Source organism: Cryptosporangium japonicum, assembly GCF_039524755.1.
Classification (GTDB): domain Bacteria; phylum Actinomycetota; class Actinomycetes; order Mycobacteriales; family Cryptosporangiaceae; genus Cryptosporangium; species Cryptosporangium japonicum.
Window position 1 is genome coordinate 273,359 of sequence record NZ_BAAAGX010000007.1, and the last position, 57,671, is coordinate 331,029.

A 57,671-nucleotide genomic window follows, 5' to 3' on the forward strand; every position below is an offset into this window, starting at 1 on the left:
TCGAGCGCCGCACCCCACTCCACCGGGACCTAGCCGACCGGCCCTACCGGCGTGGCACCGACCGTGCCACGCCGGTAGGGCACCCCTCAGACCGCGCTCGCCTCCAGGAGCAGAGACACCCGCGCCAGCCGGGCGGGCAGGCGGTAGCGCTGGAGCACCCCCGGCCCGCACGCCGCCGTCCCCACCCCCGACTGCGCCAGATCCAACGACACGTACGTCCGCCCGTCCGCCACTAGTTCGTGGTGGTGCAACGTCGACGCGATCAACGCTCGACTCCAGGGTGAGACCGTCACCGCGATCTCGTCCTCCCCGACCACCGTCACCCGCAACTGCCCCGCCGACGTCGTCACCACCGCGGAACGCACACCCCGCCGGGCGCCGCTCTCCTGCGGGCGCACGTACGGCGTGGACAACTCCGCCGCCTCGGCGTGCCACGAGCCGTAGCGCACTCCCGCGGCGAGGTCCGGGTACGCGGGCCCGGGACCGAGCCCGGACCAGTCCAACCCGGCCGGCGCCCCCGGTACCACCAGATCGAGGCCCAGGCGCGCCCACTCGACCGGCCACGGTCCCCGCGGGGTCACGACCACGTCGAGCAGCAGCGCGTCCGGCGACACCTGGTGCCAGCGGAACTCCGAGTCGACCGCGAAATCGCGCCCGGGTGGCGCCGAGCGGTGCACGGTCCGGAGCGCCCCGTCGACCTCGTCGGCCGACACCAGGCGGGTGCGGAGCCGGTCGATGCCGGCCTCGGTCCAGCGTTCGGCGTACGGCGGGAGGTCGGGCTCGTCCCAGCCGGGGTAGCGGTCGTTGTCGGTGGGGGCGCGCCAGAGGCTCACCATCGGCCCGTCGAGGGCGAGGCCGCCCAGCGTGCGCAGGCGCATCGACGCCGGGTCGAAGGCCGCGCGGTCGGGGAGGGTCGTGGGCGCCGGACGGGCGGTGGGCGCGAAGCGCGTCAGTTGCCCGCTTCCGAGCACGTGCTCGTCGTCGGCGACGGCTTCCACCGTCACCAGCGGGCCGGAAGCCCGCGGCGGGAGCGGGACCTCGACGGTCCGGCCGGGGGCGGCCGGGGGCACGTCGAGGACGCCGTCGGCGGACTCGGTGCGCCAGCGGAACGTGACGTGGCCGAGGTCGCGGTGGTCGTAGCGGTTGCGGATCCGGATCGTGGACCCGGTGACCTCGATGCGCACCGGCGCGTACCAGTGCGCGAGCGCGGTGAGGCCGGGGCGCACCTCGCGGTCGGCGCTGACCAGGCCGTCGGTGACGAAGTTGCCGTCGTGGACGTCCTCGCCGAAGTCGCCGCCGTAGCGGATCTCCCGCCGGCCGTCGGTGGTGACGGCCAGGCCGTGCTCGACCCACTCCCAGATGAAACCGCCGGCGAGGCGGGGGTAGCGGTCGAACAGGTCCTGGTACTCCTCGAGGCCGCCGGGGCCGTTGCCCATCGCGTGCGCGTACTCGCACTGGATGAACGGCAGCGCGCGGCGGTGGAGCTCGGCCGGGGTGGCGTCGAACGGCGGCGGGGTGAGCACCTCCTCGCCGATCTGCTTCACCTCCTCGTGCGAGGCGTACATGCGCGAGTACAGGTCGACGTAGGTGCTGGCCCAGTCGTGCTCGTAGTGGATGAGGCGCGACGGGTCGAAGGCGCGGGTCCAGGCGGCCATCGCCTCGAGGTTCGTGCCGGTGCCCGACTCGTTGCCGAGCGACCAGATGACGACGCTGGCGTGGTTCTTGTCGCGGTGCACCGTGCGCTGCATGCGGTCGAGGTACGCGCCCTGCCAGGCCGGGTCGTCGCTCGGGTTGCCGCGCCAGCCGACCTCGACGAACCCGTGGGTCTCCAGGTCGCACTCGAGGATCACGTAGAAGCCGAGCTCGTCGGTGAGGTCGAGGAACCCGGGGGCCGGCGGGTAGTGCGAGGTGCGTACCGCGTTGACGTGGTGACGCTTCATCAGTTCCAGCTCGGCGCGGGCGTCCGCGAGGGAGACGACGCGGCCGCGCTCGGGGTGGTGTTCGTGGCGGTTGACGCCGCGAAACTGGATCGGGTTGCCGTTGAGCGTCAGGACCGAGTCCCGGACCTCGACACGCCGGAAGCCGAGCCGGAGGCTGATCTCCTCGACGTCGGTGGAGACGGTCGCCGCGTACAGGCGGGGCGTCTCCGCGGACCAGGGGTCGACGGTGCCGACGGGCACGACCGAGTCGTGGACGTCCCGGTCGACGCCGAGTTCCGGGATCCGCAGGCGCGCCGGCGCCGACGTCCGGATCGTGACCGTGCCGGTGCGCGCCCCGGGGTCGAAGTCGGCGACCGCGAACACGTCGCGGAGTCCGCCGGCCGGGGTCGCGACGAGGTCGACGTCACGGAAGATGCCCGGCAGCCACCACATGTCCTGGTCTTCGAGGTAGCTGGCGTCGGAGAACTGGGCGACGCGGACCTCGAGGACGTTGCCGGTCGCGCGGAGGTCGGCCGCGAACTCGTGGGTGAGGCGGCTGCCGCGGGTGGTGCCGAGCAGCTGCCCGTTGAGCCGGATCTCGGCGGCGGACTCGATGCCGTCGAACCGCAGGACGGCACCGTCGAGGAAGGCGTCGGCGGCGTCGAAGGTGAGGCGGTAGTCGCCGATCGGGTTCTCGTCCGGCGGGTGCGGCGGGTCGATCGCGAACGGGTAGCGGACGTTCGTGTAGGCGGGCTTGCCGTGGCCCTCCAGCACCCAGTGCGAGGGAACCGGGATCGTCGTCCACTCGCCCTGGTCGAGGCGGAACTCCCAGGTTCCGTTCAAGCTCTGGCGCGGCGCTGAGGAGTTCAGGCGGGCGCGGGGAGGCGTGGACCCCTCACCGGGGCCTGTGCGGGCGAGTTCCATGGGCCAAGGTTCACATACCGCCTTCGCCGGACGAGGTGCGGAGCCACCCGGTGAGCAGCGCGGCCACCGTCGCGGGCTGCTCCAGGTGCAGGAAGTGACCCGCGCCGGGGATCAGGACCGCGCGCGACGGCGGCGTGAACCGGGGTGCGGCCACGTCGAAGTAGCGCCGGTCCAGTGCGCCGTCGTTCGCGCCGTGGAGGTAGAGCAGCGGGGTCCGCGGTGCGGCGAACGCGGGGCGCAGGTCGCGGGAGCGGTAGTAGTCGATCACGGCCGTGGCGTGGGCCCGGTCGGGGACGGCCCGTTTCAGGTGCTCGAGGTCGTCGGTGGCGTCGTAGCCCGGGGACCAGTCCCGCCAGAGGCGGCGGACCAGCCGCTCGAAGTGACGCTCGGACCGGCCCGGAAGCTGGTGGTAGGCGATGTACCAGGACTTCCGCGGCTGGCGGAGCGTCGCGCCGAGCCACGGTCGCCAGGTGGCCCTTCCGGGGTTGAGGTAGGCCAGCGGCGGGACGGCCAGCGCGGCCAGCCGCGGATAGGGGTTCGCGGGGTCGCCGGCCAGCGTGGTCGCCACGATCGCACCCCAGTCGTGGCCGATCAGCGCGGTGGCGCCGAGCCGGTCGTGGAGGGCGATCGCGTCGGCGGCCAGCGCGCGGACGGAGTAGTCCCCGGGCGTGCCGGACGGCGCGTAGCCCCGGAGGAACGGCGCGGCCACCCGGTAGCCCTCCGCGGCCAGGAGCGGCGCGACGGTGCGCCACGTCCAGGCCGTGTCGGGGAAGCCGTGCAGGGCGATCAGCGGTTCGCCGTCCTCCGGTCCCCACTCGAGGACACCGACGGAGTGGGTGGGCAGTTCGACGGTGTACTCCCGCGCCATGGGCGCGCAGATTACCCGGTTCGCGGGTAGATCGTCACGCCTTGCACCACGCGGTTCACCTCACCGGACGGGAACGGGTTGTCCGGCGTGTGCCCCAGCGCGAGCGAGAACCGCAGCGCGAGCTGCTGCGCCACCACCACGAACGGCAACGAGAGGACGACGTCCGGCGCGCCGGCCAGCCCGTCGACGTACCAGACCCCGGCCGAGCCGAGGCGCTCGCTGGGACGCCCGGCCACGATCCGCACGTGCTCCTCGCCGAGTGCCGCACGCAGTTCGAGCGCGATGTCCTCGTCGTAGCGGCGGGTGTACGGGTCGTCGGACACGTACACCACGGCGAGCGTCTTCTCGTCGAGCACGGACTTGGGGCCGTGCCGGAAGCCCAGCGCGCTGTCGGCGTAGGCGACGACGTCGCCCGCGGTCAGCTCCAGCACCTTGAGCGCCGACTCGCGCGCGAGGCTCTGCAGCGGCCCGCTGCCCAAGTAGACGATCCGCCGGTACCCGCGGGTGGCGAGCTCGCGGGTGTCGGCGTCGCGGTCCTTGAGCATCTGCTCGGCCGCGTCGGCCAGCGCGTCGACGTCGGCGCCGCCGCCGAGCGCGGACCAGGCGGCCAGCACCATGCAGGTGTAGCTGGACGTCATCGCGAAGCTGCGGTCGTTCGACGCGGCCGGCATCAGCAGGACGTGCGAGCGCTCGCGCACCCCGTGCTCGCGGGCCAGCCGCCCGTCCGCGTTGCAGGTGATGATCAGGTGGTGGACGGTGCTCAGGCACTGATCGGCCAGCGCGGTGGCCGCGGCGCTCTCCGGGCTGTCCCCGGAGCGGGCGAACGACACCAGCAGCGTCGGCGAGTCCTCGGCGAAGTGGTCGGCGGGATTCGAGACGATGTCCGTGGTGGCCACCGCGTCGACCCGGCGGCGGAGGTGGCGTCCCAGCGCCGAGGCGAGCAGGCCGCCGGCGAACGCCGAGGTGCCGGCGCCGGTCAGGACGATGCGCAGGCCCGGGTTCTCGAGCAGCGGCCGCAGGAACCCGTCCGCCGAGTCGGTGACGACCTCACGCCAGAGCGACGGCTGCTGCCAGATCTCCCTGGTGGTCGCGTCGGCGCCGCTCATGCCGCGAACCCGTCGAGCAGCGGGGCGTGGGCGACGACGGCGTCGTCCAGGATCGCGGTGGCGGTCGCCGGACCACCCACCAGCGGATCGAGGGCCAGCGCCTGGAGCGCGAGCGTCCGGTCGCCGGCCAGCGCGGCCGACACCGTGAGCTCCTGCTGCTCGGCTCTCGCGGTGAGCACCGCCGCGATCGCGGGCGGGAGCGCCCCGACGACCACCCCGTTCACCCCGGCCGCGCTCACCACGGCCGGTACCTCGACGACAGCACTCGACGGCACGTTCGGAATCTTCCCTTCGTTCGGCAGGTTCACGGCGAGCTCGACGCTCTCCCGCCCGGTAATGATCGATGCCAGGATCGCCACGAGCCGCTCCGCCTCCTGGTCACGGGTGGGATCGAGTGGCGCACGTCCCTCGGCCTGGTCGTGCAGCCGCTCCCAGAGCGACGTCTTCTCGCCGATGTAGCGGAGGGTCTCGTCCCGCCCCGGCGGGGTGTCGTTCCCGCGCAGGTACCACGGGAAGAACTCGGCGACGTGCCGGTCCCCGGTCGCCCGGTGGATGCCGCGCACGTTGGCCGTCAACGGATTGCTGTAGTTGACGATCAGCGCGCCCGGTGCGAGGTCGGCCACGTCCGCGGCGATGTCCACCAGGGCCGGTACGTGGCGCAGCGCGCGGAGCACTCCCCCGGGCCCGACCGAGTCGCCGACGGTCTGGGTGACCCCGTGTTTCTCCGGCACCACCAGGTCGGCGTTCCATCCCTCGGCGCCGCCGACCGCGATCGTGGTGGCCACGAACCGGGCCCCGGGCAACGCGGCCCGCCGGTCGGTGTGGGCCTCGAACCGCAGGTCCGCGCCGGCCGCCGACGCGATCCGCGTCCCGAGGCGGGCCATCGTCGCGGCGGCGTCGGCGTCCAGGTCGACCAGGTGCACGGTCCACCCGGCGAACGCGGGGTTCGACGCCAGGTCGGTCAGCAGGCCGGGGGTGAACACGGTGCTGCCCGCACCGATCAGGACGATGCTCACTTCGTGCTGCCGGCCAGCAGGCCGTTGACGATGTACCGGTTGAACACCAGCGCCACCACCGTGGGCACCGCGATCGCGATCATGCCGGCCGCGCTGAGCAGCGTGGTCGGGACGACGTGCCGGCCCTGCAGCGACGCGATGACGACGGTCAGCGGCTGGGTGGACGTGTCGGTGGTCAGCACCAGCGGGAACAGGAACTGCGCCCAGGCGAAGAGGAACGTGATCAGCGCGGTCGAGATGATGCCGGGCCGCGCGAGCGGCAGTACCAGGTGCCAGAACACCTGCAGCCGGTTCGCGCCGTCGATCAGGCCCGCTTCCTCGATCGAGGACGGCAGACCGGAGAAGTAGTTGTGCAGCACCCAGGTGGCCAGCGGCAGGAAGCCCGACACGTAGACGAGCACGACGCCGGTGTAGGTGTTCACCAGGTACGCCTCGGACATGATCCGGTACAGGGGGATCAGCGTGGTGTACGCGGGGAACGCCATCGTCAGCAGCACGCCGTAGAACAGGATCGTGTGCCCGCGGAACGTCATCCGGGCGAACGCGTAGGCGGCCAGCGCCGCCAGCACGACCGTGACGATCGTCGCCGCGCCGCACTCGATGATGATGTTGAGCAGCGACGACCGGATGCCGCTCGCGGTGTCGCTGTCGCCCGAGAGCAGCGACGTGTAGTTGTCCAGCGTCGGGCGCAGCGGGAGGTACTGCCCGTCACGCGCGTCGCCCTCGGTCTGGATGCTGGTCTTGAACGCCCAGTAGATCGGCAGCACCGACCACACGACGACCAGGAAGATCCCGATCCGCCTCATCACAGCTCGACCCTCCGGTACACCGCGCGCACCACGCCCAGCGAGATCACCAGCGTGGTGATCGTGATCAGCAGCGAGAGCGCGTATCCCTGGCCGAAGTCCAGGTTCTGGAAACTGACGTAGTAGGTCTGCATGGTCACCGACGCGCCGGTCGTCGCCGCTCCGTTGAGCACGAACGGCTGGTCGAACACGTTGAGCGTGGCGATGACGGCCTGCACCATCGACACCGCGATTCCCGGCCGGGCCATCGGCAGCGTCAGGTGCCAGAACGACCGCCACGTCGACGCGCCGTCGATGACCGCGGCCTCGTAGAGCTCGTCCGGGATCAGCTGGAGCGACGCGAGGATCAGCAGCGCCGAGAGCGGTGTGATCTGCCAGACCTGCACGAGCTCGATCAGCACGATCGTCAGCAGCTTGTTCTGCCCCAGCAGCACCGCGCCCTCGTCCGCGCCGAACGTACGCATCACGCTGGCGATCAGCCCGGAGTTGGGGTCGAAGATGCCGGTCCACAGGATGCCCTCGACGACCCCCGGCAGCGCCCACGGCAGGATCAGCACCGCGATCACGACGCTGCGGCCCCGGAACGGGCGCTGCAGCAGCACCGCCATCCCGATGCCGAGCAGCGTGGAGAGCGTCACGCCGATGACGACGTAGAGCCCGGTGTTGCCGATGCTGCCGACGATCGCGTCGTTGGAGAACATCCGCCGGAAGTTGCCGAGCCCGTCGAAGCGGGTCGGCGGGTCGAGCGCGTCGACCCGGAAGAACGCCTGGATGATCGTGAACGCGGCCGGCACCAGCGCGAGCGCGATGATGAACACCGTGACCGGCGTGACCAGCACGTAGGGCAGGACGTCGAACCGGCGTTTCGGTCGGGGACGGCCCCCGGGGGCGGCTTTCGCCGCCTCCGGGGCTTTCGTCATCGTCATCAGGAACCGTTGGAGAGGTCGTCGGCGGTGTCGCTCATCGCCTTGATCGCCTGCTCCACGGTCTCCGAGCCGGCGGCCGCGGCGTGCAGGTGCGTGTAGACGGCGTTGGAGAACTTCGAGTACCAGGCCGGGGCGCCCTCGGGGAACACCGGCTTGGACGTCTTGAGCAGCGCGGCCAGCTCGGTGCCGCCGATCAGCTTGCCGTCGCTGGCGAGCTTCTCCACCGCCGAGAGGTGCGAGGGCAGCGCGTAGGACGCCCACGCCTTCTCCGGGCCGTTCAGGCCGGCGAACTCCGCCTGCCGGTCGGACTGGGTGAACCAGTCGATGAACTTGGCCGCGGCCTTCGGGTACTTGGCCGTTTTCATGATGCCGACGCCGTCGGGGTTGGACAGGTTCGCGGCCGGTCCGGTCACGCCGGGCGTCGGGAGGTAGGCGACCTTGTTCACGACCGACGAGGAGTCCGGCACGTTGTAGAGCGTGCCGACCAGGCCCGAGTAGTCGGAGAAGATGCTGGCCACGGTGCCGCGGGCCATCAGCGTCTGCTCACCCTGGCTGTCGGTGACGTTGATGTTGCCCGGCGGGACCAGGCCGCTCTTGAGCGCGTCGACCATCCACTGCGCGGCCTTGTACCCCGGGGACCCCGGGTCGGAGAACTGCGGCTTGCCCTTGCCGTCGAGGATCGTGCCGCCGAACGCGTTGGTGGTCTCGTACCAGTAGGTGGAGAGGCCCTCGGCCGCCGCGAACGGGATGTTCAGCGGGTACTTCACGGTGCCGGACGACTTGATCTTCTTCAGCGCCGCGGTGTACTCGTCCATCGTCTTCGGCGCGGGGTCGGCGCCGGCTTTCGTGAACAGCTCGGTGTTCACCGTCGTCACCATGAACGACGCGTCGTAGGGCACGCCGACGACCTTGCCGTCGTAGGTGAACGACGCCAGCTGCGGCACGTCGGCCTTCATCGAGGCGATGTCGACGTAGTCGTCCATCGGGTAGTACCAGCCGAGCTTGCCCAGCTCGCCGACCCGCGACCAGTCGACGTTCGTCGCGTCGGCGAAGTAGGTCTTGGCCGTGGCCGCGGCGGAGATCTTGGTCTGCAGGCTGTCCCAGTCGATGTTCACCCAGTTGACCGTGATGCCGGTCTCCTGCTTGAACTGGTCGAGAGCAGCCTTCGGCGGCGGGTCGGCGGCCAGCGCGACCGTGATCGTGACGTCGGTGTCCTTGTCCGACGGGGCGTTGGCGCCGCCGCCGCAGGCCGCCGTCGCCAGGACCGTCAGGCTCAGCACGGCGGCCAGCGTCGGCGCCCGCCACCGACCGGCGCGACGGGTGAACGACCTACGCATGATGCCTCCGGGGGTTTCTTGTTCGGATGCGCAATCTGACCTGCGCGAACCTGCGCGATGGAGCCAGAACGTACGCCCGGATGCAGCTTCGGGTCAACGATCACGCGCGTCCGCACAGAAGTGCGCAACTTTGGTTGCACGAATGCGCAGAGCCGGTCATTCGTTTTACAGTGTCGACGTGCGGAAGACACCCCGGCTCAACGCGATCCTGGAACGGGTCAACGACACCCGCAGCGTCGACGTGAGCGATCTCGCGGGCACGCTGGGGGTGTCCGAGGCGACGATCCGACGCGACCTGCAGTCCCTCAGCCGCAGCGGGCTGCTCGTGCGCACCCACGGCGGCGCCGTCGCCAACGACCTCGACGGGGAACTCCCGACCCAGATCAAAGCCGTGCGACGCCACACCGAGAAGGGCCGGATCGGGCTGGCCGCGGCGGCGAGCATCCCCGACGGGGCCGTGATCGGGATGACCGGCGGCACGACGATGCTCGAACTCGCCCGCGCGCTCGCCGACCGGCGCAACATCGCGATCGTCACGAACGCGGTGAACATCGGCGCCGAGCTGATCGGGCGCCCCGGGGTGCACCTGGTGGTGATCGGCGGCGTCGCCCGCCCGTCGGCGGAACTGGTCGGCCCGGCCGCCGAGGCGATGCTCGCGAACTACCACCTGGACATGGCGTTCATCGGCGTCGACGGGCTCACCGCCGAACACGGGTGCACCACGTACGACGAGATGGAGGCCCAGACCGACCGGGCGTTCCTGCAGCGGGCGTCACGGGCGGTGGTGCTGGCCGACCACTCCAAGCTCGGCGTGGTGCGGTTCGCGCAGATCACGCCGCTGGCCAGCATCGACCAGGTGGTCACCGACCGCGACGCCGACTCCGCGCAGCTCGCGTCCCTCCGCGCGGCCGGCGTGGACGTCGTCACCGTCTAGGACCCGCTCGACGGTCCGAACCGCCGCTCCACCCGTTGACCAAACGGAAACGTTTCCCCTACTGTCAGGAAACGATTCCGCGATGGGATGTGATCATGACCGACGACGGCACACTCCGGATCGCCTGCCTGCAGATGAGACCCGACATCGGGCACCCCGGGAACAACCTCCGGCGAACCCTCGAGCTGTGCACCACGGCCGCGGACGCGGGAGCGAACCTCCTCGTGCTGCCCGAACTCTGCGTCTCCGGCTACGCCTTCGCCACCGTCGCGGAGGCCCGGAACGCCGCCGAAGCCGTCCCGGACGGGCCCTCCACCACCGCCTGGAGCGCGTTCTGCCGGGACAACGACACGTACCTGGTCGCCGGGATCGCCGAACGGGTCGGGGACACCCTCTACAACTCCAGCGTCGTCATCGGACCCGGCGGTCACCTCGGCACGTTCCGCAAGGTGCACCTGTGGAACCGCGAGAACCTCTTCTTCACCCCGGGTGACCTCGGCTTCCCGGTCTTCGACACCCCGTTCGGCCGGATCGCCACGTTCGTCTGTTACGACGGCTGGTTCCCCGAGTCGTACCGCTCCTGCGCGCTCCAGGGCGCGGACCTGATCTGCGTCCCCACGAACTGGGTGCCGATCCCGGGCCAGGCCGACGGGTCACCGGCGATGGCCACCGTCCTCGCCCAGGCCAACGCCCACAGCAACTCGGTGTACGTCGCCGCGGCCGACCGGGTCGGCGTCGAGCGGGGACAGCCGTTCATCGGGCAGAGCGTCATCGTCAGCTACACCGGCTGGCCGCTGGCCGGCCCGGCGTCCGCGGAGGACGAGCAGATCCTCTACGCGGACCTCGACCTGAACGCCGCGCGTGCGGCGCGGGCCTGGAACGACTTCAACGACCCGATCCGGGATCGGCGCCCGGAGGCCTACCGCTCCGACGTCTGACCCCACCTGCTGTACGCCGCGGATCCCCCGCCGCGGCGCTCCGAGCCGTGCCCAGGAGGCATCCCCGTGTCCACCGGTTTCTCCCGTCGTGCCCTGCTGAAAGCGGGCCTGGCCGGGGCGAGCGCCCTCGCCGCCCCCTCCCTGCTCACCGCCTGCGCTCCGAAGTCGACGTCGACCGGCAGCAGTTCCGGGCCGATCAAGGTCGGCGTCCTGTCCCCGCTCTCCGGGGCCTGGACCGTCTACGGCAAGGCCCACTCGGCCGGTTTCCGGCTCGCGGTCGACGAGATCAACGCCGCCGGCGGCACGCTCGGGCGCCGGTGGGAGGTGGTGCTCGCCGACACCAAGACCGAGCCCCAGGTCGTCACCGAGCAGGCCAACCGCCTGGTGCGCGAGGAACGCGTCGACTTCCTGGCCGGAACGTTCTCCAGCGCCGAGCGCAACGCCGCCGGGCCGGTGGCCACGAACGCCGACAAGCTGCTGCTCTACCCGACGTTCTACGAGGGCCAGAGCCAGCAGTACCACCCCGGCGTCTGCAACCCCAACGTCTTCATGTTCGGGCCGGAACCCACCGAACAGGTCTGGCCGCACCTGGAGTACGTCGTGAAGAAGCACGGCGGGAAGTTCTTCCTGATCGGCTCGGACTACGTCTGGCCGCGCGAGACCAACCGGCTCACCAAGCAGAAGCTCACCGAACTGGGCGGCTCGGTCGTCGGCGAGGTCTACGTCCCGTTCAACACCCCGCAGTACGGCGCGGTCATCGACCAGATCCGCCGCGCGCGAGCCCAGGTCGTCTTCCTCTCGCTCACCGGCTCCGACACCGTGAACTTCCGGCGCCAGCTGGCCGCCTCCGGCGCGAAGAAGGACCTCGTGGTCTGGACCGTCGACGACGAGGAGGCCGCGACGACCGGCGTCGGGCCGGACGCCACCGCCGGGGACTACGTGAGCTTCGACTACTTCTGGTCGATCGACACCCCCAACAACCGGAAGTTCCGCGCCGCGGTGACGAAGAAGTACCCCGACGTCATCATGAGCACGGTCGGCGTCGCGATGTACAACGCGGCGCACCTGGCCGCGCTGGCGATCGAGAAGGCCGGGTCGGTCGGCACCGACGAGGTCCGCCGCGCGCTCGAGGGCCTGACGTTCGACGGCGCCCCGCAGGGCCCGGTGACGATGCGCGCGCTGGACCACCAGGCCGTCCTGCCGTCCTATCTGGCGCAGGTGCGGCCGGGCTGGACCGGGCCGGACGACATGTTCACGGTCGTGCACCAGGTCGCGAAGGTCGAGCCCGCGACCGCGCAGTGCGAGACGCTCCCGCTGGCGAAGAGCTGACGTGGACCGCCTGCTCGCCACCGGCATCGACCTGACGACCTCGACGCTGGTTCTCGCACTCGTCTCGCTCGGCCTGGCCGTCGTGTTCGGCCTGGTCCGGGTGATCAACATGGGCCACGGCGCGATGCTCGCGCTCGGCGCCTACCTGGCTTGGAGCCTGACCGGCGCCGGATGGCCGTTCCCGCTCGCCGTCGCCGGAGCCGCGGTCGGCGTCGCCGCGGTCGGGTTCGTCTTCGAGTACCTGGTGATCCGGCACTTCTACGGGCGGCTGTTCGACACGCTGCTGATCAGCTGGGGCTTCTACCTCGTCGTCACCGAGCTGATCAAGGTGGTGTGGGGCTCGACGCTCAAGAGCGTGCCGAACCCGCTGCCGGGCAGCATCGCGATCGGCGGTGCCGGTATCGGCCGGTACGAGGCCGTGGTGTGCGTGATCTCGGTGCTGCTGCTGACCGCCGCCGGTGCCGTGCTGTACCGGACCGACGTGGGACTGCGGGTGCGCGCGATGATCGGCAACCGGGAGATGGCGCAGATGCTGGGCGTCGACGCGCCGCGCCTCTACCGCGGTGTGTTCGTCGCGGGTTCCGCGCTGGCGGGGCTGGCCGGCGCGCTGATCGCGCCGCTGTTCAGCATCGAGCCCGACCTGGGGACGCTGTGGCTGGTCCGGGCGTTCTTCGTCGTGACGGTCGGCGGGCTGGGCGCGATCGTCGGCGGCACCGTCGTCGGCTCGGCCCTGATCGCCGGCGGCACCGTGGTGTTCTCGGTGTTCTCGCCGCAGGTGTTCGCGCAGACCGTCGTGTTCGCGCTCGCGGTGATCGCGTTGCGGGCCCGGCCCACCGGCCTGATCGGACGCACGGCGGTGCGCGCGTGAGGCGCCCGGGCCCGGAGACGCTGCTGGCCGTGCCGGTCTTCGTCGCGCTCTTCTACGTTCCGTACCTGATCAGCGGCTACACCGTGTTCATCCTGGCGCAGTACATGCTGTACGGCGTCCTCGCGCTGACGCTCTGCCTGCTCTGGGGCCTCGGCGGGATGGTGAGCTTCGGGCAGGGCGCGTTCTTCGCGCTCGGCGCCTACGCGCTCGGCATCACCGTGCGGGAGCTGGACTCGCCGTGGCTGGGGCTGCTGCTGGCCGTCGTGCTCGGCGCCGGGGTGGCCGGGGCGGTCGGCTGGTTCCTGTTCAGCGCGAACGTCCGCGACTCGTACTTCGTCCTGGTGACGCTCGCGCTCTCCACGATCGTGTACGTGGTCGCGAACGCGCAGTCCGGGCTCACCGGCGGGTTCAACGGCATGTTCGTGCCCCGGGTGAGCTTCGGGCCGCTCTCGCTCTCCGGTGACCTGTCGATGTACTACCTGGCCTTCGCGGTCACGCTGGCCAGCTACGTCGGGGCCCGGCTGGTGCAGGCGTCCGCGTTCGGCCGGGTGCTGGTGAGCATCCGCGAGAACGAGGACCGGACGCAGGCGCTCGGGTACCCCACCGCGCTCTACAAGACGGCCGCGTTCGCGTTGTCCGGCGCGGTGGCGGCGGTGGCCGGCGCGCTCTACGCCACCGACGCCGGCTTCGTGTCGCCGAGCCTCGGCGGTGTGCTGTTCTCCACCACCGTCGTCGTCTGGGTGGCGGTCGGCGGGCGGAACTCGTTCCTCGCCGCGCTGGTGGGCGCGATCGGGATCTCCGCGCTGAGCAACGCGCTCAACTCGGTCGTCCCGGAGTACTGGCAGCTGCTGCTGGGCGTGTTGTTCGTGCTGGTCATCGTGTTCTTCCGGCGCGGTGTCGTCGGTTCGCTGCTGATGGTGGGTGAGCGTCGTCATGCTCGTCGTTGACCAGGTGTCGAAGTCGTTCGGCGGGGTCCGCGCGGCCACCGACGTCTCGCTGACGCTGCCCGGCGGCGCGGTGCGCTGCGTCGTCGGGCCGAACGGGGCCGGCAAGTCGACGTTCCTGTCGATGCTCTCCGGCCACACCCGCCCGGACTCCGGCACGATCCGCTTCCACGACCGCGACATCACCGGCTGGCCGGTGCACCGGGTCGCGCGCGCCGGGATCGTGCGCAAGTTCCAGCGGCCCTCGTTCTACCCGGAGCTGAGCGTCGCGGAGAACCTGCTGGTGCCGGTGCTGGCCACCGGCGCCCGACGTCGCCGGGCCCGCGCCGCGGTCGAGGAGGTCGCCGGGCAGGTCGGCCTCACCGACGCGCTCGGCGCACCGGCCGCGCACCTGCCCCACGGCCGGACGCAGTGGCTGGAGATCGGCATGCTGGTGGCCCGCCGGGCCGAGGTGCTGCTGCTCGACGAACCGACCGCGGGCATGACGGCCGACGAGACGTCCGGCACGTCGGCGCTGATCGCGCGCCTGGTGGCCGACCACGGCGTGGCCGCGATCGTGATCGAGCACGACATGGCGTTCGTCCGGTCGCTGGACTGCCCGGTCACCGTGCTGCACCTGGGGCGGGTGATCGCCGAGGGTCCGATGTCGGCGGTGGAGGCCGACGAGCAGGTCCGCGCCGTCTACCTGGGAGAGGAGCACAGCTGATGCTGGAGGTCACCGACGTCGTCGCGGGCTACGGGCGCGGCGTCGTGCTGCAGGGGGTGTCGCTGAGCGTCGCCGACGGCGAGATCCTCGGGGTGCTGGGCCGCAACGGCATGGGCAAGAGCACGCTGATCCGGGTGCTGGCCGGGCTGCTCCGGCCCCGCGGCGGCCGGCTGCGGGTGGCCGGCGTCGACCTCACCAAGGCGCCGGCGCACGTCCGCAGCCGGCACGGCATCGCGGTCGTGCCCCAGGGCCGGGGCGTGTTCGGCGACCTGAGCGTCACCGAGAACCTCCGGCTCGGGCGGCTCGCGGCCGGTACGCGGGTCACCGAGGACCGTCACCGGCAGGTGTTGGAGTACTTCCCGCGGCTGGCCGAACGTCCGCGGCAGCGCGCGGGCACGATGAGCGGCGGCGAGCAGCAGATGCTCGCGATCGCGCGCGCGCTGATGGCCGAGCCGCGGATCCTGCTGCTGGACGAGCCGTCCGACGGGATCATGCCGGTGCTGGTCCGCCAGATCGCCGACCACCTGCGTGCGATCAACCGCGCCGAAGGGCTGACGACGGTCGTCGTCGAGCAGAACGTGCCGATGGTGGCCCGGATGGCGAGCCGCTGCCTGATCCTGGAGGGCGGCACGATCGTGGCCGGTGGCACGCCCGACGAACTCGCCGCGTCCGGGGAGATCGAACGGCACCTCGGTGTGTAGCGCGCGGGTCGCCGTCCTCTCCACCGGCGGGACGATCGCGTCGGTGCGGTCGGCCGGGGTGGCCGGGGTCCGCGCGTCCGTCCCGGTCGCCCGGCTCCTCGGCGCGCTCGGTCCGCTGCCCGGCGTCGAGATCGGGCCGGTCGAGGAGCTGAGCCGGGTCAACAGCTGGAACGTCGACCTGGACCTGATGGAACGGGTCGCGGCCGCGGTGCGCCGGCTCGCCGCGGACCCGGGCGTCGACGGGATCGTCGTGACGCACGGCACCGACACCCTGGAGGAGACCGCGTTCTACGTCGACGTGACGACGGACGCGGCCGCCCCGGTCGTGTTCACGGCCGCGATGCGCAGCGCCGACGACCCCGACGCCGACGGACCGGGCAACCTCGCCGCGGCACTCCGGGCGGCCGCCGCGCCGGAGCTGCGCGGGCTGGGCGCGCTGGTCTGCCTGCGGGGCGAGGTGCACGCCGCCCGCGCGGTCCGCAAGTGGCACACCGCGCGCCCGGACGCGTTCGGAGGACCGGCGGGCCCGCTGGCCACGATCGCGGCCGACGGGACCGTCCGGCGCACCGACGACCGGCCGCTCCCCCGCTGGTCGGACCGCCCGGCCCGCGCCGAACCCGACACCGTCCCGATCGTGCAGGCCTACACCGGCATGTCACCGGCGGTCGTGCGTGCCGTGGCCGCCGCGACCGGTGCCCGCGGTCTGGTCGTCGAGGGCTTCGGGCTGGGGCACGTGCCGGCCGCGGCCGCGGGGGCGATCCGGGACCTGGTCGCGGACGGCGTCGTCGTGGTCGTCGCGACCCGGGTTCCCTCCGGCGGCACCCGGGTCGTCTACGGCGGACCGGGCGGCGGCACCGATCTGGCGTCGATCGGCGTCCTCGAGGCCGGTGACCTGTCCGCCGCCCAGGCGAGGCTGTTGCTCCATAATTGTCTGGCCGGCCGAGACGCCGCCGCCGCCACCCGGGCCTTCCGTGCGGCGGTGAAGGCTCTCGGACGAGACCCGAGCCAGCACGGGGAGTGACATTCTGTGGGGACCGACACCGGTCGGGAACGACCGGCCACGCTCGAGGACATCGCGCGCGAGGCGGGCGTGGCCCTCTCGACCGCGTCGCGGGTGCTCGAACGGGCCCGCACCGGCGGCCGGGTCGACACCCCGAAAGCGATCCGGGTGCTGGAGGTCGCGGCCGACCTGGAGTACGAACCCAACCTGTTCGCGGCCAGCCTGCGCACCAACCGCACCTACACCCTCGGGGTGCTCGTCCCGCGCCTGACCGACATCGTGCTGAGCACGATCTACGAGGGCATCGACGCCGGCGCGGCCGACGCCGGGTACCAGTCGGTCGTCGCGAACACGATGGACGATCCGCGGCAGCAGCGCCTGCGGGCCGAGAAGCTCCTCCAGCGCGGCGTCGACGCGCTGTTGTTCGGCGACGCCCAGCTCGACGACCCGTTCCTCGACGAACTGGCCGCGCGCGGCGTGCCGTTCGCGCTGTTCAGCCGGCGCCATCCGCGTTACCCCTCGGCCACCTGCGACGACTACGAGGGTGGCCGGCTGGCCGGCAACCACCTCGCCGACCTCGGCCACCGGGACGTCGCCGTGCTGGCCGGCCGGCCGTACGCCTCCACCGGGGTCGACCGCACCGCGGGATGCCTGGACGCGCTGCGCGAGCGGGGCATCACGGTGGCCGCGCACCGGATCGTCCACTCCGGCTTCGACCCCGAGGCCGGCTACGTCGCGGCCCGCGCGATGTTCGCCGCCGGCGACGGGCCCACCGCGGTGTTCGTGGTCAACGACATGGCCGCGATCGGTGCGATGGGCGCGCTGCGCGACCTGGGCGTCGCGGTCGGCCGCGAGGTGGCGGTGGTCGGCTTCAACGACATCTCGATCGCCGCCGACGTGTCACCCGCGCTGACCAGCATCGTCAGCCCGCTCGACACGATGGGCCGCGAGGCCGTGCGGCTGGTGCTCGACCGCGTCAAGGCCCCCGGGAGCCCCGCGGCCCGGGTGCTGCTCCCGCCCCGGCTGGTGGTGCGGGAGTCGTCCGACCCGTCGGCGGGAACCCGCCGCCACCCGGAGCGCTAGCGAACCGCCAGCAGCACCTTGCCGGTGGCGCGGCGCTCGTCGAGTTCAAGCAGGGCCCGGCCCGCCTCCTCCAGCGGGAACGAGCGGCCGAGCACCGGCTCGAGCTTGCCCGCCGCCAGCAGCGGCGCCAGGTCGGCCCACTGCTCCTGCAGGTACTCCGGCTGCGGCACCCAGAACGCGCCCCAGCCGACGCCGACCACACTGATGTTGTTGAGCAGCAGGCGGTTGACCTTGACCTGCGGGATCTCCCCGCCGGTGAAGCCGATGACCAGCAGCCGGCCCTCGCGCGCGAGGCTGCGCAGCGAGTCGGTGAAGCGGTCGCCGCCGACCGGGTCCACCACGAGGTCGACGCCGTGGCCACCGGTGAGCTCCTTGGCCGCGTCCTTGAACCCGTCGGCGAGGATCACCTCGTCGGCACCGGCCGCACGGGCCGTGTCGATCTTGTCCTTGGTCGAGACGACCGCGATCACCCGCGCGCCGAGGGCCGACGCCAGCTGCACCGCCGCCGTGCCGACCCCACCGGCGGCGCCGTGCACCAGCACGGTCTCGCCCGCGCGCAGCTGCCCGCGCCGCACCAGTCCGAAGTGCACCGTGAGGTAGTTCATCGGCAGCGCCGCGCCGGCCTCGAACGACACCGCGTCGGGCAGCGGGAACACCTGCGCCGGGCGCGCGGTGACCACCTCGGCGAAGCCCCCCAGGGCGGGGAACGCGGCGACGCGCTGCCCGGGCGCGAACCCGGGGCCGGAGCGGACGACGCCGGCGACCTCCGAGCCGGGCACGAACGGCAACGGCGGCTTCAGCTGGTACTCGCCGCGGCTCTGCAGCACCTCGGGGAACGTGACGCCGGCGACGTGCACGTCGATGACGACGTCCTCGGGCCCGGCGGCCGGCTCGTCGACCGTTACCACCTCGAGTGCGGCCGGACCGTTGAGGCTGGTGATCTGCACTGCGCGCACGCGGGCTCCTCGGGGCGACGACGGTTACCGCCCAGTAGATCAGACGGCGCCGCTCCCGGACCAGCACCACGAGCAGACCGGCGGCGACCACGGTGAGTCGTCGGTCACCTACGAACGGACGGTCTCGACCGGCACCGTGCCGCCCTCTGTCATAGTTGCCGGGGCCGTCGTCACCGGGCGGCCGGTACCTCACCGGATCGGAGCTCACGGATGTCCCAGACCCACTCGCCGCAGGGCCTCGTGCCCGTCCTCGCGGGCGACCCGGAGGGCATTGTCGACGAGTGGACCGCGATCGTCGCCGACAGCCTCCGCGGCCGCGTCAGCCGCGCCGAGGTGCGCTCCGAGCTGGCCGATCTCTACCGGGCCCTGCGGGCCGGTCTGGACGACGCCGTCGACACCGCGTCGTTCGGCGAGTTACGCGCGCTGCTGAGCGAACTGTCGCGCGCCCGCGCGATCCAGGGTTTCTCCCCGCGCGAGACCGCGGTGAGCGTGTTCGCGCTCAAGCAGGTCGTCAGCCGCCGGATCGGGGACGACCTGCCGCTGAGCGGGTTCCTCGAGTTCTCGGAGCTGATCGACGACCTCGGCCTCCAGACGTTCGAGGCGTACTCGCAGGCGCGCGAGCAGATCATCGCCGAGCAGGCCGAGCAGCTCCTGGAGCTCTCGACGCCGGTGGTCCGGCTCTGGGACGGCATCATCGCGGTGCCGCTGGTCGGCACGCTCGACTCCGCGCGGGCGCAGACCGTGATGGAGCAGTTACTCGAGGCGCTCACCACCTACGACGCCGACTACGCGATCATCGACATCACCGGCGTGCCCGCGGTCGACACCCAGGTCGCCCAGCACCTGCTCAAGACCGTGATGGCGGCCCGCCTGATGGGCGCCGAGGCGATCATCTCCGGCATCCGGCCGCAGATCGCGCAGACCATCGTGGCGCTCGGCATCGAGTTCGGGGACATCGCGACCAAGGCCAGCCTGGCCGACGCGCTGTCGCTGGCCCTGCGCCGCCAGGACGCCGCCCGCGCCGCGAGCGGTGCGTGACGTGGACGCCATCCCGATCCTGAAGCTCGACGACGTCCTGCTGCTCTCGATCCAGGTCGACCTGTCCGACCAGACCGCGATCGCGATGCAGGACGCGCTGGCCGAGCGCATCACCGCGACCGGGGCGCGCGGTGTCGTCATCGACATCACCGCGCTGGAGATCGTCGACTCGTTCATCGGCCGGATCCTCGCCACGACCGCGTCGGTGTCCCGGCTGCTCGACGCCGACACCGTCGTGGTGGGCATGCGCCCCGCGGTGGCGATCACGCTCGTCGAGCTGGGCCTGTCGCTGGGCGAGGTGCGTACCGCGCTGAACCTGGAGAAGGGTCTGGCGCTACTGCGCCGGGCCTGGGCGGCCGGCGCCGAGGACTCCCGGTCGATCGCGCCGACGCTGCACGCACCCGAGAGCCGGTGAGACCGGCCGTGACCCTTCCGGCCGCCGGGCAGCCGCAGCGGCAACCGATCGCGTCCGACGAGGACGTGGTGCGGGTACGGCAGCTGGTCCGGTCGGTGGCGGTGGCGGTCAAGCTGTCGCTGATCGACCAGACCAAGCTCGTCACCGCGGCCAGCGAGCTGGCCCGCAACACCCTGCTCTACGGCGGGGGCGGGACCGCCGAGGTCACCGCGGTGCAGAACGGCGCCCGGCGCGGGGTGCGGGTCGTGTTCGCCGACGAGGGGCCCGGCATCGCCGACCTCGACCTGGCGATGACCGACGGCTGGACCTCCGGCGGAGGGATGGGCCTCGGGCTGTCGGGTTCGCGGCGTCTCGTCGACGAGTTCGACCTCGACACCGAGGTCGGCCGGGGTACCCGGATCACGGTGGCCAAGTGGAGCCGCTGATCGGCGCCGAGGTGCTGTGGATCCCGATCGACGACACCAGCGCGGTCGGGGCGGCCCGGCGGATGGCCACCGGGCTGGCGGACCGGGCCGGTTTCGACGAGGCGCGCTCGGGCGAGCTGGCGATCGCGGTCACCGAACTGGCCGGCAACCTGCACCGGCACGCCCACGACGGCGCGATGGCGTTACGGCTCACCCGCCCGTACTCCTCGGCCGACGGCACCGCCGAGCCGGCCGTCGAGGTGATCGCGCTGGACCACGGCCCGGGCATGGCGGACTTCGAGGCGCACCTGCGCGACGGGTACTCCACCGGCGGCACGCTCGGGGTGGGGCTCGGCGCGGTCACCCGGCTGGCGTCGACGTTCGACGCCTGGTCGCAGCCGGAACGCGGAACCGTGGTCGCCGCGCGGTTCGCGGCCCCGCGCCGCCCGATCACCCGGATCGGCGCACCGGCGGCGCCCGGCCGGGACCGCGCGGCCGGGCTCACGCGGCCGATGGCCGGGGAGACCGCGTGCGGGGACGCCTACGCGGTCCGGCGCACCGCGGACGGCGTGGTGGCCGTGCTCTGCGACGGCCTCGGGCACGGCCCGCTGGCCGCCCGCGCGGCCCAGCGCGCCGTCGAGGTGTTCACCGAGACCGCCGACGAGGACGTGACCGCGCTGGTCACCCGCCTGCACCGGGAGCTGAGACCGACCCGGGGCGCCGCGGTGGGCGTCGTGCGCCTCGACCAGACCCGCGGCCTGGTGCAGTTCGCCGGGCTGGGCAACGTCGCCGGCGCGGTGCTGCGGTCGGGCGAGCGCAGCCGCCACGTCACGTCGATGCCGGGCATCGCCGGGCACCAGGCCCGCACGATCCGGTCGTTCGACTACCCGGTCGAGGGCAACGCGCTGATCGTGCTGCACACCGACGGGCTGAGCACCCGCTGGTCGTTCGACGGGCAGTGGGGGCTCGCGGGCCACGACCCGCTGGTGATCGCGGCCGCGCTCCTGCGCGACGCCGGTACCCGCCGCGACGACGCCGGCGTCCTCGTCCTGACGAGCCGGCCGTGACCGACGACGTCGTGCTGCGCGTGCACCTGCGCGGCGAAGCGGACGTCTTCGCGCTCCGTCACAGCGGCCGGGCGGTCGCGGCGGCGGTGGGCCTGGACTCGTCCGACCAGACCCGGGTGGCGACGGCGCTGAGCGAGGTCGGGCGGGTGCTGCTGGCCGAGCCCACCGCGGTGACCGCGCTGTTCCGGGCGTCGGTGCGCGCGCTACGCGTCGAGTTGTCCGGCGTCACCGACCGCGCGCTGGCCGGTGCGCGCGAGCGGCCGGGTCCGGACGGGCTGGCCGGCGCGGCCCGGCTGGTGGACGACCTGCGGGTCGAGCAGGACGCGGCGAACGTGACGATCACGCTGGTCAAGACCGTGCGGACACCGATCGATACGGCCCGGGTCCGGACCGAGCTGGCCGCGTTGCGCCCCACCACCCCGGCCGACGAGCTGTGGCGGCAGAACCAGGAGCTGCTCGCCGCCCTGGACGAGGCCGAGCGCAACCGGGACGCGCAGATCCGCATGAACGAGGAGCTGGAGGAGACCAACCGGGGTGTGCTGGCCCTCTACAACGAGCTGACCGAGGAGCTGGAGCACACCAACCAGGGTGTGGTGGCGCTCTACGCCGAGCTCGAGGACCGCTCCCAGCGGCTGCGCGAGGCCAACGACGCCAAGACCCGCTTCCTCCGGCACGTCAACCACGAGCTGCGCGCGCCGGTGAACTCGATCCTCGGGCTGGTGCGGGTGATGACCACGGTGGCCGACCCGCCGTTCTCGGCCGAGCAGGAACACCAGATCGAGCTCGTCGGCCGGTCCGCGGCCGATCTGCTGCGGATGGTCAACGACCTGCTCGACCTGGCCAAAGCCGAAGCCACCCGGATCCAGCCGACCTGGGAGGCGGTGGACCTGCGTGTGCTGCTCGGGCAGCTCCGTGCCGCGCTGGCGCCGGCGAACGCGCGCGCGGAGGTCACGCTCGTGGTGGCCGACCCCGACCCGCCGCCGGCCCTGCAGAGCGACGGCCTGCTGCTGACCCACGTGCTGCGTAACCTGATGACGAACGCGCTGAAGTACACGGTGCGCGGTGAGGTGCGCCTCGACGTGCGTGCCGCGGCCGGGACGATCACGTTCGTCGTCACCGACACCGGCATCGGCATCGCGGCCGACCAGCAGGAGCGCATCTTCGAGGAGTTCTACCAGGTGCCGGGCGCGCTGCAGGCCCAGGTGGGCGGCACCGGGCTCGGGCTGGCGCTGGTCCGCCGGCTGGTGGCCGCCCTCGGCGGCGAGCTCGACCTGCGCAGCGTGCCGGACGAGGGCACGACGGTGACCGTGGTGCTCCCCCGCGCGCCGCAGCGACCGGCCGGTGAGGCCGGACAGCCACGGTCCGGGCCGACCCGGATCGTCGTCGTCGACGACGACCCCACGTTCCGGCGGGTGCTGCGGTCGACGCTCGAGGAACTGGACGGCGACGACCGCGAGATCGCCGAGGTGGCCGACGCCCGCGAAGCGCTGCCGGTGATCCGGCGGGTGCGCCCGCACGTCGTCTTCCTCGACCTGCGGATGCCCGGGGTGAGCGGCGAGGAGATCCTGGCCGCACTGCGGGCCGAGGAGGCGCTGGCCGCGACCCCGGTGGTGGTCGTCACCTCGGAGACCAGCTGGACCCCCACCGACGACCCGCTCGTCACCGTGCTGTCGAAGACCGCACTCGACGTGGCCGCGGTGGCTGACGCGGTGCGCCGCTCGTGACCGTCCCGGAACGCGCCGCCACCGTGCTCGTCGTCGACGACGCCGCGGCCAACCGGTACGTCCTCGGCACCTGGCTGCGGCGCGCCGGGCACCGGGTCGTGGAGGCCGCGACCGGCACGGAGGCGCTCGCCCGGGTGGACGACACCGACGTCGAGCTGGTCTTCCTCGACGTCAACCTGCCGGACCTGGACGGTTTCACCGTCTGCGACCGGATCAAGAACAACCCGGCGGCGGCCGGTGTGCCGGTCGTGTTCGTCTCGGCCACGTCGGTCGACGTCACCGACCGCACCCGGGGCCTCTCCGAGGGCGCCGACGCCTACCTGACCGAGCCGATCGACCCGGACGAGCTGGTCGCCACCGCGCACGCGATGCTGCGGTACTCGCGGGCCCGGCAGCGGGCCGAGCGGCTGGCCCGCCGGTTGGCGCTGCTGGCCTCCGCGACGCTGACGATCAACGCCGCGCGGTCGGTGGAGGACGTGCTGGCCGCGGCGGCGAGCGGTGCGTCCGCGGTGTTCGACGCGCCCGCGGTGGCCAGCGCGGTCGACCACGCCGGTGACGGCATCACGGTGGCGGCGTCCGGAGGCCGCTCCCGGGCGTACCGTCACCCGGCGGCCGGCGGGCTGATCGAGGACGGCGTGCAGGTCGTGACCGACCCTCCGCCGCACTGGCTGCAGGCGCTCGAGCCGACCGGCCCCGGCACCCCGTGGCTGGCCTCGGTGGTACCGGCCCGGCCGCGGCGGGCACCGACCGCGGTGGCGCTGCTCCGGCCGGGCACCGCGCACGAGGACGAGGACCGGGACCTGCTCAGCCAGCTCGGGCAGGCCACCGCGCTGGCCGTCGACGCGTTGCGCTCCTACGCCGAGGAGCGCGACGTGGCGCTGACGATCCAGCGCAGCCTGCTCCCCCGCGATCTGCCCGCGGTGCGTGGCGCCCAGGTGGCGTTCCGGTACGTGCCGGCGATCGCGACCGCCGAGATCGGCGGTGACTTCTACGAGATCGCCGACGTCGACGGCCGCCTGCTGGTCGCGATCGGCGACGTCGTCGGCCACTCGCTGCGCGCGGCCACCGTGATGGCCGAGCTGCGCCACGCGCTGCGTGCGTACGCGGTCGACGGGCACGGCCCGGCCGAGATCCTGTCCCGCCTGGACGCGATGCTGCGCCGCTACCACCCGGGGACGCTGGCCACCGTGCTGCTGCTCACCGTCGACCCCGCCACCGGCACCGTGGTCGCCGCCAGCGGGGGCCACCTGCCGCCGCTGCTGTCCACGACCGCGGGCGCGGAGTACGTCGGCGTGCGGGGCACGATCCTCGGGGTCGGGCCGTTCCGGCGCCCGGAGGTGACGTTCACGATCCCCGACGGCGGCAGCCTGGTGCTGGTCACCGACGGCCTGGTGGAGATGCGCGGCACGGCCATCGACGAGGGCATGGAGCAGCTGCGGACGCTGTCCATGCCCGTCGACGACGACCTCGAGCGCTACTGCGACCGGGTGCTGCGTGTCCTGGCCGAGAGCCGCGGCGAGGACGACATCGCACTGCTGGTGCTCCGCCGCACGTCAGCGCAGCAGTGAGCGGGCCGCCACCAGGCGCTGGATCTGGTTGGTGCCCTCGTAGATCTGGGTGATCTTCGCGTCGCGCATCATCCGCTCCACCGGGAAGTCCTGCGTGTACCCGGCGCCGCCGAGCAGCTGCACCGCGTCGGTGGTGATCCTCATGGCGGTGTCGGAGGCCTGGCACTTCGCGGCCGCGCCGAAGAACGGCAGGTCGTCGTCGCCGCGCTCGGACTTGGCCGCGGCCACGTACACCAGCTGCCGGGCGGCTTCCAGGCTGATCGCCATGTCGGCGAGCATGAACTGGATGGCCTGGAAGTCGGCCACCCGCTTACCGAACTGCTTGCGCTCCCGGACGTAGGCGGTGGCCACGTCGAGCGCGCCCTGGGCGATGCCGACGGCCTGCGCGCCGATCGTGACCCGGGTGTGGTCGAGCGTGCGCAGCGCGATCTTGAGGCCGTCGCCCACGTCGCCGACCCGCCGGTCGTCGGGGATCCGGACGTTGTCGAGCAGCACCTCGCGGGTCGGGGACCCCTTGATGCCGAGCTTGCGCTCGGGCGCGCCGAACGTCACCCCGGCGTCGCTCTTCTCGACGACGAACGCGGTGGCGTTGGCCCCGCGCCGGCCGTCCGGGTCGGTGATCGCGAGCACGGTGTAGTACTCCGAGACCCCGGCGTTGGTGATCCAGGCCTTGGCTCCGTTGAGCACCCACTCGTCGCCGTCGCGGCGGGCGCGGGTACGCATCGAGGCGGTGTCGCTGCCGGCCTCGCGCTCGCTGAGCGCGTAGGAGAACCCGGCCTCGCCGCGGGCCAGCGGCGGCAGGTAGCGCTGCTTGACCTCCTCGGACGCCGCCAGCAGCAGCGGCATGCTCCCGAGCTTGTTCACCGCCGGGATCAGCGACGAGGACGCGCAGCCGCGCGCGACCTCCTCGATGATCAGGCAGACCGCGAGCGCGTCCGCGCCGACGCCGCCGTACTCCTCGGGCACGTGCGCGGCGTGGAAGTCACCCGCCACCAGCGCGGCCTGGGCCTCGTGCGGGTACGACGCGGTCGCGTCGACCTCGGCGGCGTGCGGCGTGATCTTGTCGGCGACCAGGTCGCGCACGGCCGCGCGGAGGTCGTCGTGGTCGTCGGACAGCCGGAACAGGTCGAACGTCATTTCGTGTCCTTGTATGCGTAGAAACCCCGGCCGGTCTTGCGGCCGAGGAGCCCGGCGTCGACCATGCGCGACAGCAGCGGCGGCGGGGCGTAGAGCGGTTCCTTGAACTCGGCGTAGAGCGACTCGGCGACGGCGTGCACGGTGTCGAGCCCGATCAGGTCGCACAGCGCGAGCGGGCCCATCGGGTGGGCGGCGCCGCGCACCATGCCCTGGTCGATGTCGTCCGCGGTGGCGAACCCGGACTCCATCATCCGCACCGCGGAGAGCGTGTACGGGATGAGCAGCGCGTTGACGATGAACCCGGCCCGGTCCTGCGCGACGATCACGTGTTTGCCCAGCACACCGGCGATGAAGTCGCGGGCGGTGTCGGCGACGTCCGGGTCGGTCAGCAGGCTCGGCACCAGCTCCACCAGGTTGAGCACCGGCACCGGGTTGAAGAAGTGGATGCCGACCACGTGCTCGGGGCGGGACGTGGCCACGCCCAGCCGCATGATCGGGATCGACGAGGTGTTCGACGCCAGGATCGCGTCGGGGAACTCGACGATCTTGTCGAGCTGTTCGAAGATCGCGACCTTGGCCGCCTCGTCCTCGGCGACCGCCTCGATGACGATCTCGCGGTCGGCGAGGTCGGTCAGCTCGGTGGTGAACCGGATGCGCCCCAGCACGGTCGCGGCGTCGTCGACCTTGCGCCGCGCCGCCGAGCGCTGCAGCGAGGTGGCCAGGCGCTGCCGTCCGCGCTCCAGGGCGTCGGCGGTGGTCTCGACGACGACCACGTCCAGGTCGGCCAGCGCGCAGACCTCGGCGATGCCGGACCCCATCAGCCCGCAGCCCACGATTCCGACTCTCATGCGACCTCCTGGTACTGGGTTCCGCTCTATGGTACTCAGTACCAGGGAGGTGGACGAATGGTCAACGAGTCCGCGCGGGAACGGCTGACCGCCGCGGCGTTCGCCCTGTTCGAGGAGCAGGGGTACGAGCAGACGACGGTCGAGGACATCGCCGCCCGGGCCGGTGTCGGCCGGACGACGTTCTTCCGGGCCTTCGGCGCGAAGGACGACGTGATCTTCCCCCACCACGAGTCACTTCTCGTCGCCGTGCGTGACCGGTTCCACGCGGCCGCACCCGACGCCGGGGTGCCCGCGATCGTCGAAGGCGCCCGTCTGGTACTTACCCACTACCTCGACGAGGGCGACCTGGCCCGGGCGCGGTACCGGCTGACCCGCACGGTGCCGGCGCTGCGCCAGCGCGAGATCAGCGGCCTGCAGCAGTACCAGCGGCTGTTCCGCGAGTTCGCGGTGGACCGCGGCATCGGCGGCGACCCGCTGCACGCCGAACTGCTGGCCAACGCCGTGGTCACCGCCCACAACTACGTGTTGCGCCGCTGGCTGCGCGGCGTCGGCGCGGACCCGCTCGACGAGTTCGACCGGGCGATGGCCGACGTCCTGCGGCTGTTCGGCGGCTCGGGCGGCCCGGGCGGCCCGGGCGGCCCGGTGGACGAGCACGCCGCCGTCGTCGTGTTCCGCACCACCCGCGATCTGGACGCGGTGCTGCCGGGCCTGCGCCTGGCGCTGGCGGACGCGACGCCGGAGACGCTCAGCTGAGCGCGAGCCGGTAGGCGCTCTCGGCGCGGTCGAAGTCGACGATCAGGCCGCCCGCGGCGAGCGGGCCGGCCAGGGCCTCGCGCACCGACCGGCGCCAGTTCCCGGCCGCCACCGGGTCGCGCCGGCGCAGGTCCTCGATGTCCGGCGGCACCGGGACGCGGGGTCCGTCCACCGGGGTCGCGACCCCGTCGTCGCAGGCCCGGCGGGTGCGCTCGTCGTCGAGGTGCCAGCGGACCAGCAGCCGGTCGGACGGGTCGTCGCCGTTCAGGCCGTCGACCAGCCGCCCGTAGTGGTCGACGAGATAGGTGTCCGCGACGCCGCCGAGCTTGCGCAGGTTGAAGTGCGCGTTGCGGCTGATCAGCGGGTCGAACGTCCAGGTCACCTCGGTGACCGCGTGGTCCATGGCGTAGGCGCGCTGGTCGAGTTTCAGCGCCAGCCCGACGTCGCCGCCGCGGGCGCCCGCCCGGACCCCGGCGATGTGGCTGTGCAGGCGCGCGCTTCCCGGCGGGCCCCAGACCGCGACGCAGGCGCCGAGCATCAACCCGGCCCGGAACGCCCCCACGACGTAGCTACCGGCGTCGATCAGCGCGCGGACGACGTCGGCCGGCACCGGTACCTGGCTCGCGCCGGTCTGCCAGACGTCCCGGAACAGCTGCTCGCAGCCGACCGCGTCCGCCAACGACTCCAGCGGCCGGACCCGGACGCCGGCGCGCCGGGCCGCCCGCCGCGCGGCGGCGCGGGCCGCCTCACACGGCGGTTCGGGCATCGTGGGCCTTCCGGTGCGCGAACACGTCGTCCATGTGCTCCTCCGCCCAGCTCTTCACGCCGCGCACGGTGGCGAGCAGCGACCAGCCGAGGTCGGTCAGCTCGTAGGTGACCGAGATCGGCACGGTGGGCTCGACGGTACGGCTGACCAGGCCGTCGCGCTCCAGGGTGCGCACGGTCTGGGTGAGCATCTTCTGGCTGACGCCGTCGAGCCGGCGGGCGAGCTCGGAGTAGCGCAGCGGGCCGTCGCTCAGGGCGCAGAGCGTCAACGTGCTCCACTTGTCGGAGATGCGGTCGAGCAGCTGCCGGCTCGGACACTGGGCCAAGAAGGCGTCATACGGAGCGTTACGCACTTTGAGGTGCCTACTTCCCGCTAGAGAGTTACCTGTTCATAGTAGGTCCCATGACAGAACTTCCTGGCGGGACATGGATGTTGGGCGACCTGAGCGTCACCCGGTTCGGGTACGGCGCGATGCAGCTGGCCGGGCCCTGGGTCCTGGGCCCGCCCGCCGACCACGCCGGCGCGCTCGCGGTGCTGCGGACGGCGGTCGAGCTCGGCGTCACCCACATCGACACCTCCGACGCCTACGGGCCGTCGGTCACCAACGAGCTGATCCGCGAGGCACTCCACCCCTACCCGGCGTCGCTGCACGTCGTGACCAAGGTCGGCGCCCGCCGCGACGCCCAGGGCGGCTGGCCCACCGCGCGTGACCCCGAGAGCCTGCGCCGTCAGGTCCGCGAGAACCTCGACCACCTCGGCCTGGACGTCCTCGACGTGGTCAACCTCCGGCTGGGCGACGCCGAGGGGCCGGTGGCCGAGCCGGTCGCGGCCGCGTTCGAGACGCTCGCCGAGCTGCGCGGGCAGGGGCTGATCCGGCACCTCGGGGTGAGCAACGCGACCCCGGAGCAGGTCGCCGAGGCGCGGGCGATCGCGCCGATCGTCTGCGTGCAGAACATGTACAACCTCGCGCACCGCCACGACGACGACCTGATCGACGCGCTCGCCGCCGACGGCATCGCCTACGTGCCGTTCTTCCCCCTCGGCGGCTTCAGCCCGCTGCAGTCCGAGGCGCTCTCGGCGGTGGCGGCCCGGCTGGGGTCGACGCCGATGTCGGTGGCGCTGGCCTGGCTGCTGCAGCGGTCACCGAACGTGCTGCTGATCCCGGGCACGTCGTCGGTGGCCCACCTGCGCGAGAACGCCGCCGGGGCCGGGCTCGTCCTGTCGGCGGACGACGTCGCCGAGCTGGACAAGATCGGCCGATAGAAAAGCGGGCCCGGCCGATGGCCGGGCCCGCTCTGCGGTGTTGCTCAGGCCAGGTCGTACCGGTCGAGCTCCGACACCTTCACCCACGCGGCGACGAAGTCCTTGACGAACTTGTCGCGCGCGTCCTCGCTCGCGTACACCTCGGCGAGGGCACGCAGCTGCGAGTTCGAGCCGAAGATCAGGTCGACCGCGGTGGCGGTCCACTTCAGCTCACCGGTGGTGACGTCGGTGATGTCGTAGACGTTCTCGTCGGTCGCCGACGCCTTCCACTTCGTCCCCGGCGACAGCAGGTTGACGAAGAAGTCGTTGGTGAGAACGCCCGGCTGGTCGGTGAAGACGCCGTGCTTCGCGCCACCGACGTTGTTGCCCAGCGCACGCAGGCCACCGACCAGGACGGTCATCTCCGGCGCGGTCAGGTTCAGCAGGTACGCGCGGTCGACGAGCAGCGTCTCGGGCTGGAGCTTCTCGCCGGAGCGCAGGTAGTTGCGGAACCCGTCGGCCCGCGGCTCGAGCACCGCGAACGACTCGACGTCGGTCTGCTCCTGGGTGGCGTCGGTGCGGCCGGGCCGGAACGGCACGGTCACGTCGACGCCCGCGTCCTTCGCGGCCTTCTCGATCGCGGCGTTGCCGGCCAGGACGATCAGGTCGGCGACCGAGATCTGCGCGCCACCGGCGGCGTTGAACTCACGGGCGATGCTCTCGAGCTTCTCGATCACCGGGCCGGTGCCCTGGTTGACGGCCCAGCTGCGCTGCGGCTCGAGGCGGAGGCGAGCACCGTTGGCGCCACCCCGCTTGTCGGTCGAGCGGAAGCTCGCGGCCGACGCCCACGCCGTCCGCACCAGCTCGGAGACGCTCAGGCCGGACTCGAGCACCGTGGCCTTGAGCGCGGCCACGTCGGCGTCCCCGACGAGCTGGCCCTCGACGGCGGGCACCGGGTCCTGCCAGAGCTGCGGCTCGGCCACCCACGGGCCGAGGAAGCGGCTGACCGGGCCCATGTCGCGGTGCAGCAGCTTGTACCAGGCCTTGGCGAACGCCAGCGCGAACTCGTCCGGGTTCTCCAGGAACCGGCGCGAGATCTTGTCGTACTCCGGGTCCATGCGCAGCGACAGGTCGGTCGTGAGCATCGTCGGGCGGTACTTCTTGGTGGCGTCGAACGGGTCCGGGATGATCTCGTCGGACGTCTTCGCCACGTACTGCTTGGCGCCGCCGGGGCTCGTGGTGAGCTCCCACTCGTAGCCGTACAGGATCTCGAAGAAGCGGTTGCTCCACTGGGTGGGCTTGTCGGTCCAGGTGACCTCGAGGCCGGACGTGATCGTGTCCTTGCCCTTGCCGCTCTCGTAGGTGCTCAGCCAGCCCAGGCCCTGGGCCTCGATCGGCGCACCCTCGGGCTCGGCGCCCACGTGGTCGTCGGCGATGCCGGCGCCGTGGGTCTTGCCGAACGTGTGGCCACCGGCGATGAGGGCGACGGTCTCCTCGTCGTTCATCGCCATCCGGCCGAACGTCTCGCGGATGAAGTGCGCCGCGGCGATCGGGTCGGCGCTGCCGCGCGGGCCCTCGGGGTTGACGTAGATCAGGCCCATCTCGGTGGCGCCGACGTCCTCGGCCATCTCCGAGTCGGAGACGTAGCGCTCGTCACCCAGCCAGGCGTCCTCGGGGCCCCAGAAGATCTCTTCCGGCTCCCAGGTGTCGGCGCGGCCGAAGCCGAAGCCGAACGTCTTGAAGCCCATCGACTCCAGCGCGACGTTGCCCGCCAGGACCAGCAGGTCGGCCCAGGAGATCTTCTGGCCGTACTTCTGCTTCACCGGCCAGAGCAGGCGGCGGGCCTTGTCCAGGTTGGCGTTGTCCGGCCAGCTGTTCAGCGGCGCGAACCGCTGGCCGCCGTCGCCGGCGCCACCGCGGCCGTCGCCGATGCGGTAGGTGCCCGCGGCGTGCCAGCTCAGGCGGATCATCAGGCCGCCGTAGTGGCCGAAGTCGGCCGGCCACCAGTCCTGCGAGGTGGTGAGGACCTCGGTGATGTCGCGCTTGAGCGCCTCGACGTCGAGTTTCTTGAACTCCTCGGCGTAGTCGAAGTCCTCGCCCAGCGGGTTGACCTTCGACGAGTGGGCGTGCAGCACGGTCAGGTCGAGGCTGTTGGGCCACCAGTCCCGGTTGGTGTGCGGGCGGCCGCCGGTCTTCGGCTTCGGCGAGTCGATCGCCGGGTTCTCGCTCTCGCTGCCGTGCGAGGTGACCGAGTCGTGCGCGACCGGGCAGCCCGACGCCGCTTTCTGGTCTACACCTTGCGCGCTGGAGGGAGCGTTGTCTGGGGAGCTCATCTGCGTCCTTCCGAACTGCGTTGTTTCACTGGGCATTACGACTAGCCGAACATTCGGGGCATATGCCCCAAAAGACGACCTCCGCCTCATCCACCACAAAACCATGGTCGTCCGAGGCAGTGAGACAGGGGGCATGGCCGACGGCACAGTCGACGTCGGCGATCGCGCCGCAGGAGCGGCACACGACGTGGTGGTGGTTGTCCCCCACCCGGGACTCGTACCGGGCGGTGGCACCGGCCGGCTCGATCCGCCGCACCAGCCGGGCGGCGGTCAGCGCGTGCAGCACGTCGTACACCGCCTGGCGGGACACCGTCGGCAGTTCCTCCCGGACCAGCGCGAACACGGTGTCGGTGTCCACGTGCGGGTGGCCGTGCAGCGCGGCCAGCACCGCGAGACGCGGGCGGGTCACGCGCAGCTCGGCCGTCCGCAGCTGCGCTACGAAGTCGGGCGTCACGGAACCGAACCCTAGTGCACTTTTCTGGACCAGATCAAGTTCTGCTCTGGACTAGTTCAACTCTTGAGCGCGGCCTCGGCGGCGGTGAGCAGCCGCTGCAGCTCGAGACCGCGGTGGACGTCGGGCGACGGGCTCTTCCCGCTGGCGACCGCCTCGGCGAACGTCGACGCGATGCGCCGCTGCACGGTCGCCGGGTCCTCCGCGCCCGGGTCGGCGAGGTCGATGCGCCCGCCGTCGGTGATCGCCTCGCACCTCATCGGTCCGTGCGCGCCGGGCGTGGCGATCGAGAGCACCGCGGAGCTGACCGCACCGCCGGCGTGCTCGAACGTCACCGCGGTGACCGCGCCCGCCCGCCGGGCGTGCACCACGGTGGCCGGGCCCGCGGCCGACTCGAGCAGGTCGAACACGTGCGGACCGACGTCCGGCAGCGCGGCCTCCGGGCGGCGCCAGGGCGTGGCGAAGAACGAGCCGGGCATCGCGCCGCTGCCGACGAACTCCGCGCGCAGGACCCGCGGACCGGCCGTCCGCACCCGCTCCACGAACTCCGGCACGGCCGCCGACCAGCGGTTGGTGAGCATCAGCTGGGTGACGACGCCCGCCGCGTCGGCCGCGGCCGCGACCCGCTCGGCGGCCTCGAGGCCGAACGCGACCGGCTTCTCCAGCAACAGGTGCTTGCCGGCCGCGGCCGCGCGCGGCGCGAGCTCGGCCTGCACGTCCGGCGGGACCGCGAACGCCACCGCGTCGCAGGTGCCGAGGAGCGCGTCGAAACTGTCGGCCACCGGCACGCCCAGCGCACGCGCGGCCTCGGGGCGACGCGCCCACACCGCGGCCAGGCTGGTGCCCGGCCCGGCCGCGAGCATCGGCCCGGTGAAACTCGTCGCCCAGGGACCCGCTCCGACCAGCCCGACACGCACCGTCATCCCTCGATCCTACGGGCGGCGAAATAGCCTCGTGCGGGTGGAGAGACGCTGGCTGTTCGCCGATCAGTTGGGGCCGCACTTCCTCGACGCGCCGGACCAGCCGGTGCTGCTCGTCGAGTCGAAGGCGGTGTTCCGGCGGCGGGTGTTCCACCGGCAGAAGGCCCATCTGGTGCTGTCCGCGCTGCGGCACCGGGAGGCCGCGGGCGACGACGTGCGTCTCGTCCGGTCCGAGACGTACGCGGAGGCGCTCACCGAGCCGGTCAGCGTGTGTCACCCGACCTCGCGGGCCGCCCGCGCGTTCGTCCAGCGCCTGGACACGGTGGAGATGCGGCCACCGCGCGGGTTCGTCACCGCGCCGGGAGACTTCGTGGCCTGGGCGGACGGGAGGAAGCACCTGCGCCTCGAGGACTTCTACCGCTTCGCCAGGCGTCAGCACGACGTGCTGATGGACGGGGACGAACCGGCCGGCGGGCACTGGAACTACGACGCCGAGAACCGGGAGCCGCCGCCCCGGGGCGCGCGCACGCTCGACGTCCCACCGCCCCCGCCGATCCGCGAGGACGCCATCGACGACGAGGTGCGCGCCGACCTCGACCGATGGCAGCACGACGAGGGCATCGAGTTCGTCGGCAACGACGGGCCGCGCCTGTTCCCGGCGACCAGGACCGAGGCGCTGGCCCGCCTGCGTCACTTCGTCGAGCACCGGCTCCCGGCGTTCGGGCCGCACGAGGACGCGATGCTCGCGAACGATCCACTGATGGCCCACAGCCTGCTCAGCGCGGCGATCAACCTGGGGCTGCTGGATCCGCGCGAGGTCGTCGACCGGGCCGAGCAGGCCTACCGGTCCGGCGCGGCGCCGCTGGCCGGCGTGGAGGGCTTCACCCGGCAGATCCTCGGCTGGCGTGACTTCGTCTGGCATCTGTACTGGTACTTCGAGCCCCGGTACCGCACCGCCAACGCGCTGGACGCCCGCCGCGCCCTCCCGGCCTGGTTCGCCTCGCTGGACGCCGACGCGGTCGAGGCGCGCTGCCTGTCCGACGTGCTCGCCGGGGTGCGCGACCGCGGCTGGGTGCACCACATCCCCCGGCTGATGGTGCTGGGCAACTACGCGATGCAGCGCGGCTGGCGGCCCGGCGCGGTCGCCGACTGGTTCCACCGGTGTTTCGTCGACGGCTACGAGTGGGTGATGACCGCGAACGTCATCGGCATGAGCCAGTTCGCCGACGGCGGCCGGATGAGCACCAAGCCCTACGCGGCCGGCGGCGCCTACATCAACCGGATGAGCGACTACTGCGGCGGCTGCCGCTACGACCCGAAACACCGCACCGGCGACGACGCCTGCCCCTACACCGCCGGGTACTGGAGCTTCCTGGCGCGCCACGAGGACACGCTCGAGGGCAACCACCGCATGCGCCGGCCGCTGCGCGGCCTGCGCCGGCTCGACGACCTGGACGCCCTGGTCGAGCAGGAGGAGGCCCGCGGCTCGCGCGCGCCGTGACTCAGCTCAGGACCGTGGCGTCGAGGGTCTCGCGCAGCCAGCGTTCGTAGTCCTCGCCGGTCCAGCCCCGTTCGTCGAGCAGGAGCCACACCGCCGGTGAGTTGAGCGTCCAGACGGTGTCGATCGCCCGGTCGCGGCCGAGGCCCGGACGCAGCCAGCCGTGCTCGTCCCAGGCGGTGACCGCCATCCGGGTGCCGATCAGGCGCTCCCCGTCGATCGTGCGCACGAACGCGTCGAGCTCCGGGTCGCTCCCCCGGGCCGGCACGACGACCCGCAGCACCGCACCGGCCCGCTCCATCAGCCACCGGGCCAGCGCGGCGTAGGCGCGGGTGGTCTCCCGGGGCGTGACCGCGCGGTGCACGGCGAGCGACTGCGGCCGCCCGGCGATCGGCACCGGCTCGTCGTCGCCGGCCATCGCGACGTCGTAGACGTCCTTGAGCAGCCCGGCCTTGCCGCCGAACCGCTTGTAGACGGTCTCCTGGGAGACGCCGGCGGCGCCGGCCACCGCCCGGATCGTCGTGCCGGCGTAGCCGTTGGCCAGGAACGACTCGCGGGCGGCGGCGAGGACGGCGGCGCGGGTCGCGCGCGCGGCCGCGGCACGCGTGCGGTTGTCGTAGGGCATGGATCTCCGGAATACCGTTTGCCACAGGGTTCGATACAGCCTACTGTCCTCAATTGTGTACAGCATCATGTATCGAATTTGGAGGGCAGCATGCACGACATCGCGGAACGAGCGATCCACCTGGTGATGGCGGGGACGGTGGCGGACCTGCGCGCGGTCGTCCACCCCGACGCGACCAACCGCGAGGCGGTGGACGAACCGCCGGCGTGCCGGGGCACCGGGCCGGAGGCCTTCTGGGCCACCGCGCTCTGGCTGCGCTCGGCGTTCAGCGAGCTGGCGTTCGCGGTCGACGAGAGCGTCGTCGAGGGCGACCTGGCGGTCACCTACGGGCGGATGTCCGGGCGCCAGACCGGGGACTTCGTGGTGTGGAACGCCGACGGCCGGGTGGAGCGGGCGTTCGCGCCGACCGGGCGGCGGTTCGAGGTGCGCCACGCCCACTTCCAGCGCGTGCGGAACGGGCTGGTGGTCGAGCACTGGGCCGTGCGCGACGACCAGTCGATGGCGTTGCAGCTGGGGTGGATCCCGCCGTCACCGCTCTACCTCGCCCGCTGCGCCCGGGCGACCCGCCGCGCCCGCCGGGCGGCCGCAGCCGCCACCGCCGCCTGACCACGGCCGCCTGACCACGGCCCCGGCGCGCGGACGGCCGGCCGGCGGGAGGCCGTGCGGCCCGGGCGGACCGTCCGGGTCAGGCGCTGGGGAGGCTGATGCGCAACCGGGTGCCGGCGCCGGGCTCGCTCTCGACGAGCGTGCGCCCGTGCAGCGCCCGGATGCGCCGGTCGATACCGGCCAGCCCGCCCCCGGGGATCACCCGCGCCCCACCCGGCCCGTCGTCGGCCACCACCCCGTGCAACCAGCCGTCGGCCTCGGTCACCTCGATCCGCACCCGGGCACCGGGGGCGTACTTGGCCACGTTCGTCAGGCCCTCGCAGAGCGCGAAGTACGCCGTCGCCTCCACCGCCGGCGGCTTGCGCCCGGCCCGCACCGCCACCCGCACCGCCAACCCCAACCGGGCCGCGACCTCGTCCAGCGCCGCCCCCAGCCCGTCGGTACGCAGCACCGACGGGTGCAGGCCGCGCGCCAGCGCCTCCAGGTCGGCGATCGTGCCCACCACCTCGGCCCGGCACGACACCGCCACCGACCGGGCCGGCTCCGGCAGCCCGGTCAGCCCTTCCAGCCGGGACGCCAGCGACACCAGCTGCCGCTGCGCCCCCTCGCGCAGGTCCTGCTCCAGGCGGCGCCGCTCCGCGGTCTCCCGCTCCTCCACCCGCGCCTGGGCCGCCAGCACCTGTTCCAGCTGCGCGGTCGCCACCGCCTGCAGCTGCGCGGTGAGCAACGCCTGCGAACCGGCACGCAGCACCGCGTCGACCATGGGTCCGCGCTCACGCAGGCCCTCGGCCAGCTCCACCAGCGCGAGCGGCTGCCGCTCGTCGATGCGTGCCTCGGCCAGCCACCGGCCCCCGGACGCACGCGGGCGGAGCACCAGCTGTCCACGCCGGTCGACGTAGCTGCGCTCGGACGGCACCCAGAACAGCAGGCTCAGCGCGGGGTCGCGCAGCGCGGTGGCCAGCGCGTCGCGCACCGAGGCCACCGACGACGTCGCCGAGGTCATCCGCACGACCCGGTGCGGCGCGTCCACCTCGCGCCAGCGTTCACGCAGCGCGCCGGAGAGCACGGCCAGCGGAACCGCCATCGCCAGGAGGTTCACCACGACGTAGAACGACAGCAGCGCGTCGAGTTCGGTCCAGGCGTCCGAGCCCGTCGTCAGCACCGCCGCGCCCACGCCGAAGAACCCGGTGGCCAGCAGCAGCGGGAGCCGCGCCGAGCGTTCCAGCTCGGGCAGGCGCCGGGCCTGGCGGAAGAGCACGACGAGGTACCAGACGACCAGCAGCAGCTGCAGGACGATCACGATCTCGACGGTCAGGTCGAAGATCCGGCGGTCGGACGCGAAGTTCGGCCACACCACGTCGGGGCGCAGGCCGTTCCACTCCGGACGCGACACGAGTCCGACCACGATCTGGCCGCCGATCAGCACCACGGCCGCGGACACCACCCAGGCCCGCTCGAACCGGCCGGCCAGCCGCCCGCCGGGATAGAGCAGCACGGCCGCACCCGACAGTACGTAGGCCGTGCCCTGCGCGAGGAACGAGATCAGCGGCCAGATCCCGCTGTTCCAGGTGACCACCCAGGCCAGGGCCACGCAGAACGCGCCGGTCACGAGGAGGAGACCGGACCGGCGGCGGCCGTCGGCGCTCCCGGCGAACAGCCCGCCGGCCGCGGCGAACCCGGCGCAGCCCAGGCAGGTCATCAGCGCGGCCGGCACGTGCTCGCGCCAGTAGGGCAGGCCGCAGACGACGGCGAGCAGCCCGGCGGCCGGCCCGACCAGCAGTGGGGCCGCACGCGACTTCACTGCGCCTCCCTGGAGGTCGGTTTCTCGGGGCATCGTACGGAGTCCCGGTGGCCGCCACGCGCCCTGTTCGCCGCACGCGCGTCGGGCATTCGTGGTAATCATCACCTCTGACGTCTGCCGTCCGGTTCCTCGGCGTGGTCGCGAGGGCGCTGCGCGTCGGTCCGTCATCTCACTGCTACGGAATGCTGCGGACATAGCGCACTGCCGTCCAGCAGGCGAGATGTCGCGAGTGTGACCTGTCCCGCACCCGAGTTGCGACTCACGGCTGTAACGATGGGTGGACACAGGACTCTCCGGCGAAACCCGTCCGGAACATGAGTCCGCGGCCGCGCACCCCTGCACGTCGACGATCCGGGAGGAAGAGCATGACCGATGAGCGCAAGGACGACTTCGTACTGCAGTACGGGGACGAAAGCCTGCCGCTGCCGGTGCGCGAAGCCTCTGAGGGCTCCGACGGCCTCGACATCGCCCCGCTGCTGAAGAACACCGGCAAGGTCACCCTCGACACCGGGTTCGTGAACACGGCGTCGTGCACGTCGGCGATCACGTACATCGACGGCGACGCCGGAATTCTGCGTTACCGCGGCTACCCGATCGAACAGCTGGCCGAGAAATCCTCGTTCCTCGAGGTCGCGCACCTGCTGATCCACGGTGAGCTGCCGACCGAGGCCGAGCTGACCTCGTTCACCGAGGACGTCAAGGAGCACACGCTCATCCGCGAGGAGATGCGTCGCTTCTTCGACGGGTTCCCGCGTGACGCGCACCCGATGGCCGTGCTGTCGTCGGGCGTCAGCGCGCTCTCGACGTTCTACCAGGACAGCCTGGACCCGTTCGACTCCGACCAGGTCGAGATCTCCACCGTGCGGCTGCTCGCGAAGCTGCCGACGATCGCGGCGCACTCGTACAAGAATTCGATCGGCCACCCCACGCTCTACCCGGACAACTCGCTCTCCTACGTGGAGAACTTCCTCCGGATGACGTTCGGGCTGCCGACCACGCCGTACGAGCCGAACCCGCTGCACGCCCGGGTGCTCGACATGCTGCTGGTGCTGCACGCCGACCACGAGCAGAACTGCTCCACGTCGACGGTGCGGCTGGTCGGTTCGAGCCAGGCGAACATGTTCGCCTCGGTGTCGGCCGGGGTGAACGCGCTCTTCGGGCCGCTGCACGGCGGCGCGAACGAGGCCGTGCTGAGCATGCTCAGCCGCATCAACGCCGACGGCGGTGACGTCGGGGCGTTCGTCAGCGCGGTGAAGGACCGCACCGCGGGCACCCGCCTGATGGGCTTCGGCCACCGCGTCTACCGCAACTACGACCCGCGGGCGACGATCGTCAAGAAGGCCGCGCGCGAGGTCATCGACGCGATGCCGAACCCGGACCCGATGCTCGACATCGCGCTGCAGCTCGAGGAGATCGCGCTCTCGGACGACTACTTCGTCGAGCGCAAGCTGTACCCGAACGTCGACTTCTACACCGGCCTGATCTACAAGGCGATGGGCTTCCCGACGCGGATGTTCACCGTGTTGTTCGCGCTCGGCCGGCTGCCGGGCTGGATCGCGCAGTGGCGCGAGATGATCAACGACCCGGCGACGAAGATCGGCCGTCCGCGGCAGGTCTACACCGGCGCGACCGAGCGCGACTACCTTTCGCTCTCGCAGCGCTGATCCACCGGGACCGGTGGGGCGGCTCCCGCCCCACCGGTCGGCCGGTCACCGGGTGAAGAAGTTGACCAGGTTGCCGTCGGGGTCGCGCAGCAGCAGCGACCGGTTGCCCCACGGCATCGTGGTGGGCGGCATGGCCACGTCGACGTCGACGAGCGTCGCGTGCAGCGCGTCGACGTCGTCGACCAGGAACTCGACGATGACCGACCGGTTGGTCGCCGGGGTCGCCAGCGGGACGGTGCGCTCGGCGCCGATGGCCAGCGTCGCCACCCCGGTGGTGATCGTGGCGAATTCCGGCGTGGCCCAGGACGCGGCCAGCCCGGTGGTCTTCTCGTAGAAGCCGACGAGGCGGGCGACGTCGGCGGTGATGATGCGGATCGACACGAAGTTCATACCCGCACGCTAGGAGCAATACCGGACAGGATCCGCCCGGTATCGTCGGCGTCGTGGCCCGGCCGACCGCTCGTGTGCTCTCGCTGCTCGAACTCCTCCAGTCCGGTGGGCTGCGTACCGTCGCGGAACTGGCCGACCGGCTCGACGTCGACGAGCGCACCGTCCGGCGGTACGTCCAGCACCTGGTCGACCTCGACGTGCCGGTCGAGTCGGTCCGCGGCCGCTACGGCGGGTACCGCCTGGCCCGCGGGCACCGGCTGCCGCCGCTGATGTTCAGCGAGGACGAGGCGCTCGCGGTGCTGCTGGGGCTGGCGACGGCACGCACGGCCGGCACCGCGCAGGAGACCGCGCGGGCCAAGCTGCGCCGGGTGCTCCCGGCCCCGCTGGCGCGGCGGCTGGACGCGGTGCTGGAGTCGGTGTCGTGGACGGCGCCGGTGGCCGCGCCGGCACCGGACAGCGAGGTGCTGCTCCCGCTGGCCGCCGCCGTCCGCGACCACCAGCCGGTCCGGCTCGACTACACCGCCGCCGACGGCCGGCGCGGCGACCGCACGTTCCACCCGCACGCGCTGGTCGTCCACAACGACCACTGGTACGTCACCGGCACCGACGCCGGGCAGGACCGGACGCTGCGCCTGGACCGGATCGGGAGCGTGCGCACGCTGCCCGGCACGTTCGAGCCCCCGGAGCCGCACGACCCGGCCGAGCGCCTGCTCCACCGGCTCGCGACCGTTCCCTACCGCCACCACGTCCGGCTGCGGGTCCGGGCCACCGCGGCGCGGGTCCGCGGCCGGCTCCCGGCCGGCCTCGCGATCGTCGAGGACCACGGCGACCACCTCGACGTCGAGCTGCGCGTCGAGAGCCTGGACTGGTTGCCCGCCGTCCTGGCGTCGCTCGACGCGCCGTTCACGATCGAGCAGCCGGCCGAACTGCGGGACCGGGTGGCCGCCTTCGCCGACCGCCTGCGCGAGTACGCGCGCTAGGGCCTGCTTCGCAGGTGCGGGCCGCCGTGGGCGGCCGGCCCGCGAAACGGGCCCTAGGTGAGGGCGTCGCCCGGTCGGACCAGGCCGCTCTGGTAGGCCACCACGACGAGCTGGGCGCGGTCGCGGGCGCCGAGCTTGGTCATCGCGCGGTTCACGTGGGTCTTCGCGGTCAGCGGTGACACCGTGAGGCGCGCGGCGATCTCCTCGTTGGACAGTCCGTGGGCCACCAGCACCAGGACTTCGCGCTCGCGGTCGGTGAGGTGACGCAGGCCGGGGTACTCGGTCGTCACCTCGGGGCGGCGCTGGGCGATGAAGCGCGCGACCAGGCCCCGGGTGGCGCGCGGGGAGAGCAGCGCCTCGCCGTCCGCGACCACCCGGATCGCCGCGACCAGGTCGTCCGGGTCGACGTTCTTCCCGAGGAACCCGCTGGCCCCGGCCTCCAGCGCGAGCACCACGTTGTCGTCCTCCTCGAACGTGGTGAGCACCAGCACCCGGACACCGGCCAGCCGGTCGTCCGCGCCGATGCGCCGGGTCGCCTCGATGCCGTCCATCGTGGGCATGCGCAGGTCCATCAGGACGACGTCGGCCATCGCGGAGTAGGCGAGGTCGACCGCGGCCCGGCCGTCGGCCGCCTCACCGACGACCTCGAGGCCGGGTTCGGCGTCGAGGATCATCCGGAACCCGGCCCGGATCAGCGCCTGGTCGTCGACCAGGAGCACCCGGATCACGCGGTCACCTCGGCGCGCAGCGGGAGCACCGCGCGCACCCGGAAGGATCCGTCCGGGGTGGGCCCGGTCTCGAGCGTGCCGGCGGCGGCGGTGGCCCGCTCGCGCATGCCGAGCAGGCCGAAGCCCGACCCCGTGGCGGCGGCCGGGCGGACCCGGTTGGTCACCGTGACCCGGACTTCGTCGGCGTCGAAGTCCACCGCCAGCGACGCCGAGCCGTCGCCGTAGCGGCGGGCGTTGGTGAGGGCCTCCTGCACGATCCGGAACGCGGTGATGTCGGTCATCGCCGGCAGCGCACGGTGTTCCCCGTGTGCGGTGTAGGACACCGCGAACCCCATCGCCCGCAGGTCGTCGAGCAGCACCGGCAACCGGTCCATCCCGGGCGTCGGCTCGGTGCTCGTCACCTCGTTCGGGTCACGCAGCACCCCGACCACCGACTGGATCTCGGTGAGCACGGTGTCGGCCGCCGACCGGATGTGCGTCAGCACCGGCCAGACCTGTTCCGGATCGGAGCGGAGCACGCGCGTCGCGGCGCCGGCCTGCACGGAGATCACCGCGATGTGGTGCGCGACCACGTCGTGCAGTTCGCGGGCGATCCGCAGCCGTTCGTCGATCACCCGCCGGCGCGCCTCCTCCTCGCGGGTGAGCTCGGCCTGCCGGGCGCGCTCGGTGACCTCGGCGATGTACGCGCGCCGCGACCGGACCGAGTCCCCGATCGCCGCGCCCCCGACGATCCACACCGGCACCGCGAACGAGTTCACGCCCCACCAGGTGTCGAAGTGCAGGATCAGGCCGGGGACGCACACCGCCGCCGACACCAGGGCCGCGTACCCCCACGGCCGCCGTCCGTCGAGCTCGAGCGCGACCGTGTACATCAGCACGCCCAGGCCGAGCGCGAGGCCCGGGAACAGGAACCCGGCGATCACCCCGCCGGACACCACGAGCGTGACGACCGTGAGCGCGGCCACCGGATAGCGGCGGCGCAGCAGGAGCGCACCGACGCCGATCACCGCGAGCGGTGCCCGCCAGGGCGGCTCGACGGTCTGCTCGGCCTGGAGGCTCAGGAACCCCATCGCCCCCGCCAGCAGCAGGTCGGTGAGGAGGGCCCGGTGCGCACGAACTCTCGACATCATCGAGGACCACGGTAAACGAGCAGGTCGCGGGCCACCTCGTCCGGACGTGGTAGCGGCGGCCGGCGTGGATACCGCAACGGTGGTACGGCCCGGCCTGCAACGGCACGACGACGCCGGGCGCCGCCGCGGCGATCGTCGATCCGTGGCTACTCTCCTCTACCGGCTGGGCCGGTTCTCCTATCGCCGCCGCGGCCGGACGACCGCGGCCTGGGCCGTGCTGCTGGTGCTGTTCGGCGTCGGCGCGGCGACGTTGTCGGGCCCCACCGACGAGGGTTTCTCGATCCCCGGCACCGAGTCGTCCCGGGCGATGGAGGTGATCGGCGAGAAGATGGGCACCGGGCCCGGGGACACCGCGTCGGCGAACGTCGTGTTCACCGGCGACGACCTGACGAGCGCCGGGCCCCGGGCCGCGATCGACGGCGCCGTCGCCGAGCTGCGGGCGCTGCCCGACGTCGCGGCGGTGTCGGACCTCGTCGTCGCGCCGGACCGGCGCACCGCGTACGCGACCGTCTCCTACGACGTGGCGCCCACCGAGCTGGCCGGCGACGCCCGCGAGCGGTTGCTCGACGCGGGTCGCTCGGCCGCGCCGGCCGGGCTCGGGGTGGAGTTCTCCGGATCGGCCGCCCAGGAGGCCGGCGAGGCCCCGGTCGGTGAGGTGCTCGGCGTCGCCGTCGCGGCGCTCGTGCTGGTGCTGACGTTCGGGTCGCTGGTGGCGGCCGGGCTGCCGCTGCTCACCGCGTTGATCGGGGTCGGGCTCGGGATGCTCGGCATCCAGGTCGCGACCGGGTTCGTCGACCTGAGCGCGACGACGTCGACGCTCGCGCTCATGCTGGGGCTCGCGGTCGGCATCGACTACGCGCTGTTCGTGCTCTCGCGTTACCGGCACGAGCGGCGCGCCGGCCGCTCCGGGGAGGACGCCGCGGGGCGCGCGATCGGCACCGCCGGTTCCGCCGTCGTGTTCGCCGGTCTCACCGTCGTCATCGCGCTCGCCGCGCTCTCGGTGGTCGGCATCTCGTTCCTGACGTCGATGGGGCTGGCCGCCGCCGCCACCGTGGCCGTCGCCGTCCTGATCAGCCTCACGCTCCTCCCGGCGCTGCTGGGCTTCGCCGGGGACCGGATCCTCCCCCGCCGCGCCCGGAACGCGCACCCGGCCGCCGGCCGGACGGGGCGGCGTCCGCTCGGGGAGCGGTGGGCGCGGTCGGTGGTCACGCACCGGGTCGGGGTGGTGCTGGCGGCCACCGGGCTGCTGGTGCTGACCGCGGTACCGGCGCTGGACCTGCGGCTCGCGCTGCCCGACGACGGCACCGCACCGGCGCAGTCCACCCAGCGCAAGGCCTACGACCAGCTCAGCGAGGGCTTCGGGGCCGGCTTCAACGGTCCGCTCGTCGTGCTGGTCGAGGCCGCACCGGGGCGCGCCGCGGCCGCCGCCGAGCAGGCCGCCGGGACCCTGCGCGGGCTCGACGACGTCGTCGCGGTCACCCCGCCCGCCGTCAACCCGGCCGGTGACACCGCGCTGCTCACCGTCGTCCCGGGCAGCGGCCCGGGTGCGGCCGCGACGACCGAGCTGGTCGAGACGATCCGCGACCGGCCCGCCCCGCCCGGCGCGACGCTGGCGGTGACCGGCCCGACCGCGCTCGGCATCGACGTCTCCGACCAGCTCACCGGCGCGCTCGTGCCGTACCTGACGGTCGTCGTCGGGCTCGCGTTCGTGCTGCTCATGCTGGTGTTCCGCAGCATCGCGGTGCCGCTCAAGGCCACGCTGGGGTTCCTGCTCTCGATCGCGGCCACGTTCGGCGCGACCGTCGCGGTGTTCCAGTGGGGCTGGTTGGCGGGGCTGCTCGGCGTCGAGGAGACCGCGCCGATCGTCAGCATCATGCCGATCTTCCTGATCGGCATCCTGTTCGGCCTGGCGATGGACTACGAGGTCTTCCTGGTCACCCGGGCCCGCGAGGAGTTCGTGCACGGCGCCACCCCGGACGAGGCCGTGATCAGCGGTGTCAGCCACGGCGCCCGGGTGGTCGGCGCGGCCGCGATCATCATGATCAGCGTCTTCGCCGGGTTCGTGCTCAGCGACGACGCGATCATCAAGTCGCTGGGGTTCGCGCTCGCGTTCGGCGTCGCCGTGGACGCGTTCGTCGTCCGGATGACGATCGTGCCCGCGGTGCTCTCGCTGCTCGGCCGGGCCGCCTGGTGGTTGCCGGGCTGGCTCGACCGTCGCCTCCCGGACGTCGACGTGGAGGGGGCCCGGCTCACCGTGGCCGAGGAACCCGCGCCGGTGGCGGTCCGGGTCTGAGCTCGCCCCGGCCGGGTGCTCTCCCCGGGGCACCCGGCCGGGGCGAGGGGGCGCGCGACGGGGTTTGGCGAGGGCCGTACTGTGAGCGCTGTCACCGGGGCCTGGAGGGTAGTTTGTCGCTGTCGCTTCCCGCTCCCGGGCCGAAGGCGCCGGAGTTCGGTGCGGACGCGTTGATCGTCTGCGAAAGCCTCGTCCGCATCTACCAGACCGGGCCGATCGAGGTGCAGGCCCTCCAGGGCCTCGACCTGCTCGTCCACCGCGGCGAGATGGTGGCGATCGTCGGCGCGTCCGGATCGGGTAAATCGACGCTGCTCTCGATCCTGGCCGGCATCGACGCCCCCACCGCCGGCCGCGCGCGGGTCGACACCTGGGACCTGCTCGCGATGACCCGCCGCGACCGGGTCGCCTACCGGCGGCACACCGTCGGGTTCGTCCGCCAGCAGACCGCCAGCAACCTGGTGCCGTATCTGACCGCACGGCAGATGGTGGACCTGCCGATGACCGCCGCCCGGGTCCCCGCCGCGAAACGCCGGGCCCGCAGCCTCGAACTGCTGGAAGCCCTCGGTGTCGGCGACCACGCCGACCGGCGGCCCGCCCAACTCTCCGGCGGCCAGCAACAACGCGTCGCGATCGCGGTGGCGCTGGCCAACCAACCCGAGGTGCTCCTCGCCGACGAACCCACCGGCGAACTGGACACCACCACCTCCGCCGAGGTATTCAGCGCCCTGCGCGAGGTCAACCGCGACCTCGGAGTGACCGTGGTGGTCGTCACCCACGACCCCACCGTCAGCGGACAGGTCGAACGGACCGTCGCCATCCGCGACGGACGCACCAGCAGCGAAGTACTCCGCCGCACCCACGGCGACGATCTGATCGCCGAGGAGTACGCCGTCATGGACCGCGCCGGACGCGTGCAGATCCCCCGCGACTACCGCCAGGCCCTCGCGCTCACCCGACGCGTCCGGCTGGCACTGGAAGCCGACCACGTCACGATCCGGCCCGACGCATGAGCCTGCTCACCGTCGCGGGTGTCCACCGCCACTTCGGGTCCGTGCACGCGCTGAACGACATCACGTTCGACGTTGAACCCGGCACCCTCGTCGCCCTCGTCGGACGGTCGGGCTCCGGCAAAACCACCCTCCTCAACGTCGTCGGCGGCCTCGACCGCCCCGACCACGGCACCGTGATCGTCGACGGCATCGACGTCACCGCCCTCAATGAGGACGGTCTTTCCCGGCTGCGCCGCGAGAAGGTCTCCTACATCTTCCAGACCTTCGGCCTGATCCCGGTGCTCTCCGCCGCCGAAAACATCGGAGTTCCGCTGCGGCTGGCCCGCACCGCACCGCCGGACCGCGAACGACGCGTCAACCTCCTGCTCGACCTCGTCGGACTCACCGACCACGCCCACCAACGCCCCACCGAACTCTCCGGCGGCCAACAACAACGCGTCGCCATCGCCCGCGCCCTGGCCGCCTCACCCCGCCTACTCATCGCCGACGAACCCACCGGCCAACTCGACGCCGACACCGGCCTGGCCGTCATGGCCCTCATCAAAGGCATCGTCGACACCGAAGGCGTCACCGCACTCGTCGCCACCCACGACCCCATCATGATGGCCCTCGCCGACCGCACCATCCACATCACCGACGGACACCTCACCACGTGACCGGCCTGCTCGCCCGACGCGCCCGGGCCCAGTGGGCTCTCCTGGTCTGCCTGCTCACCGTCCTGACGCTCGGCGGGACGCTGCTCGGCACGAGCGCGCTGCTGGTGACCCGCACCTCCGAACGGGCGGTCGAGGTGGCGGCGTCCCGGGCCGACCGGGCCGACGTGCAGGCGACGGCGTACACCGCGACGATCGCGGCGGCCGACACCCGCTCGGTCGCGGCCGACGCCGAGGCCGTGCTCACCGGCGCGACGGCCCCGTTCCGGGCGACGACGACCACGCGCGCGTCCGGGGTGATGCAGCGGCTCCCGGCCGCCTCCGACGAGAGCCGCGGCCGGCTCGGCGAGGCCTACCTCTCCGGTGTGGACAACCTGGAGGACACCGCCACCCTGGTGGGCGGCCGCTGGCCGCGGTCCGGCGCGGGCGAGGCGGTGCTGTTCGACCGCACCGCACGGCTGCTCGGGCTGGAGGTCGGCAGCGTCCTGCGGCTGGGCCCGCAGATCGGGCGGCAGACGGCGCGGCCGGTCGACCTCACGATCGTCGGGCTCGTCCGCCCGCGCCCGGACGCCGGGTGGGACCGCGACCCGCTCGGCGGTGAGGGGTTCGACCCCACGCCCGCGGACGTGCGCTACGCCCCCGAGGTCAACGCCTACGGCCCGGTGCTGGTGACGCTCGACGACCTGCTCTCCGGCGGTCCGTCGCTCGACCGGCTGGAGGTGACCGCGCGCCCGGACCTGTCCGCGCCGGCCGGGCGCGATCTGGACGGCCTGTCGCGGTCACTGCTCGGCGCCGACCGCCGGCTCTCCGGCACCGTCGGCGACCGCGTCCAGTACGTGCGGGTCACCTCGCCGATCCCCGACCTGATCCTCGACCTCCGCCGCCAGCAACAGCTGGTCGCCGGGTCGGTGCTCGCGTTCGCGCTGATCGGTGTGCTGCTCACCGCGATCGCGCTGGCGCTGGCCGGGCGGCTGGCCACCGGCGTGCGTGCCGAGGAGGGCGAGCTGCTGACCGCGCTCGGCACCAGCCCCGGGCAGCTGGCCACGCTCGCGACGGTCGAAGCGGCCGTGCTCGCGCTGCTCGCGGCGGCGATCTCGATCCCGGCGTCGTCGCTGCTGCACGCGGGCCTGACCCAGGCGCCACCGCTCTCCGACGCCGGGCTCCCCACGTCGCCGCTGGTGACGTTCGCGCAGGTGGCCGCCGTGGTCGTCGGGGCGCTGACGCTCGCGGTGCTGCACGTGGTCCTCGCGGTGCGGCGCGCACCGGACAGCGGCGACCGGCGCACCCGCCGCGAGCTGCTCGCCCGCTCCGGCGCCGACGTGCTGCTCGGCGTGCTGGCCGCGGTCGGCTGGTGGCAGCTGCGGGCGCAGTCGGCGGCCGCGGACACCCGGGCCGACGTCGTGCGGGTGCTCGCGCCGGCGCTGGTGCTGGTGGCGTGCGTCGCGCTCGCGCTCCGGCTGCTGCCACCGGCGCTGCGCGGGGCCGAACGCCTGGCCGAGCGGGCCCGCGGTCTGGTGGTGCCGCTGGCGGCGTTCCAGGCCGCGCGCAGGCCGCAGGCGTTCGCGGCCGGCCTGCTGATCGGGCTGGCCTGCGCCGCGGCGACGTTCGGGACGGCCTTTGGGGCCACCTGGACGGCGTCGCAGCACGATCAGGCCGACCTGTCGGTGGGCACCGACCTCGCGGTCGCGCTGACCGAACCACCCACGCCCGCCGAGGCGGCCCGCCTGCGTGCCGTCACCGGGGGGACGGTCAGCCCGGTCGCGGCACGCAACGTCACCGTCGGCCAGTTCCTCGGCGGCCCCGGGGACGCTCCCCGGCTGGTCGCGCTGGACACCCGGCGCGCCGACGCGGTGGTCCGGGGACGCACGGGCGGGCACTGGGACGGGCTGCGACCGGCGTCGCCGTCCACCGGGCCGGAGCTGCCCGAGGGCGCGACGCTGACGGTCACCGGCACCGCCACCGACGGCCCGATCACCGTCACGCCCCGGCTGGCGCTCGAGGACTCCACCGGCACGCGGACCAGCTGCGACGGACCGCCGGTGCCGCTCGACGGCCGCGGGCACGCGGTGCCCGGCTGCGCGCCGCTGGCCGGCCTGCGCCTGGTCGCGGTGTCGCTGCCGCTCACCGGGTACCCGCAGCGGGGACCGCTGAGCACGATCGAGGCCACCGTGCGCCTGTCCGGCGGCGACTTCCCCGCGCCGTGGCGGATGGGGGTGGCCGCGCCGAACTTCGGCCAGGTCTCGGGGACCTCACTCACCACCGCCGGCCCCGAGCTCCGCCTGCGCGCGATCGTGAACTTCACCGACCCGCACGAACTGAGCCGCACGCTGGTGACCACCGGGTTCCCGGAGCCGGGGCCGGTGCCGCTGGCCGTCTCCGACCGGTTCGCGCGTGCCGTCGACGCGCGCCCCGGAACCGAGCTGAACCTGTCGTACGGGACGACCCCGGTCACGGCCGTGGTCACCCGGGTCGTGTCGCGGGTGCCGTCCGAGCCGGGCGCCGCGGCCGCGCTGGCCGACGTCGACGCGCTGTCGCGGGCCCTGATCGCGCGCGGCGACCTCGACTCGCACGTGACGGCCTGGTGGGTGGGCGATCCGCGGGCCGGCGCGCCGGACGCGGTCGCGCGACTGCACCTCGGTGAGGTCACCACGCGGGCGGCGGAGACCGAGCGGTTGTCCAGCGGCCCGCTCCGGGCCTCGCTCCCGGCCGTGCTGCGCGTGCTCGTCGTCGCCTCGGTGCTGTTGCTGCTCGGCGGCGTGGTGCTGCACGTGGCCTACGACGTCGGGCTGCGTGCCCTGGAGGTGGCCCGGCTGCGCGGGCTGGGCGTCTCCCGGCGCGACATCCGCTCCGCGCTGCTGCTCGAGCACGCCGGTGTGCTGCTTCCGGTGCTGCTCGCGGGCGCGCTCGTCGGCGCGGCCACGACGCTGGCGGTCGCGCCGCTGATGATCCGCTCCGACACCGGGGCGGCGCCGGTGCCGCCGGTGGCCGGCCACTGGCCGTGGCTCGGTCTCGGCGGTCTGCTGACGCTGCTCGTCGTCGGGTCCGGGCTGGCGGTGGCCGCGGTGGTCACCGTGCAGGCCCGCCGCGCCGACGCCGCTCACCTGCGGGTGGCCTCGTGAGGCGGCCCGCCGCGCTCGTGCCCGCGGTGCACTGGCCGAGCGTCCGGGGCCGCGCCCGGGCCGACCGCGGACCGCTGGCCCTGGTCGCGGCCGTCGTGCTGGTCGTGACGCTGCTCGCGGCCGCGGTGCCGCCGCTGCTGCGTGCCACCGCCGACGAGGCCGCCCGCGACGCGATCCGGCGCGCCGGCCCGGAGGCCGCCGTGCTCGTCGACGCCGCCTGGGAGGAGGGCTACGGCCCGAACGGCGGGCGCCTGCGCGACGACGACCTCGCCGACGACCTCACCGACGTCCAGCGGGTCGCGGTGGAGCAGCTCGACCCGGAGCTGCGCGACGCGCTGCGCTCGCCGGTCACCGTCGTCTCCGGGGTCTCGCTGCTGGTCACCGACGGCAGCGTCCAGCGGCGCTTCCAGCTCAACTACGTCGAGGACGACCACGGCGGGCCGGCCGTGACCTGGGTCGCCGGGCGCGCGCCGGGCAAGACCGTGGACGGCGACGTCGAGGCCCCGTACGCCGGGCCGCCGTGGGAGGCGCAGGTCGGCCTGTCGGAGGCCGACGCGGCCGCGCTGAAGGTGCGCCCCGGCGACCACCTCGCGCTCAAGGACGAGCAGCGCAACCCGTACAACGTGCTGGTCAGCGGCATCTTCACGCCGGTCGACCCGGGTGACCCGGCCTGGGAGCTCGTCCCCTGGGTGCTGCGGCCCACCGCGGGGCTGGACGGGGCGGGCAGCACCCGGCTCGGCGGCCTGCTCTCGCCCGAGTCGCTGCCCGACGGCCGGCTCGCGCTGCTGCCCGACCAGCTGCGCCGCACGGTCGTCTTCCAGCCCGACCCGGACGCGCTCACCTGGGCGTCCGCGCAGCGCCTGGCCGGCGCCGTCACCGCGCTCAAGGCCAACTCCGGCGCGTCGGCGCAGAGCGACTCGACGCTGAAGTTCGAGACGCAGCTCGACGCCGTGCTGCGCGACGTGCGCGCCCAGGTGAACGCCGCGCAGGCCCAGGCGTCCGTGCTGCTGATCGCGGTGCTGACCGGGGCGGTGCTGGTGGTGCTGCTCGCGGCCGAGCTGCTCGCCCGGCGCCGGTCGCAGGCGCTGGCCGCGGCGCGTGAACGCGGCGCGTCGCTGCCCGGCATCGCGCTGGAGCTGGGGCTGGAAGCGGCGGCGGTGACGCTGCCCGCGGCCGCGGTCGGCCTTCTGCTGTCGCTGGTGCTCGCCGGGGGCGCGGCCGTCTCCGGTGCGCTCGTCGTCGGCCTGGCCGCGCTCCTCGCCGGGCCGGCGTTCGGGACGTCGGTGGCGGCCAGGGCCACCCGCGACCGGCGGGCGCCGGCGAACCGGGCCGCGCGCCGCTGGCAGGAACGCACCCGTCAGCTGCGCCGGGCGGTGGTCGACGTCGCGTTCGTGGCCGCGGCGGCCGGCGCGGTCGTGGCGTTGCGTCAGCGCGGGGTGGAGGGCGGGTCGTTCGCCACCGCCGCGCCCGCGCTGGGGGTGCTCGCCGGTTCGTTGCTGCTGCTGCGGGTGCTGCCGCTCGGCACCGGGCTGGCGCTGCGCCGGTCGCTGCGTTCGCGGTGGCCGCTGGCGGTGTTCGGGGCGGCGCGGGCGGCGGCCACCGCCACCCGGGCGCTGCCGCTGCTGGTGCTGGTGACGACCACCGCGCTCGTCACGTTCGCGCTCACCCTCGACGTGACCGCGGCCCGGGGCACGGTGGACGGGGCGTGGCGCACGGTCGGGGCCGATGCCCGCCTCGACGTGGCGGCCGGCGCGACCGCGTCGACGGCGCGGGTCGCGGCCCGGATCGCCGCCGCGCCCGGCGTCACCGCGGTGGCGACGGCGCAGATCGACGACGGCGTGCGGGTGATCGCCGGGGGTGACCAGACCACGCCGAGCCTGGCGGTCCTCGACGCGCCGGCGTTCGCCCGGCTGCTGGCGGGCAACCCGCTGCCGGACGCGCCCGACCTGGCCCGCCTGCGCGGCACCGGCCGGATCCCGGCGCTGGTGCGCTCGGCCGACGGCAGCCTGCGTCCCGGCATGACCGTGCAGCTGGTCCGGCCGGGCACGACGCCGCTGGACCTCGAGGCGGTCGGGGTGGCGCCGGCGATCAACGGCGAGGAGAACGTGATCGTGCTGGACGCGCGGACGGCGCCGCAGCCGTTCGCGCCGAACACGGTGTGGGCGAACGGGCCCGGTGCGGCGCGGGCGATGGCCGGCGCCGAGGGGTACGTGTCCACCCAGGACGCCGTGCTCTCCGACCGCCGGTCGGCGCCGCTGAGCGCCGGGATGACGCGGCTGGAGCGGGGCGCCGCGGCCACGCTGCTGGTGCTCGGGCTGCTCGGCTTCGCGCTGGCCGCCGCGGCCAGCGCGCCGGAGCGGTGGGTGACGCTGGCGCGTCTGCGCACGCTGGGCCTGCGGCCCCGGGACACCCACCGCGTCGCGGCGGCCGAGCTGGTGCCGCCGGTGCTGGTGGCGATCGGGTTCGGGCCGCTGCTGGGGCTGCTGCTGGTGGAGCTGACGTTCGGCGCGCTGGCCCTGCGCAGCCTCACCGGCCAGCCCGAGGACCCGTCCACGGTGGTGCCGTGGTGGGTCTTCGGGCTCGCGGCGGTGGTGCTGCTCACCGCGCTGGTGGGCGTGGTGGCCGCGGAGGCGAGGGCGCGCCGCTCCCGCGGGCTCGGCGAGGTGCTGCGCGTGGGCGGCTCCTAGGCCGTGTCCGGCGAATCGGTGCTCGGCGGCGCCTGAGCGATCAGCGGCCCTCGGCGAGCGTGTGGCGCAGCCAGCGGGCCGACGAGCTCACGTGCAGCAGCGCCGCCGCTCTGGCCAGCTCGGGGTCGCCGCTGGCCAGCGCGTCGTAGATCGCCTGGTGCTCGGCGAGCGTGTTCGCGGCCGCGTCCGCGCTCAGCAGCCCGCGCCACACCCGCGCCCGCGCGGTGCGCCCCGACAACCCGTCGAGCACCGACGTCAGCGACTGGTTGCCGGTGGCCGCGACCACGGTCCGGTGGAAGTCCATGTCGTGACGCACGAGTTCTTCGGCGTCGGACGCCGCCGCGCGCATCCGCCCGAGGAGGAACTCCAGCTCGGCGAGCTGGTCCGGGGTGATGCGCAGCGCGGCCGCGGACGTCGCGGCCGGCTCGAGCATCGACCGGATCTCCATGACCTCCAGCAGCGTGTCGTCACGCAGCAGGTCCACGGCCGAGCCCAGCCCGGCCAGCAGCAGGTCCGGCGCCAGGCTGGTGACGTACGTGCCGTCCCCGGGGCGCGCGTCGAGCACCCGCGCGAACTGCAGCGCCTTCACCGCTTCGCGCATCGAGTTGCGTGAGATGCCCAGCTCGGCCGCGAGCTGGTTCTCCGGCGGCAACCGGCTACCCGGCGCGAGGTCGCCGGACTGGATCAGCCCGCGGATCCGGGTGATCGCGTCGTCGGTCAGCGACAGCTCCCCCACCTCCAAACATCCCAGGGTTCAACCGTCGTCGACCAACCTAGAGCAAAAGAACGGCGCGAAACAGTTCCATCGCTCCGAGCGATGGTGTAAACCTCGGATGGCTCGCCGCTACCTGAGAGGCCGGTCACGCACCAAAGGCCGTGTTTCCAGAAATCGCTCGGAGGATTGCCTGTGACAGCCACGTTCACCGAGGTGGACGCGCACGACGTGCGCTTCCCCACGTCCCGCTTCCTCGACGGCTCCGACGCGATGAACCCGTTCCCCGACTACTCGGCCGCGTACGTGGTGCTGCGGACCAGCGACGGCGAGGAGGGCCACTCGCTCGTCTTCACCGTCGGCCGGGGCAACGACGTGGAGGTCGCGGCGATCCGCGCGCTCGCGTCGCTGGTGATCGGGCTCGAGGTGGACGACGTCCTGGCCGACCTCGGCGGGTTCTCGCGCCGGCTCGCCGGCGACAGCCAGTTCCGCTGGCTCGGCCCCGACAAGGGCGTGATCGGCATGGCGGCCGGCGCCCTGGTCAACGCGGCCTGGGACCTGCGGGCCCGGCGCGCGGGCAAGCCGCTCTGGCAGCTGCTCGCGGACCTCTCCCCCGCCGAGCTCGTCCGGCTGGTCGACTTCCGCTACCTGCGCGACGCGCTGACCGAGGAGGAGGCGCTGGCGATCCTGGCCCGGCCCGGCCGGGAGGAACGCGCGGCCCGGCTCCTCCGCGACGGCTACCCCGCCTACACCACCACCCCGGGCTGGCTCGGCTACGACGACGAGAAGCTCGCCCGCCTCTCCAAGGAGGCCGTCGCCGACGGGTTCGCGATGATCAAGCTCAAGGTCGGCGGCGACCGGGAGGCCGACCGGCGGCGCCTGAGCATCGCCCGCGACGCCGTGGGGCCCGACCTGCCGATCGCCGTCGACGCCAACCAGGTGTGGGGCGTCGGCGAGGCGATCGAGTGGATGGCCGAGCTCGCGCCGTACCGTCCCTACTGGATCGAAGAGCCCACGTTCCCCGACGACGTCCTCGGCCACGCCCGCATCCGCGAGGCCGTCCACCCGATCCGGGTGGCCACCGGCGAGCACGGTGCCAACCCGGTGCTGTTCAAGCAGCTGCTCCAGGCCGGCGCCGTCGACGTCGTCCAGATCGACGCGACCCGGGTCGGCGGCATCAACGACAACGTCGCGATCCTCCTGCTGGCCGCGAAGTTCGGCGTGCCGGTGTGCCCGCACGCCGGTGGCGTCGGGCTCTGCGAGATGGTGCAGCACCTCGCGATGTTCGACTTCGTGGCGGTCAGCGGCACCCAGGACGACCGGATGATCGAGTACGTCGACCACCTGCACCAGCACTTCGTCGATCCGGTGGAGATCCGCGGCGGGCGCTACGTCGCCCCGCGTGCTCCCGGCATCGGCGCCCGCATCCTCGAGTCCTCGCTCACCCAGTTCACCTATCCCGATGGCCCCGCCTGGACCTGATCGCACCCGACGAAGGAGTCACCCGTGCGAATGCTTCGTCTCTTAGCCGTCGCCGCCGCCGCGACCGTGCTCGCCGCTTGCAACTCCGCGGGCGGCGGAACGAGCACCGATCCCGTCATCGGCTCGGACTACCCCCGATCGGACACCGACTTCTGGAACGCCTACGTGCGCTACAGCCCGCAGGAAGCGTCGAAGCTGGGCATCAAGAATCTCAAGACCACCAACTCGGAGAACGACGTCGCGAAGCTCACCGCGAACGTCCAGACGCTGCTCAGTCAGGGCGCCAAGGGCATCGTGATGGCCCCGCAGGACACCGCGGCCGTGGCCCCGACGCTCCAGCAGCTGGAGTCGAAGGAGATCCCGGTCGTCACGATCGACACCCGGCCCGACACCGGCAACGTGTTCATGGTCGTGCGCGCCGACAACCGCGCCTACGGCGAGAAGGCCTGCCAGTTCCTCGGCACGAAGCTGCAGGGCAAGGGCAAGGTCGTCGAGCTGATGGGTGACGTGGCCTCGATCAACGGCCGGGACCGCACCGAGGCCTTCGACGAGTGCATGAAGAAGAACTTCCCCGGCATCACGGTGTTCGCCGAACCGTCGAAGTGGGACGGTGCCACCGCGGCCAACCAGCTCCAGACGCGGCTGGCCGCGCACCCCGACATCAAGGGCATCTACATGCAGGCGAGCTTCGCGCTCTCCGGCACGCTCCAGGTGCTCAAGCAACGCAACCTGCTGGTGGCCCCGGAGGACCCCAAGCACGTCTTCATCGTCTCCAACGACGGCATCCCCGAGGAGCTCAAGGACATCGAGGCCGGTCAGATCGACGCCACGGTCTCCCAGCCGGCCGACCTGTACGCGAAGTACGGCCTCTACTACGTGCAGCAGGCGATCGCCGGCAAGACGTTCCAGCCCGGCCCGACCGACCACGACAGCACGATCATCAAGGTCCGCGACGGGGTGCTCGAGGACCAGCTGGCCGCGCCGCTGGTGACCCGCGACGGCGCCACGATCGCGGGCGAGAAGACGCTGAAGTTCGACGACAAGACGCTCTGGGGCAACAGTGTTAGTTGAGGCCGCCGGGATCACGAAGCGCTACGGCACCACCGTGGCGCTCCGTGACGCCGGGCTCGTCGTGCGGGCCGGCGCCACGCATGCCCTGGTGGGCCGCAACGGCGCCGGCAAGTCGACGCTGGTCAGCATCCTGACCGGGCTCCAGGCCCCGGACTCCGGAACGGTGCGGTTCTCGGGTGAGCCCGCCCCGGCGCTGGCCGACCGGGACGCGTGGCGGCAGCGCGTCGCCTGCGTCTACCAGAAGTCGACGATCATCCCGACGCTGACGGTCGCGGAGAACCTGTTCCTCAACCGGCAGCCGGGCCGCCTGATCCGCTGGCCGGCGCTGCGCCGCGACGCCGCCGAGCTGCTCGCCACCTGGGACGTCGACGTCGACGTGACCCGGCCGGCCGGCGAGCTCACGGTCGAGCAGCGCCAGCTCGTCGAGATCGCGCGGGCGCTCTCCTACGACGCCCGGTTCATCATCCTGGACGAGCCGACCGCGCAGCTGGACGGCCCGGCGATCAACCGGCTGTTCGACCGCATGCGCGGCCTGCAGCAGCGCGGCATCACGTTCCTGTTCATCAGCCACCACCTGGAGGAGATCTACCGGGTCTGCGACGAGGTGACGGTGTTCCGCGACGCGCAGCACATCGTCACCGCGAAGGTCTCGGAGGTGGCGCCGGCCGACCTGGTCGCGGCGATGACCGGCGACGCGACGTCGCTCACCGAGCGGCCGTCGCGCCCTCCGCTGCCCGAGGACACCCCGGCCGTGCTGGCGGTCCGCGACCTCGACGGCGTCTCGTTCACCGTCCGGGCCGGTGAGGTCGTCGGTCTCGCCGGGGGCGGCGGCAGCGGCAAACGGGAGATCGCCGAGACCGTGGTCGGGCTCCGGCGCGCCGCGGCCGGCACGATCGAGGTGTCGGGCCGCCCGCTCAAGCCGGGCAGCGTGCCGGCCTCGCTCGCCGCCGGTGTCGGCCTCGTTCCCCAGGACCGGCACACCGAGGGCTTCGTGCCCGACCTGTCGATCGCCGAGAACCTCACGATGACGATCCCCCGCCGCCTCGGCCGGTTCGGGACGATCTCCCGCACGCGGCGCGACCGGGTCGCCGCCGCGCTCATCGAGGATCTCGCGGTCAAGACCCCGGGCCCCGAGCTGCCGGTCTCCGCGCTCTCCGGCGGCAACCAGCAGAAGGTGGTGATGGGCCGGGCGCTGGCCAACGACCCGACGCTGCTGGTGCTGATCCAGCCGACGGCCGGCGTCGACGTCCGTTCGAAGGAGACGCTGCTCGGTGTCGTCGACCGGGTGCGCGAGGGCGGCGCGGGGGTGCTCGTCGCGTCCGACGAACTCGACGACCTGCGCACCTGCGACCGCGTGCTGGTCCTGTTCCAGGGCCGGCAGGTGGCCGAGTTCGGCAGCGACTGGAGCGACCACGACCTGGTCGCCGCGATGGAAGGGCTAGGCCTCGATGACGAGTGACACGTCCACCTCGGCTCCCGTGGCCGCCCCGAGCGCGCCCGGCGGCGCCACCCGCCGGCTGCAGCTCGCCCGGCTGCGTGACCTCGCGCTGGTGCCCGCGATCATCGTGATCGCGATCGTGGGCTACTTCGTGAACCCGGTCTTCCTCAGCTCCACCAACCTGGTCAACATCCTGCAGACGATGGCCGAGATCGGGCTGCTCGTGCTGGCCCAGACCCTGGTGCTGATCGCCGGCAAGATGGACCTGTCGCTGGAGTCGACGTTCGGCCTCGCCCCGGGCCTGGCCGCCTGGCTGGTCGTCGAGCCCGGCGTCACCCATGGTCTCGGCGCGGTGCCCGGCTGGGCCGGGGTGCCGATCACGCTCGCCGCCGGTGCGGTGATCGGCCTGATCAACGGGTTGCTGATCGTCCGGTTCCGGCTGCACGGCTTCGTCGTGACGCTCGGTATGCTGATCGTGCTGCGCGGTCTGCTCACCGGCATCTCCGGCGGCCAGACGTTCTTCGGGCTGCCGCCGTCGATGATGTACCTCGGTTCCACCGTCTGGCTCGGTGTCCCGGTGAGCGTCTACGTCTGTTTCGCGTTGTTCGCGGTCGGCATCGCCGCGCTCGGCTACACCCGCGCCGGGCGCTCGCTCTACGCGATCGGCGGCAACCCCGACGCGGCCCGCGCCGCCGGTATCCGCACCGACCGCGTTCTCTGGATCGTGCTGGTCCTGGCCAGCGTGCTGGCCGCCCTG

The 57,671-nt window shown here is 73.1% G+C and carries 51 protein-coding genes (1 of these 51 cut by a window edge); 30 read left to right on the forward strand and 21 right to left on the reverse strand.

Annotated elements, in window-relative coordinates:
• Positions 1-86: 86 nt before the first annotated feature.
• The 7 genes from ABD437_RS09750 to ABD437_RS09780 form a co-directional block, all read right to left on the reverse strand.
• Positions 87-2,762, reverse strand: a complete 2,676-nt coding sequence (locus ABD437_RS09750; protein ID WP_344648439.1) for a glycoside hydrolase family 2 TIM barrel-domain containing protein — start codon at positions 2,760-2,762, stop codon at positions 87-89.
• Between the two features lie 91 nt (positions 2,763-2,853).
• A complete protein-coding gene (locus tag ABD437_RS09755; RefSeq protein ID WP_344648440.1) occupies positions 2,854-3,711 on the reverse strand; it encodes an alpha/beta fold hydrolase in 858 nt (285 codons plus the stop codon).
• 11 nt (positions 3,712-3,722) lie between these two features.
• Positions 3,723-4,817: an SIS domain-containing protein gene (locus ABD437_RS09760; protein WP_344648441.1), complete on the reverse strand. Its 1,095-nt coding sequence runs from the start codon at positions 4,815-4,817 to the stop codon at positions 3,723-3,725.
• Positions 4,814-5,833: a family 4 glycosyl hydrolase gene (locus ABD437_RS09765; RefSeq protein ID WP_344648442.1), complete on the reverse strand. Its 1,020-nt coding sequence runs from the start codon at positions 5,831-5,833 to the stop codon at positions 4,814-4,816. The genes ABD437_RS09760 and ABD437_RS09765 overlap by 4 nt, the downstream gene beginning before the upstream one ends.
• Positions 5,830-6,639: a carbohydrate ABC transporter permease gene (locus ABD437_RS09770; RefSeq protein ID WP_344648443.1), complete on the reverse strand. Its 810-nt coding sequence runs from the start codon at positions 6,637-6,639 to the stop codon at positions 5,830-5,832. Before ABD437_RS09770 ends, ABD437_RS09765 begins: the two co-directional genes overlap by 4 nt.
• Positions 6,639-7,565, reverse strand: coding sequence for a carbohydrate ABC transporter permease (locus tag ABD437_RS09775; protein ID WP_344648444.1), 927 nt, complete (start codon positions 7,563-7,565; stop codon positions 6,639-6,641). Before ABD437_RS09775 ends, ABD437_RS09770 begins: the two co-directional genes overlap by 1 nt.
• Positions 7,565-8,902, reverse strand: a complete 1,338-nt coding sequence (locus ABD437_RS09780) for an ABC transporter substrate-binding protein (RefSeq protein WP_344648445.1) — start codon at positions 8,900-8,902, stop codon at positions 7,565-7,567. Before ABD437_RS09780 ends, ABD437_RS09775 begins: the two co-directional genes overlap by 1 nt.
• Before the next feature lie 178 nt (positions 8,903-9,080).
• On the opposite strand from ABD437_RS09780, the gene ABD437_RS09785 reads away from it, so the two are divergent.
• The 9 genes from ABD437_RS09785 (at position 9,081) to ABD437_RS09825 (ending at position 17,405) form a co-directional block, all read left to right on the forward strand.
• Positions 9,081-9,836 carry a DeoR/GlpR family DNA-binding transcription regulator gene (locus tag ABD437_RS09785; protein ID WP_344648446.1) on the forward strand — a complete coding sequence of 252 codons (756 nt, stop codon included), beginning with the start codon at positions 9,081-9,083 and terminating at the stop codon, positions 9,834-9,836.
• Positions 9,837-9,931: 95 nt separating this feature from the next.
• The gene (locus ABD437_RS09790; RefSeq protein WP_344648447.1) at positions 9,932-10,774 is read left to right on the forward strand and encodes a nitrilase family protein; all 843 of its coding nucleotides are present in this window, start codon (positions 9,932-9,934) and stop codon (positions 10,772-10,774) included.
• 66 nt (positions 10,775-10,840) lie between these two features.
• Entirely contained in the window at positions 10,841-12,103 is a 1,263-nt protein-coding gene (locus ABD437_RS09795) for a substrate-binding protein (RefSeq protein WP_344648448.1), read from the forward strand.
• 1 nt (position 12,104) lies between these two features.
• Positions 12,105-12,971 (forward strand): branched-chain amino acid ABC transporter permease, encoded by an 867-nt coding sequence (locus ABD437_RS09800; protein WP_344648449.1) that lies wholly within the window; start codon positions 12,105-12,107, stop codon positions 12,969-12,971.
• Positions 12,968-13,918 carry a branched-chain amino acid ABC transporter permease gene (locus tag ABD437_RS09805; RefSeq protein WP_344648450.1) on the forward strand — a complete coding sequence of 317 codons (951 nt, stop codon included), beginning with the start codon at positions 12,968-12,970 and terminating at the stop codon, positions 13,916-13,918. The genes ABD437_RS09800 and ABD437_RS09805 overlap by 4 nt, the downstream gene beginning before the upstream one ends.
• Positions 13,905-14,621 (forward strand): ATP-binding cassette domain-containing protein, encoded by a 717-nt coding sequence (locus ABD437_RS09810; protein ID WP_344648451.1) that lies wholly within the window; start codon positions 13,905-13,907, stop codon positions 14,619-14,621. The genes ABD437_RS09805 and ABD437_RS09810 overlap by 14 nt, the downstream gene beginning before the upstream one ends.
• Positions 14,621-15,322, forward strand: coding sequence for an ABC transporter ATP-binding protein (locus tag ABD437_RS09815; RefSeq protein WP_344648452.1), 702 nt, complete (start codon positions 14,621-14,623; stop codon positions 15,320-15,322). The genes ABD437_RS09810 and ABD437_RS09815 overlap by 1 nt, the downstream gene beginning before the upstream one ends.
• Complete coding sequence (locus ABD437_RS09820) at positions 15,315-16,343, forward strand: asparaginase (RefSeq protein ID WP_344648453.1); 1,029 nt, start codon at positions 15,315-15,317, stop codon at positions 16,341-16,343. Before ABD437_RS09815 ends, ABD437_RS09820 begins: the two co-directional genes overlap by 8 nt.
• Before the next feature lie 6 nt (positions 16,344-16,349).
• On the forward strand, positions 16,350-17,405 hold the full coding sequence (locus ABD437_RS09825; protein ID WP_344648454.1) for a LacI family DNA-binding transcriptional regulator: 1,056 nt from the start codon (positions 16,350-16,352) through the stop codon (positions 17,403-17,405).
• Here ABD437_RS09825 and ABD437_RS09830 read toward each other — a convergent pair.
• On the reverse strand, positions 17,402-18,361 hold the full coding sequence (locus ABD437_RS09830) for an NADPH:quinone oxidoreductase family protein (protein ID WP_344648455.1): 960 nt from the start codon (positions 18,359-18,361) through the stop codon (positions 17,402-17,404). The genes ABD437_RS09825 and ABD437_RS09830 overlap by 4 nt on opposite strands.
• A gap of 210 nt (positions 18,362-18,571) precedes the next feature.
• On the opposite strand from ABD437_RS09830, the gene ABD437_RS09835 reads away from it, so the two are divergent.
• Genes ABD437_RS09835 through ABD437_RS09860 form a run of 6 tightly spaced genes read left to right on the forward strand, consistent with a single transcriptional unit; the run spans position 18,572 to position 24,577 of the window.
• Positions 18,572-19,399 (forward strand): STAS domain-containing protein, encoded by an 828-nt coding sequence (locus tag ABD437_RS09835; protein WP_344648456.1) that lies wholly within the window; start codon positions 18,572-18,574, stop codon positions 19,397-19,399.
• Between the two features lies 1 nt (position 19,400).
• Positions 19,401-19,814, forward strand: coding sequence for an STAS domain-containing protein (locus ABD437_RS09840; RefSeq protein WP_344648457.1), 414 nt, complete (start codon positions 19,401-19,403; stop codon positions 19,812-19,814).
• Between the two features lie 8 nt (positions 19,815-19,822).
• Entirely contained in the window at positions 19,823-20,239 is a 417-nt protein-coding gene (locus tag ABD437_RS09845) for an anti-sigma regulatory factor (RefSeq protein WP_344648458.1), read from the forward strand.
• Positions 20,227-21,285: an ATP-binding protein gene (locus ABD437_RS09850; protein WP_344648459.1), complete on the forward strand. Its 1,059-nt coding sequence runs from the start codon at positions 20,227-20,229 to the stop codon at positions 21,283-21,285. The genes ABD437_RS09845 and ABD437_RS09850 overlap by 13 nt, the downstream gene beginning before the upstream one ends.
• Positions 21,282-23,009 (forward strand): ATP-binding protein, encoded by a 1,728-nt coding sequence (locus ABD437_RS09855; protein ID WP_344648460.1) that lies wholly within the window; start codon positions 21,282-21,284, stop codon positions 23,007-23,009. Before ABD437_RS09850 ends, ABD437_RS09855 begins: the two co-directional genes overlap by 4 nt.
• Positions 23,006-24,577 carry a SpoIIE family protein phosphatase gene (locus ABD437_RS09860; RefSeq protein ID WP_344648461.1) on the forward strand — a complete coding sequence of 524 codons (1,572 nt, stop codon included), beginning with the start codon at positions 23,006-23,008 and terminating at the stop codon, positions 24,575-24,577. Before ABD437_RS09855 ends, ABD437_RS09860 begins: the two co-directional genes overlap by 4 nt.
• On the opposite strand, the gene ABD437_RS09865 is transcribed toward ABD437_RS09860, so the two are convergent.
• Together ABD437_RS09865 and ABD437_RS09870 are read right to left on the reverse strand one after the other, a co-directional pair.
• Positions 24,563-25,714, reverse strand: a complete 1,152-nt coding sequence (locus tag ABD437_RS09865) for an acyl-CoA dehydrogenase family protein (protein WP_344648462.1) — start codon at positions 25,712-25,714, stop codon at positions 24,563-24,565. The genes ABD437_RS09860 and ABD437_RS09865 overlap by 15 nt on opposite strands.
• Positions 25,711-26,562: a 3-hydroxybutyryl-CoA dehydrogenase gene (locus ABD437_RS09870; protein ID WP_344648463.1), complete on the reverse strand. Its 852-nt coding sequence runs from the start codon at positions 26,560-26,562 to the stop codon at positions 25,711-25,713. Before ABD437_RS09870 ends, ABD437_RS09865 begins: the two co-directional genes overlap by 4 nt.
• A gap of 57 nt (positions 26,563-26,619) precedes the next feature.
• On the opposite strand from ABD437_RS09870, the gene ABD437_RS09875 reads away from it, so the two are divergent.
• On the forward strand, positions 26,620-27,315 hold the full coding sequence (locus ABD437_RS09875; protein ID WP_344648464.1) for a TetR/AcrR family transcriptional regulator: 696 nt from the start codon (positions 26,620-26,622) through the stop codon (positions 27,313-27,315).
• Here the strand turns inward: ABD437_RS09875 and ABD437_RS09880 are convergent.
• On the reverse strand, positions 27,308-28,081 hold the full coding sequence (locus ABD437_RS09880) for a hypothetical protein (protein ID WP_344648465.1): 774 nt from the start codon (positions 28,079-28,081) through the stop codon (positions 27,308-27,310). The genes ABD437_RS09875 and ABD437_RS09880 overlap by 8 nt on opposite strands.
• The gene (locus tag ABD437_RS09885; RefSeq protein ID WP_344648466.1) at positions 28,062-28,433 is read right to left on the reverse strand and encodes a winged helix-turn-helix transcriptional regulator; all 372 of its coding nucleotides are present in this window, start codon (positions 28,431-28,433) and stop codon (positions 28,062-28,064) included. Before ABD437_RS09885 ends, ABD437_RS09880 begins: the two co-directional genes overlap by 20 nt.
• Positions 28,434-28,483: 50 nt before the next feature.
• On the opposite strand from ABD437_RS09885, the gene ABD437_RS09890 reads away from it, so the two are divergent.
• Positions 28,484-29,344, forward strand: a complete 861-nt coding sequence (locus ABD437_RS09890) for an aldo/keto reductase family oxidoreductase (protein WP_344648467.1) — start codon at positions 28,484-28,486, stop codon at positions 29,342-29,344.
• Between the two features lie 44 nt (positions 29,345-29,388).
• On the opposite strand, the gene katG is transcribed toward ABD437_RS09890, so the two are convergent.
• Genes katG through ABD437_RS09905 form a run of 3 tightly spaced genes read right to left on the reverse strand, consistent with a single transcriptional unit; the run spans position 29,389 to position 33,030 of the window.
• Complete coding sequence (katG, locus tag ABD437_RS09895; protein WP_344648468.1) at positions 29,389-31,656, reverse strand: catalase/peroxidase HPI; 2,268 nt, start codon at positions 31,654-31,656, stop codon at positions 29,389-29,391.
• Positions 31,657-31,681: 25 nt separating this feature from the next.
• On the reverse strand, positions 31,682-32,110 hold the full coding sequence (locus ABD437_RS09900; protein ID WP_344648469.1) for a Fur family transcriptional regulator: 429 nt from the start codon (positions 32,108-32,110) through the stop codon (positions 31,682-31,684).
• A 56-nt stretch (positions 32,111-32,166) separates the two neighbouring features.
• A complete protein-coding gene (locus tag ABD437_RS09905; protein WP_344648470.1) occupies positions 32,167-33,030 on the reverse strand; it encodes a Gfo/Idh/MocA family protein in 864 nt (287 codons plus the stop codon).
• 37 nt (positions 33,031-33,067) lie between these two features.
• Between ABD437_RS09905 and ABD437_RS09910 the strand changes: the two genes are divergently transcribed.
• Positions 33,068-34,528 carry a cryptochrome/photolyase family protein gene (locus tag ABD437_RS09910; RefSeq protein WP_344648471.1) on the forward strand — a complete coding sequence of 487 codons (1,461 nt, stop codon included), beginning with the start codon at positions 33,068-33,070 and terminating at the stop codon, positions 34,526-34,528.
• 1 nt (position 34,529) lies between these two features.
• On the opposite strand, the gene ABD437_RS09915 is transcribed toward ABD437_RS09910, so the two are convergent.
• Positions 34,530-35,150, reverse strand: a complete 621-nt coding sequence (locus tag ABD437_RS09915) for a TetR/AcrR family transcriptional regulator (RefSeq protein ID WP_344648472.1) — start codon at positions 35,148-35,150, stop codon at positions 34,530-34,532.
• 90 nt (positions 35,151-35,240) lie between these two features.
• Here ABD437_RS09915 and ABD437_RS09920 point away from each other — a divergent pair, with 90 nt between their 5' ends.
• Positions 35,241-35,756 (forward strand): ester cyclase, encoded by a 516-nt coding sequence (locus ABD437_RS09920; protein ID WP_344648473.1) that lies wholly within the window; start codon positions 35,241-35,243, stop codon positions 35,754-35,756.
• Between the two features lie 79 nt (positions 35,757-35,835).
• On the opposite strand, the gene ABD437_RS09925 is transcribed toward ABD437_RS09920, so the two are convergent.
• Entirely contained in the window at positions 35,836-37,557 is a 1,722-nt protein-coding gene (locus tag ABD437_RS09925; protein WP_344648474.1) for a sensor histidine kinase, read from the reverse strand.
• Between the two features lie 365 nt (positions 37,558-37,922).
• Between ABD437_RS09925 and ABD437_RS09930 the strand changes: the two genes are divergently transcribed.
• Positions 37,923-39,221 carry a citrate synthase gene (locus ABD437_RS09930; protein WP_344648475.1) on the forward strand — a complete coding sequence of 433 codons (1,299 nt, stop codon included), beginning with the start codon at positions 37,923-37,925 and terminating at the stop codon, positions 39,219-39,221.
• A 45-nt stretch (positions 39,222-39,266) separates the two neighbouring features.
• Here ABD437_RS09930 and ABD437_RS09935 read toward each other — a convergent pair whose 3' ends face one another.
• Positions 39,267-39,611: a VOC family protein gene (locus ABD437_RS09935; RefSeq protein ID WP_344648476.1), complete on the reverse strand. Its 345-nt coding sequence runs from the start codon at positions 39,609-39,611 to the stop codon at positions 39,267-39,269.
• Between the two features lie 53 nt (positions 39,612-39,664).
• Between ABD437_RS09935 and ABD437_RS09940 the strand changes: the two genes are divergently transcribed.
• A complete protein-coding gene (locus tag ABD437_RS09940) occupies positions 39,665-40,591 on the forward strand; it encodes a helix-turn-helix transcriptional regulator (protein ID WP_344648477.1) in 927 nt (308 codons plus the stop codon).
• A gap of 53 nt (positions 40,592-40,644) precedes the next feature.
• Here the strand turns inward: ABD437_RS09940 and ABD437_RS09945 are convergent, their stop codons facing one another.
• Both ABD437_RS09945 and ABD437_RS09950 read right to left on the reverse strand, forming a co-directional pair.
• The gene (locus ABD437_RS09945) at positions 40,645-41,319 is read right to left on the reverse strand and encodes a response regulator (protein WP_344648478.1); all 675 of its coding nucleotides are present in this window, start codon (positions 41,317-41,319) and stop codon (positions 40,645-40,647) included.
• The gene (locus ABD437_RS09950; RefSeq protein WP_344648479.1) at positions 41,316-42,449 is read right to left on the reverse strand and encodes a sensor histidine kinase; all 1,134 of its coding nucleotides are present in this window, start codon (positions 42,447-42,449) and stop codon (positions 41,316-41,318) included. Before ABD437_RS09950 ends, ABD437_RS09945 begins: the two co-directional genes overlap by 4 nt.
• A 142-nt stretch (positions 42,450-42,591) precedes the next feature.
• On the opposite strand from ABD437_RS09950, the gene ABD437_RS09955 reads away from it, so the two are divergent.
• From ABD437_RS09955 to ABD437_RS09975, 5 genes are all read left to right on the forward strand, one after another.
• On the forward strand, positions 42,592-44,742 hold the full coding sequence (locus tag ABD437_RS09955) for an MMPL family transporter (protein ID WP_344648480.1): 2,151 nt from the start codon (positions 42,592-42,594) through the stop codon (positions 44,740-44,742).
• Positions 44,743-44,855: 113 nt separating this feature from the next.
• Positions 44,856-45,752: an ABC transporter ATP-binding protein gene (locus ABD437_RS09960; RefSeq protein WP_425558127.1), complete on the forward strand. Its 897-nt coding sequence runs from the start codon at positions 44,856-44,858 to the stop codon at positions 45,750-45,752.
• Positions 45,749-46,408 carry an ABC transporter ATP-binding protein gene (locus tag ABD437_RS09965; RefSeq protein WP_344648481.1) on the forward strand — a complete coding sequence of 220 codons (660 nt, stop codon included), beginning with the start codon at positions 45,749-45,751 and terminating at the stop codon, positions 46,406-46,408. The genes ABD437_RS09960 and ABD437_RS09965 overlap by 4 nt, the downstream gene beginning before the upstream one ends.
• Positions 46,405-49,524: a permease gene (locus tag ABD437_RS09970; protein ID WP_344648482.1), complete on the forward strand. Its 3,120-nt coding sequence runs from the start codon at positions 46,405-46,407 to the stop codon at positions 49,522-49,524. Before ABD437_RS09965 ends, ABD437_RS09970 begins: the two co-directional genes overlap by 4 nt.
• Positions 49,521-52,211 (forward strand): FtsX-like permease family protein, encoded by a 2,691-nt coding sequence (locus ABD437_RS09975; protein ID WP_344648483.1) that lies wholly within the window; start codon positions 49,521-49,523, stop codon positions 52,209-52,211. Before ABD437_RS09970 ends, ABD437_RS09975 begins: the two co-directional genes overlap by 4 nt.
• Positions 52,212-52,251: 40 nt before the next feature.
• Here ABD437_RS09975 and ABD437_RS09980 read toward each other — a convergent pair whose 3' ends face one another.
• Positions 52,252-52,938, reverse strand: a complete 687-nt coding sequence (locus ABD437_RS09980) for a FadR/GntR family transcriptional regulator (protein ID WP_344648559.1) — start codon at positions 52,936-52,938, stop codon at positions 52,252-52,254.
• A 180-nt stretch (positions 52,939-53,118) separates the two neighbouring features.
• Between ABD437_RS09980 and ABD437_RS09985 the strand changes: the two genes are divergently transcribed.
• The 4 genes in view from ABD437_RS09985 to ABD437_RS10000 are tightly spaced (at most 30 nt apart) and all read left to right on the forward strand, a layout consistent with a single transcriptional unit that may run on beyond the window.
• Positions 53,119-54,405, forward strand: coding sequence for an enolase C-terminal domain-like protein (locus ABD437_RS09985; RefSeq protein WP_344648484.1), 1,287 nt, complete (start codon positions 53,119-53,121; stop codon positions 54,403-54,405).
• Between the two features lie 30 nt (positions 54,406-54,435).
• The gene (locus ABD437_RS09990) at positions 54,436-55,476 is read left to right on the forward strand and encodes a sugar ABC transporter substrate-binding protein (RefSeq protein ID WP_344648560.1); all 1,041 of its coding nucleotides are present in this window, start codon (positions 54,436-54,438) and stop codon (positions 55,474-55,476) included.
• Positions 55,466-56,935 carry a sugar ABC transporter ATP-binding protein gene (locus tag ABD437_RS09995; RefSeq protein WP_344648485.1) on the forward strand — a complete coding sequence of 490 codons (1,470 nt, stop codon included), beginning with the start codon at positions 55,466-55,468 and terminating at the stop codon, positions 56,933-56,935. The genes ABD437_RS09990 and ABD437_RS09995 overlap by 11 nt, the downstream gene beginning before the upstream one ends.
• Positions 56,925-57,671, forward strand: the 5' portion of a protein-coding gene (locus ABD437_RS10000) for an ABC transporter permease (RefSeq protein WP_344648486.1). Its footprint extends 282 nt past the window's final position; the window shows 747 of its 1,029 coding nt (coding positions 1-747); its start codon is at positions 56,925-56,927; its stop codon lies beyond the right edge, outside the window. Before ABD437_RS09995 ends, ABD437_RS10000 begins: the two co-directional genes overlap by 11 nt.

Bases quoted from the DNA above. Each gene is read 5' to 3' on its own strand.
- ABD437_RS09770 (WP_344648443.1), bottom strand. From the start codon at position 6,639: ATGAGGCGGATCGGGATCTTCCTGGTCGTCGTGTGGTCGGTGCTGCCG.
- ABD437_RS09950 (WP_344648479.1), bottom strand. From the start codon at position 42,449: ATGATGTCGAGAGTTCGTGCGCACCGGGCCCTCCTCACCGACCTGCTG.
- ABD437_RS09870 (WP_344648463.1), bottom strand. From the start codon at position 26,562: ATGAGAGTCGGAATCGTGGGCTGCGGGCTGATGGGGTCCGGCATCGCC.
- ABD437_RS09965 (WP_344648481.1), top strand. From the start codon at position 45,749: ATGAGCCTGCTCACCGTCGCGGGTGTCCACCGCCACTTCGGGTCCGTG.
- ABD437_RS09760 (WP_344648441.1), bottom strand. From the start codon at position 4,817: ATGAGCGGCGCCGACGCGACCACCAGGGAGATCTGGCAGCAGCCGTCG.
- ABD437_RS09880 (WP_344648465.1), bottom strand. From the start codon at position 28,081: ATGCCCGAACCGCCGTGTGAGGCGGCCCGCGCCGCCGCGCGGCGGGCG.
- ABD437_RS09865 (WP_344648462.1), bottom strand. From the start codon at position 25,714: ATGACGTTCGACCTGTTCCGGCTGTCCGACGACCACGACGACCTCCGC.
- ABD437_RS09815 (WP_344648452.1), top strand. From the start codon at position 14,621: ATGCTGGAGGTCACCGACGTCGTCGCGGGCTACGGGCGCGGCGTCGTG.
- ABD437_RS09775 (WP_344648444.1), bottom strand. From the start codon at position 7,565: ATGACGATGACGAAAGCCCCGGAGGCGGCGAAAGCCGCCCCCGGGGGC.
- ABD437_RS09835 (WP_344648456.1), top strand. From the start codon at position 18,572: ATGTCCCAGACCCACTCGCCGCAGGGCCTCGTGCCCGTCCTCGCGGGC.
- ABD437_RS09780 (WP_344648445.1), bottom strand. From the start codon at position 8,902: ATGCGTAGGTCGTTCACCCGTCGCGCCGGTCGGTGGCGGGCGCCGACG.
- ABD437_RS09755 (WP_344648440.1), bottom strand. From the start codon at position 3,711: ATGGCGCGGGAGTACACCGTCGAACTGCCCACCCACTCCGTCGGTGTC.
- ABD437_RS09890 (WP_344648467.1), top strand. From the start codon at position 28,484: ATGACAGAACTTCCTGGCGGGACATGGATGTTGGGCGACCTGAGCGTC.
- ABD437_RS09790 (WP_344648447.1), top strand. From the start codon at position 9,932: ATGACCGACGACGGCACACTCCGGATCGCCTGCCTGCAGATGAGACCC.
- ABD437_RS09920 (WP_344648473.1), top strand. From the start codon at position 35,241: ATGCACGACATCGCGGAACGAGCGATCCACCTGGTGATGGCGGGGACG.
- ABD437_RS09905 (WP_344648470.1), bottom strand. From the start codon at position 33,030: ATGACGGTGCGTGTCGGGCTGGTCGGAGCGGGTCCCTGGGCGACGAGT.
- ABD437_RS09810 (WP_344648451.1), top strand. From the start codon at position 13,905: ATGCTCGTCGTTGACCAGGTGTCGAAGTCGTTCGGCGGGGTCCGCGCG.
- ABD437_RS09935 (WP_344648476.1), bottom strand. From the start codon at position 39,611: ATGAACTTCGTGTCGATCCGCATCATCACCGCCGACGTCGCCCGCCTC.
- ABD437_RS09930 (WP_344648475.1), top strand. From the start codon at position 37,923: ATGACCGATGAGCGCAAGGACGACTTCGTACTGCAGTACGGGGACGAA.
- ABD437_RS09990 (WP_344648560.1), top strand. From the start codon at position 54,436: ATGCTTCGTCTCTTAGCCGTCGCCGCCGCCGCGACCGTGCTCGCCGCT.
- katG (WP_344648468.1), bottom strand. From the start codon at position 31,656: ATGAGCTCCCCAGACAACGCTCCCTCCAGCGCGCAAGGTGTAGACCAG.
- ABD437_RS09875 (WP_344648464.1), top strand. From the start codon at position 26,620: ATGGTCAACGAGTCCGCGCGGGAACGGCTGACCGCCGCGGCGTTCGCC.
- ABD437_RS09915 (WP_344648472.1), bottom strand. From the start codon at position 35,150: ATGCCCTACGACAACCGCACGCGTGCCGCGGCCGCGCGCGCGACCCGC.